The organism is Bradyrhizobium sp. 138 (assembly GCF_023074075.1).
In the GTDB taxonomy this organism is placed as follows: domain Bacteria; phylum Pseudomonadota; class Alphaproteobacteria; order Rhizobiales; family Xanthobacteraceae; genus Bradyrhizobium.
Map to the genome: position 1 here is coordinate 501,602 of NZ_JADPKT010000007.1, position 52,778 is coordinate 554,379.

Sequence of the window (52,778 nt, forward strand, 5' to 3'; positions counted from 1 at the left end):
GAGGTGATCCTGCGCGCGCTGGTCGGGCCGACGCTGCGCGGCTGCCTCGGCCCCGAGAACCAGCGCTCGACCGCGGCGCGCTTCATGATCCGCGCCTCGATCGAATCCGTGCCGCCGATCCGCCGCATCAAGAACCGCGAGATCGACCATCTCAGGAAATTCGCCGGCGCGATGCGGCGCGCCCTGCCCGAGCGCAGCGACGTCGACATCTATTGGGGTCTGAACTTCGCGCTGGCGATGGCGCACCACACCATCCGCGAGAGCGAGCGGCTGACCAAGCTGTCGGAAGGCAAATGCGATCTCGACGACGTCGAGGACGTCGTCGCGCGCGTGGTCAGCGTGGCGACGATGGCGCTGACGGCGGGAAAGGCGGAGACGAAGGCGGCACCACGGGTGGCGGCGCGCTGACCTCACATCATGGCGATGCAGTCGATCTCGACGTCGAAGGGGCCGAACCATTCCGGCGTGCAGACGAAGATCCGCGCCGGCGGATCGTTCGGGAAGTAGCGCGCATAGACGGCGTTGAAGACGGCGAAGTGTTTGGTCGAGGTGCAGTAGACGTTGCACTTCATGACGTTGTCGAGCGAAGCGCCGGCCGCCTGGAGGCAGAGCTTCATCTGCTCCATCACGAGCTCGCTCTGCCGCTCGATCGGCACTTCCGCGATCTCGCCGGTCTCGGGGTCGAACGGCGGCAGGCCCGAGACGAAGATCATGTGGCCGGCGCGCGTCACCGGCGAGACCGGTGCGTTGCGACGGGTGAGAAAGGTCGAGATCGGTTCGACGCGGAGCGCTTCGCGTTTCATGGTCAGCCACCTTCGGTTCGAGCGAGACTGACGCCGTGCTACATCATCATTGCAGCCGGCATGTTTCGCTTCTGATCGAACTGTGGCGGGGGTGATTACGCCCGCTGCGGCATCTCCTCGGCCTCTTCCTTGGCGAGCAGCAGCAGCATCTCGATGCCCATCTCGCCTTCCTGCGGCGAGCGGATGAACTTGATCTCGTCGGCACTCTGCCGCAGTGCGGCAACGATGGCGACGGCCTGATTGGCGGTGGCCGCCTCGGTCGCCAGAATTGCCTTCTGGTTCTTCGCCTGGAACCCGATCGTGTAGGACATTCACTTCCCTCCCCGGACTCGACTGGAGGGATCGAATCAGAGTCTCGCGCGGAACGGAAGCCTGTGAGACTACGGACCGGGATTATCTGGGGATGGCCCGCAAGCCCCGGGCAAGCCGGAGGATCGCGCGCGGCTTCGTCAAAGCTAAATGATCCCCTGCTGCTTCAGCGTCTCGATCTTCTCCGCGTCATAGCCGAGCTTGCCGCCGAGCACTTCCTTGGTGTGCTCGCCGAGCAGCGGCGGCGCGCGGTATTGGGTGATCGGAGTGCCCGAAAGCGTCAGCGCGTTGCGGATCAGCGAGAGCTCGGGCTCGAACTTGTGCTGCGTCTTCACCCGCATGCCGCGCGACTGGACATGCGGATCGGAAAACACTTGCTCGAAATTGTTGATCGGGCCCGAGGGCACGCCGGCCTCTTCCAGCTTCTCCAGCCAATAGGCCACCGGCTGCTTCAGGAACAGGCCGGCGAAGATCGCCATGATCTCCTTGCCGTGCACGACGCGGTCGTTATTCCTGAGGAAGCGCGGATCGTTCGCGAGCTCCGGCTCGCCGAGCACGGCGCAGGTGCGCTGGAACTGGCCGTCATTGCCGACCACCAGCATCAATTCGCCATCGGTGCAGCGGAACACGCCGGCCGGCATGCCGCCATTGCCCCAGGTGCCGCGGCGCGGCGGGGTCTTGCCGTTGACGAGGTAGATCTGCAGCCAGTGCGACAGCGACGCGATGACGGTGTCGAACAGGCAGACGTCGATGTGCTGCCCCTGCCCGTCATTGGCATCGCGATGGTAGAGCGCCGAGAGAATCCCGATCGAGGTGTTCATGCCGGTCATGTAGTCGACAATGGAAGGTCCGACCTTCATCGGGCCCTCGCCCGGCTCGCCGTCCATATGCCCGGTGACGCTCATCAGGCCGCCCATCGCCTGCAGGATGGCGTCATAGCCGGCGCGCGGCGCATAGGGTCCGGTCTGGCCGAAGCCGGTCACCGAGCAATAGATGATGCCGGGGTTGATCGCCTTGATCGTCTCGTAGTCGAGGCCGTAGCGCTTGAGATCGCCGACCTTGTAGTTCTCCATGAAGACGTCGACGTCCCTGGCGAGCTCGCGAATGATCGCCTGCCCTTCGGGCTTGGCGATGTTGACCGTGACCGACTTCTTGTTGCGGTTGGCGCAGAGGTAGAAGGAATTGTTGTTGTTGGCCTTGCCTTCCGGATCGGTCAGGTAAGGCGGCCCGAACGCGCGCGCGTCGTCGCCGGTGCCCGGCCGCTCGATCTTGATCACCTCCGCGCCGAGATCGCCCAGCATCTGGGCCGACAACGGCCCGGCGAGGACGCGCGTGAGGTCAAGGATCTTGATGCCTGAGAGCGGCAGGGCCGACATGTAAGCTTCCTCCGGGAACTGGATCTTGGCGCGGCGGCGAGATCGCAGCCCGCGCTCCCTGCGGATACACTATTTTCGCGCCCTGAGCCCTGCACTAACGGCATACGGCCATCTCCTGCCGGGGACCGAAGGCAACGGCCGTCCGCAACTTTCCGCACCGCGAATATAGCCTGCTCGGCTCAGGTCACGGCCGCCGCGGCCACCTGCGGCCGCCGCCGTCCGAGCAGGACCAGGATCAGCACCGTCGCGCAGGAGAACACCAGCGTGAGACCGAGCGCACCGCGGCTGCCGAATTCGGTGAGCAAGCCGACAAGGAGCGGCGGCGAGATCGCGGAGGCCAGATTGAGCGGCAGCGCGATCATCGACATCGCCTTGGCGAATTCAGCCTGATCGTAGAACACCAGCGGAATGGTGGCCCGCGCCACCGCCATCGCGCCGCTGCCGGCGCCATAGAGCAGGATGAAGGCCGCGACGGCCCAGGTCGCGCCCTCGCTCAGCATCAGTAGCAGCATGGCCAATGGCAGCGCCGTGCCCGCAACGAGCCCCGTCGTGATCCCGTCCCACCGCCCGCCACCGAGCAGATCCAGCCCGCGCGCGCTGACCTGGATCACGCCCAGCATCGAGCCGAAGAGGAGCGCCTGCGCCGGCGGCAGCCCCTCCGCCCGCAACAGCTCAATCAGAATCGCGCTGATGCCGAAATTGACGAAGGCGTTCAGTGTGATCGCCGCGACGACGAGGCCGAAGGTGCTCCGTGGGATCGCGGGCGGCGGTGCCGCCTTGGCCGGCGCGCCGCCATCATCCCCGGCGATTTTCCGGCGCGGCGCGAGCGCATAGAGCGGAAGGCCGACGACGAGCATCATCGCGGCATAGACGAGGCACGTCCCCCGCCAGCCGAGGTGAGAGCTGAGGAACGAGGTGGTCGGCCAGAAAATGCTGTTGGACAGGCCCGTCACCAGCATCAAGGCCCCGATCGCGTTCTTGGCCTGCCGCCCGGCAATCTCGTTCAGCATGATATAGGCGCCGGTCGACAGCGTGGCGCTGCCGGCGATGCCGAGCACGATCCAGGCTGCGAAATACAGCATCGGCTCGCGCGCGAGGGACAGCAGCACGAAGCCCGGCGCGGTGACGACCGTGCCGACCATCATCACCTTGCGCGCGCCATGAAGTGCAAATGATTTGGCGAGCCACGGGGCGCACAGCCCCATCGAGATGTAGAGAACGGATGTCCCGGCAAATACCGCCGGCAGGCTCATGCCGAGATCGGCGGCGAGATCGCGCCCGACGATGGCAGGAAGCCCGATCGTGCCCCATCCAACCAGCTGCGTGATCGCGAGCACCAGCAGGACGCCCATCAGCCTGCTGTCAGATGTCAAGAAGCGCATTCCAATCGTCGCCTGCCCGGGCTGGCGCAGATGGCGCCTGTGAGTCCTTTCTTAGCCGGGGACTCAGCCCGCGGGAACGCCGGCCGCCGAATGGCAGCAGGCAGCCGGAAGCATGTCAGCAGGAGGCAATAGCCCTAACGCGCGATCCCAAGCAAGGATCGCGCTTCGGCCGCAGTTGCCACGCGCCGGCCGTGGCGCGCGACAGCCTCGCAGGCGATGCTCACGAGCTCCGCATTGCTGGCGGCGAGGCGCGTCTTGTCGACCCTGATATTGTCCTCCAGCCCGGTGCGAACCGCATCGGCGCCCCGCGCCAGCGCCCAGCCCATGACCTCGGCCTGATGACGTCCGATCCCGGCCGCGGTCCACGTCGCGTTCGGGATCAGCCGCCTCAGCTCTGCCAACAGGATGTCGAGCACGTGTTCGTCGGCGGGCATCGCGTTCTTGACGCCCATGACGAACTGCACGTGCGGACGGGCGTCGATCAGCCCCGCCTCGATCAGGCGGCGAGCACCATGCAAATGTGACAGATCGAAGATCTCGATCTCAGGACGGATGCCATTTGCCTTCATGCCGGTGGCGAGCGTCTCGACCAGAACGGCGCTGTTCTCGTAGACGATGGTCGGAAAGTTCACCGAGCCCGTGGAGAGTGATGCCATGTCCGGCTTCAGATAGAGCGACGATCCGCGCGCCGAGGGATCGCGGCCACGTCCCCCCGTCGAGAACTGCACGATCATGCCGGGGCAAAGCTTCTTGATCCCCTCCTGCACCAACGCGAAGCGCTCGGGGTCGGAGGACGGTGTCTCGTCATCGTTGCGGACATGGATATGCGCAAGGGTGGCGCCGGCCTCGAAGGCCTGGTGCGTCGACTCGATTTGCTCCGCCGGCAAGATCGGCACCGCCGGATTGTCCTTCTTGCGCGGAACGGAGCCGGTGATGGCGACGGCAACGACGACGGGGTTCATCCCTGGACCTCATGATGATTGCGCTCGCGCGCACAAAGTCGAATAGACACACATAGCGCCTGGAGGCCTGCCGCTGCAAATCTCATCGATCGCAGCGGCATGTCCGGTCACGTTCAGGTCGGAATTGCGGCCGCACCGCGCGCCGCCTCCGCACGCTGTCGCTCGTAATCGGCCCGCGGCATCGGGACGGCCTTGGGGTTGCCGAGATCGTCGATGCTGATCCGATAGGTCTCCCGCGCCGAGACGGCCGCCAGCGCGGCGATGATCGTGATGCCGAAGGCGATCGCGCCGACCGTCAGGGGAATGCTGGCCGAGCCGGGCGGCGCCACGGTCGCAAACAGCGCGGGCAGCAACGCAGTGATCGTCGTCCCGATGTTCTGCGAGATCGCCATCGCCGACACGCGGGTGCGCGTCGGGAACAGCTCCGGATAGAAGCTCGGGAAGATCGCGTTGTAGCCCTGATAGACGACGCCCCACATCAACAGCGACAGCAGGATCGCCAGCGGCACATTCCTGATGCTGATCGCGTAGAGATAGCCGAAGGCGAGCAAGCCGGAGAGCAGCGCGCCGACGATGATCGGCGGCTTGCGGCCGACCTTGTCGGAGAGATGGCCGACGAAGGGAATGACGAACACGGCCAGCATGTTTCCGAGGACCGGTATCCAGAGATAGACGTCCTTGGCAAAGCCGATGCCATAGGCCGGCTGCACCGCGTAGGCCGCACCGAAGATGGTCGCAACGACAGGGATGACGTTCATCAGCGCCATGCAGATGACCCTGAGCATGTCGGGCCAGCTCAGCTTGATCGCCTGAATGATGGGTGCCCGCGGCGTTTCTCCCCGCTCGTCCTCCCGGGCAAACGCAGGTGTCTCGTCGACCTCGCGACGAATGATATAGCCCGCGACGATCACAAAGAAGCTCAGCAGGAAGGGAATCCGCCAGCCCCAGCTGTTGAAGGCCTCGGCCGGCATATAGGCCGCCAGCGGCAGGAAGACGGCTGCTGCCAGAATCTGCCCGGCCTGCACGCCCTGGAGCGCAAAACTTGCATAGAAGCCGCGCCGGCCGAACGGCGCGTGCTCCAGGATCATCGAGCTCGCGCCGGAGATTTCACCGGCAACGGCAAAGCCCTGCACCAGGCGCAGGATGACGAGCAGGATCGGCGCCAAAATGCCGACCTGCTGATAGGTCGGCAGGAAGCCCACGGCCATCGTGGAGACGCCCATCAAGAACATGCAGACGATGAGCACGGTCTTGCGGCCGTGGGTGTCGCCCCAATGTCCGAGCACGAAGGCGCCGATCGGGCGAGCCACATAGCCGACGCCATAGGTTGCCAATGAGGCGACGATGGCGACCGTCGGATTGTCCGAGGGGAAGAAGATTTGCGGGAAGATCAGCGACGCCGCGGTCGCGTAGATGAAGAAGTCATAATATTCGAGAGCCGACCCGATCCAGCCGCTTGCGGCAGCCTTCCTGGACTGGCTCATGCCATGGATCGCGCGCGTCGTAGCCATCAGAAAATTCCTCCCGATCTGTTTGTTGACGTCCCGTTGGCGGGCTTCGCTGGACAATTGGACAGCACTTCCCGGGCGCTCTCGCGGAGCTCCGCGAGCGCTTGGCATTGCCGGTCGGTGTCTTGAGTGAGGACGACAATAGGCTTTCGCCGGGCTAACACAATTACCCAGTTATGCGATAAACCTAACATGATGTTATGGAGGGCTCGGATCGTGCGGCGACCATCCCCGCAAACCCGCAGCAGGCACAGCGCGACCTCGGTGCCGAGGTCACGTTCAGAATTGCAGAGCGGTGCGGGCGGTTGATCGTCTGATCATATGAGCCGCCGAGCCGGCTCAAGCCGTATGGCCGGGATCAATATGCTTCGGCGTCTTCTTCTCGCGTTGCGGCGTCATCTTGGCAGGATCCGGCGCACCGGGGACCCCGCGCGGACCCAGCTGGTCGCGCTGGATGTCGTCCTCGGAGCGGGATGGCTCGACGCCGTTCGGCTCACGGGGCTTGGTCATCGCGGCCTCCTATTGCTCGCATGCCGTTCCGCGGCCAGCGGCCTCTACACACCCAGCGCGTTTTCGCCGGCTTCGCGGCCGGGCACGCTGACATGGACTTCATGCCCCTCGCGCAGCGCGAGGGATGCTGCGGCGACCGCCGATTCGAATGCGGCTTCCTTGGTGGCGTATCTGCTTTTGACGTCGCCGTCGTGCAGCACGCCCCATTCCTCCTGCACCGGCACGATGGCATATTGAGCAAGGCCCATTGTCCAACTCCTGGCTTGGCTTTCAAAGGAACGTCTGTCCGATAACGCGCCGGCGGGCTTAACGTTGCGTCAGCTGCGGATGCGCGGCGGTCACGCGCCACACCGTGTTGCCGCTGTCGTCCGCGACCAGCAACGCGCCTGATTTGTCGATGGCGACGCCGACCGGGCGTCCGCGCGCCTGGTTGTCGCCGTTCAGGAAGCCGGTCACGACGTCCTGCGCCGGTCCGCTCGCCTTGCCGTCGGTGAACGGCACGAACACCACCTTGTAGCCGTTGAGCACCTGCCTGTTCCAGCTGCCATGCTCACCGACGAAGGCGCCGCCGCGATAAGCGGCCGGCAGGCTGCGCCACGCTTCTTGGAGCCTCGATCCGGTAACGGCTGCTGCAGCGCCTTCGCCTCATTCCAGGGCGGTCCGATCCCGGTGAACCACCCCGACTTCACACCTCATCGGGTCACCGTTCGATCGTTCCGGTTCGCCGAATCTTCTTCTGAAGGAGCACGAGTCCGTAAAGCAGGGCTTCAGCCGTCGGAGGACAGCCGGGCACATAGATGTCGACGGGCACGATGCGATCACAGCCGCGCACGACCGAGTACGAGTAGTGATAGTAGCCGCCCCCGTTTGCGCACGATCCCATCGAGATGACGTAGCGCGGCTCCGGCATCTGGTCATAGACCTTGCGCAAGGCTGGTGCCATCTTGTTGCAGAGCGTACCCGAAACGATCATGACGTCGGACTGTCTTGGCGATGCGCGAGGAGCCGCGCCAAACCGCTCGATGTCGTATCGTGGCATCGATACCTGCATCTGCTCGATTGCACAGCACGCAAGGCCGAACGTCATCCACATCAGAGAACCAGATCGCGCCCATGTGATGAGGTCGTCGAGCGCGGCTACGAAATAGCCACGGTCACCGAGATGGTCCTGGACGTTGTCGAAGGGAGCGTTTTCGAGATGGTTCATGGCGATATCGCCTCGCAAGCCCTGCCTGATGCTGCAAGCACGGCTCCGTCTCGCTGTTCCTAATTTCTTCTGTGTTTCTCCGCCTCGATCTCAAATGTCGTTTGCGCCCGATTGGCAAGGAACAGTCTCGCGGATCAGCGGTTGACCGCCAAATCCGGAACCCCGATCGTCCCAAACCCAAGACTCCCAAACCCAAGATATGGACGGACATCATGAAGATCGAAAACTTCAAAGACCTTTACGTCGCCGAGCTGCAGGAACTCGTCAGCATGGAGGATCAGCTGAGTGACGCACTCAAACGAATGGCCGAGACGGCGGTGCATCCCTCCTTGAAACTTGCCCTGGCCGAGCATCAGCAAGAGACGGTGCAACAAGGCGAGCGGCTTCAGACAATCCTGCAGAGGCACGGCGCAGATGCGCGGGTGCACATCGATCAGGCCGTCGAATCGTTGATCGAAGAGACTGCGAAGATGATGAAGATGGTGACGCAGGATGACTTGCGCGACGCCGCGATGATCGCCTCGGCCCAGAAGCTGGAACATTACGAGATTGCCGCTTATGGCAGCGCAGCAGCTCTTGCCGGGCAGCTCGAGTTCAGGGAGGACCAGAACATCCTGCATGAGAGCCTGGAAGAGGAGAAGGCGACCGACGCCATGCTGACCACGCTCGCGAAGGGCGAAGTCAATCTCGACGCTCTTGCAGCCTGACTGCGCTGCTGAGCGCCGCGCGCCACCGGCTGGTCGCGGCCAAGCCGCATGCGCAATCGCCGGGGCCGTCTTCAAAACAAGGACCCCGCCGGTTACCGAGGCAACCTGGCGGGGCTTGTGGACCAATCTTTGATTTGGTTTATCCGCAGCTTTCGCTCTGGCTTCGCCATTTCATCGATCGCCCACTGAATCACCAACCGATGACCTCCATGGACGTTCCGGACGACGGCCATTTTTAATGTTTCTGATCACGTGCCGGCGCAGGCGCACAAGACGTCGAGCGGAGGCCGGATCTTCAAAAGGTTGGAACAGGACCTGCGCTTACCCCTTTGACCGGGCACGTCCATTTGGAGCGGGTGAAGGGAATCGAACCCTCGTATTCAGCTTGGAAGGCTGCTGCTCTACCATTGAGCTACACCCGCGTGACGGGCTCCCTAACACGGCCGGGCTGCGGTCTCAACTGCCCAGAAGGCAGCTTTGCGGCGTCTTTCCCGCCTTGCGAACCGCGCTGGCTCCGTCCGGACCTTGCCGCCCCTTAACAGCGGCAGCATCGCCGACTATATTGAAATCTCCCGAAACAAAGAAAGGAGGTGATCCAGTGTCTTTTACCAAGCGCTGTCACCTCGCTGGGATCGCCCGCTGAGCTCTCGATAAAGGGCTTGGCATCGGGGCGCTCTCAGCCCTGGACCAGCGAGCAAGAAATCGGGCGCGACGGGGCTTCCCCGCCGCGCCTTTTTCTTTTGGGATTTGCCCTTCGGAGCGATCGGCTCAGAGCGTGCGAAGCCGCTCGCGCAGGGCGACGGCGGCGATCAGGATGCCGACGCACCAGGCCATGACGGCCCGGTGCGGCTCGTCGCTGAAGGACACGGTGACGATGCTCGCGAGCAGGCACGGTGCGATCACCTTGGCGGTCCGGCTTGCCAGCGAGAGCAGGAATGGCATCGCCGCGATCGATATTTGCAGGACGTCCACGTTGGACCAGCGCCGCGTCGACGGCTTCAGAAGCCGCAGACGTTCGGCGCGCGCGGACGTTTGCCGCGCCGGCTCTCCACGATCCGCTCACCACCGTTCTCGGCCGAGCTGCCGTAATAGCGGTGATGGCCGGCCTGGTCGTGCAGATCGGCCGCCGCCGACTGACCCGCCCGCCGCGCATCGCAGATGATCTTGCAACTCGTCTTGATGGTGTGACCCGACATTGCCGCCTCCAGCAAAAAGCTTGTTGTTTATGGTCCATCAGTCGCGACCAGTTCCGGCGGCGTTCACATGGCAAGGCCGCAATCGGGTTTCAGGACGGTTTCGCCGCTTGCGGGCCACGCAATATTTTGCTTCGGGATTGTCGGCACCGCCTGCGGTGCTGCGTCCTTGGGATCTGCGCAGAAAAACAACGAGGTGACGATGCTTTACGCCATCCTGGCCTATCACGTGGAAGACGAGGTCATGTCCTGGACGCCGGAGCAGGACGCCGCGGTGGTGGCCAAAGTCATCGAGGTTCAGGCGCCGTTGCGGGCAAGCGGGCAGTTTGGGCCGGCCGCCCGCCTGGATGAGACCCGAAAGGCCCGCACCTTGCGCGGCCCCGGCGCCGGCATGGTGCTGGATGGCCCGTTTGCCGAGACCAAGGAGCAGCTTCTGGGCTTCCACCTGATCGAATGCGCCACCGAGGAGGAGGCGATCGCGGCGGCGCGGAAGCTGCGTGCGGTCAATCCGACTGCGGTCTACGAAATCCGCCCGGTCAAGCTTTACGTGCCGGCCGACGGGTTCGGCGCGACATAAGGGTGAGCTGGCGCCTTACGCGTCCGGCTCGGTCTGCGCGATGGTGAAGCGCTGGATCACGAGCCCGCCAAAGGCGATGAACCACACGAAGGGCGCGACGCGCGGCGCAAACGCCGCTACGATTGTGCCCGGAATGAACACCAGCAGGGGAAACAGCGAGGCCAATATCTCCTGGCGCCAGCCGCCCAGGATGGTCCACCATAGCCAGGCATTGAGACCGGCGATCGCGGTCAGGTGCAGGCCGTAGAGCACCGCGACGGCGCTGCTCATGCCGTAATTGGTGTAGAGGCCGTTGGTCACCGGCAGCAGCACGATCGAGAGCAGGAAGAACAGATTGAGGATCACCGCGCCGCGGCTGCCGACAGGCTGGCGCGCCAGCCGCCGGTGATGGCTGATCCAGAACACGCCGGCGATGATGAAGCTGAGCGCGAAGCCGGCGAGCTTGCCGGAATAGACATGGGCGAGGTCGCTCCAGCCGGGCGCGCTGGTGAACACCGCGGCCTTGGGCAGGTCGTAGGCCAGCAGCGTCATGGCAACACCGAAAATGGTGTTGCTGAGCGATTCCAGCCGCCGCATCTCGAACTGGTCGGGCTTGAGCTCGGTCATGCCGGGTGGGCTTTTCGAAACTGGAACCTTGGGTCGTCTTTCCCCTAAATCCTAAAGCCGGTCTCGTCCAGCCGCATTGCGATTCGCGGCGGGATCGCCGACTCTCGCCCTTTCACCGGGGCGATTCGTGGCAACATATCTGGACACGCTCAATGCGGAGCAGCGCCGCGCCGTCGAGCATGGCGTGGCCGAAGGCGCGACCGTGGGCGCTCCCCTGCTCGTCATTGCCGGCGCGGGCTCGGGCAAGACTAATACGCTGGCCCACCGCGTCGCGCACCTGATCGTCGCCGGCGCCGATCCGCGCCGCATCCTGCTGATGACATTCTCCCGCCGCGCCGCGGCGGAGATGGCCGGCCGGGTCGAGCGCATCGCCCGCAAGGTGCTGGGCGAGAACAATGCCGCGATCATGCGCGATGCCCTGACCTGGGCTGGCACCTTCCACGGCATCGGCGCGCGTCTCCTGCGTGAATATGCCGAACGCATCGGCATCGATCCCGCCTTCACCATCCACGACCGCGAGGATTCCGCTGACCTGATGAACCTGGTCCGGCACGAGCGCGGCCTGTCGAAGACCGAAAGCCGCTTTCCGGCCAAGGGCACCTGCCTGTCGATCTACTCGCGCTGCGTCAACGCCGAGATGGAGATCGAGAAGGTGTTAGGGTTGCACTATCCCTGGTGCGCGGGATGGGCTGCCGAGCTGAAGGGACTGTTCGCGGCTTATGTCGAGGCCAAGCAGGCCCAGCATGTTCTCGACTACGACGACCTGCTGCTCTACTGGTCGCAGATGATGAGCGATGCGCTGATCGCGGACGAGATCGGCGGCCGCTTCGACCACGTGCTGGTCGATGAATATCAGGACACCAACCGCCTGCAATCCTCGATCCTGCTGGCGCTGAAGCCCGACGGCCGCGGGCTCACCGTGGTCGGCGACGACGCCCAGTCGATCTATTCGTTCCGCGCCGCCACCGTGCGCAACATCCTGGACTTCCCGCAAAGCTTCTCGCCGCGCGCCGAGATGATCACGCTCGACCGCAATTACCGCTCGACGCAGACCGTGCTGGCCGCAGCCAACGGCGTCATCGGCCTCGCCCGCGAGCGCTTCACCAAGAACCTGTGGACCGATCGCACCGCCTCGCACAAGCCGCAGCTCGTCACAGTGCACGACGAGGCCGACCAGGCCCGCTACATCGTCGAAGAGGTGCTGGCCAACCGCGAGCAAGGCGCGCTGCTCAAGCACCAGGCCGTGCTGTTCCGCACGTCCTCGCATTCCGGCCCGCTGGAAATCGAGCTGACCCGCCGCAACATCCCGTTCGTGAAGTTCGGCGGCTTGAAATTCCTCGACGCCGCGCACGTCAAGGACGTGCTGGCGCTGCTGCGCTTTGCCGAGAATCCGCGCGACCGCGTCGCCGGTTTCCGCATCCTGCATCTGTTGCCGGGGATCGGCCCTGCGACCGCGCAGCGCGTGCTCGACCAGATGGCGGAAAGCACCGATCCGCTCGCCGCGCTCGGTCAGCTGCCGGTGCCGGCGCGCACCGGTGACGACTGGACCGCCTTCGTTCGCACCACCCAGAACCTGCGCTATTCGGAATGGCCTGTCGATCTCGAGCGCGTGCGGCTCTGGTACGAGCCGCATCTCGATCGTATCCACGAGGATTCCGAGACCCGCCGCGCCGATCTGATGCAGCTCGAGCAGATCGCGAGCGGTTATGCCTCGCGCGAGAAATTCCTGACCGAGCTGACGCTCGATCCGCCGGATGCGACCAGCGACAAATCCGGGCCGCCTTTGCGCGACGAGGATTATCTGATCCTCTCGACCATCCATTCGGCCAAGGGCCAGGAGTGGAAGTCGGTGTTCGTGCTCAACGTCGTCGACGGCTGCATGCCGTCCGATCTCGGCGCCGGCACCAGCGCCGAGCTCGAGGAGGAGCGCCGCCTGCTCTATGTCGCGATGACACGCGCCAAGGACGATCTGCATCTCGTCGTGCCCCAGCGCTTCTTCACCCACGGCCAGGCCGCCAAGGGCGACCGCCACGTCTACGCCTCGCGCACCCGCTTCATCCCGGAGCAATTGGTCCACCTGTTCGAGCGCACCGCCTGGCCGAAGGCCGCAGCAAGCGCGGCCCGCACCGCGGCGCAAGGGCCGAAGATCGACATCGGGGCGCGGATGCGCGGGATGTGGCGGTAGCGGCTAGAGCATGATCCGGAAAAGTGTGCAGCAGTTTTTCCGAAAGAGATCATGCTCAAACAACAACCTAAAGCGCGATCTCATCGCGCTTTAGGCATTCAGCCTGTCGAACTGCACCTTGCCTGCCTTCATCACCATCGGGATGTGCTCGCCCTGGCCGAGCAGGCAGGTGACATCGCGCAGCGGGTTGCCGTTGACCACCAGCAGATCGGCGATGGCTTCGGGCGCGATCCGGCCGAGCTCGCCTTCCATGCCCAGCACCTCGGCGCCGATCAATGTCGCGCTGGCGATGACGGCGCGCGGACCGAGAATCTCGGCACGGATGCGGAATTCGTCGCTCTGGAGACGCTGGGACGGGCCGAGCAGGTCACTGCCAAACCCCATTTTCACGCCGGCGTCGCGGTAGATCGCGAGCGACCGCAGGCCGGCGTCGCGCACATCGGCGATCTTGGCGACGCTCTCCGGCGGCAGGCCATATTGGGCGCCTTCGTTCGCCAGCGCCTCATAGGTGACGAGCGTCGGCACCACATAGGCGCCCTTCTCGGCCATCAGGCGCGCGGTCGGAGCATCGACCAGATTGCCGTGCTCGATGGTGCGCACGCCGCAGCGAACCGCGCGCTCGATCGCGGCAGCGGTGTAGGCGTGCGCGAGCACATAGGTCTGGCGCCCGCGTGCCTCCTCGACGATGGCGCGGATCTCGTCCTCGGAATAGCCAAAGGCGCCGACCGGATCGGTCGGTGACGCGACGCCGCCGGACGCCATGATCTTGATCTGGTCGGCGCCCATCTGCAGCTCCTCGCGCGCCGCCCTGCGCACGCCGTCGACACCGTCGGCAACGCGCGCCAGTGCGCCGACGCGCACGCAGCAGGGACATGGTGCATCGCTCGCGAGGTAATCCGAGCGCGCCCGCATGTCGCCGTGCCCGCCAGTCTGGCTCAGCGCACGGCCGGAGACGAACAGCCGCGGGCCGTCGGTCAGGCCGGTGTCGATCGCCTGCTTCAGCGCATGGCCGGCACCGCCGGCGTCGCGTACGGTGGTGAAGCCTCGGCGCAGCATGCCGCGCAAGAGCAGCGTCGAGCGCAGCGTCACCAGCACGTTCGGCATGTGCACCTGCTGCGCCAGATTGAGCTCGACCGCGACCGCGTGCACATGCAGATCGATCAGGCCGGGCATCAACGTCTTGCCTTTCAGGTCGACGGTGCGATCGGCGGTGACCTGGAGCGGTCGGTCCGAGACCTCCTTGATCACATTGTCCTCGACCAGCACGTGATGGCCTTCCAGTAGCTCCGGCTGAAGCGGATCGAGCAGAGCGGCATTCTTGAAGAGCGTGCTGGGCATGGGTCGTTTCCTGTCCGGTCAGGACTGTGTGAGCAGCGCGGGCAAGGCGAGCTGGGCGAACGGAAGGCACGCGGCGACATCGTCCTCGCCGTACCAGCCCGCTTCATGAAGCAGGTTGAGCGAGCCGAGCGTCCGCCCGCGCCAGCGCACGGGCATGTTGAGCACGCTCTCGCAGCCGAGTGAAGCGATCAACTCGTGATCGGGAAACACGTTGCGCAGATCGTCGAGGGTGTAGCCGACATAGGCCTCGCCGCGATCAAGCACGGCCTCGGTCCATGGGCCGGGCGTCAGGCGCTTGCGCCCGCCCGTCGGGTAAGGCCCGGGACAATTGGAATAGATCCGTGCCGCTTCCCCGCTATCGTCGTCGTAGGTCAGGATCGTGAACAGCTTGTGCCCGATCGCCGACTTCAAGGCCTGGTCCAGCGCCGAGAACAGCGCGTCCGGCTGGTCCGCCCTGCCCTGCGCCGCCGCCACCGCGCCGAGCAGCGGATCGGCTCGGCGTGTCCTTTGCCTCATGCGACCTCACCTGCCGCAATGTCTTCCAGCGAACGGCCGCGGGTCGGCACCCCCATCACCACCACGGTGAGCGCGCCGATCAGCAGGACGCTGGTGGTGATGCCGAACACGCCGGCAAAGCCGAAATTAGGATAGAGGTAGCCGACCAGGATCGGCGAGACGATCGCACCGATGCGGCCGATCGCCGAGGCAAGGCCGGCGCCGGTGGTGCGCACCGGCGTCGGGAACACCTCCGCCGTATAGGCGTAGACGCCGGCATAGGTGCCGTTCATGAAGAACGACAGCAAGATCCCCGCGACCATGATGTGCTGGTCCGTCTGCGCGAAGGCGAGCCCGAGCGCGCTGACGCCGCCGAGCACCATGTAGCACGCAATGGTCGCCTGCCGGCCGATGCGCTCGTTGAACCAGGCGGCGCTGAAATAGCCGGGAATCTGCGCGCAATAGATCGCGATCGAATAGGCGAAGCTCTTGGTGATGCTCATGCCGTTCTGGACCAGCAGGCCGGGAATCCAGACGAAGAAGGAATAATAGCTGAAGGTGATCGCAAGCCACATGATCCAGGTCATGACGGTGATGCGCGCCTGCCGGCCGGCGAGCAGCGCCGCGAAATTGGCAAGCAGCGTCCCGCCAGTCCCGGCGGGCACTGCTGCTTCGACGACCGGTTGCGGCAGAACAACGCCCTGGCGCGCGAAGCCGGCCTCGATCCGGTCCAGCACCGCTTCGGCTTCCTTCGTCCTGTCCTGGCTTTCCAGCCAGCGCGGCGATTCCGGCAGCGCCCTGCGCCACCACAGCAGCATGACGACGGGCACCGCGGTGATCACCAGCACGATGCGCCAACCATTGTCATAGGCGGGAACGATGAAGTAGCCGAGCAAGGCCGCCGCGACGAAGCCGAAGGAAAAGAAGCCGGCCAGCGCGCCGGTGAAGCTGCCGCGGAAGCGCCGCGCCACGAACTCGGCGAGATAGGGCGCGATGATCGCGCTCTCGGCGCCGGTGCCCATGCCGGCGACGACGCGGGCCGCGAAGAAGGACGACCAGCTGTCCACGGCGGCACTGACGATCGATGCGGCGCAATACAGCGCCAGCGCCGACATCATAACGGCGCGGCGGCCGATGAGGTCGCCCAGCGTGCCCGCCAGCAACGCGCCGAACAGGAAGCCGATATAGGTGCTGCTGCCGAGCACGCCGATCTGCACGCTCGACAGATTCCAGGCCGTGCGCAGCACCGGCAGGATGAACGCCAGAACGGCGGCGTCCATCGCGTCGAACATGTAGCCGAGCCCACCCATCAACAACAGATGCGTGTGGAAGCGCGCGAATGGCAGGCGCTCGATGCGCGCCGAGATCATCGACATGAAAGTCCCCTCAATCCGGCGGACCGGCATCCGCAGTGTCGTTAGGGGGAACCATAGACAAAGAGATATTATCGTCATAATTTATAATTGTGATCCCATACATCACCACGGTGAATGTTCTGTCGTTTCGATCGCTCGACCTCAACCTGCTGAAGGTCTTCGAAGCCCTGATGACCGAGGGCAGCGTCACGCGCGCCGCGAACGCGCTGCTGATGACGCAGCCGGCCGTCAGCAATGCACTCGCGCGCCTGCGCGAGGCGCTCGGCGATCCCCTGTTCGTCAGGTCCGGCACCGGCATCCGTCCGACCCAGCGCGCGGTCGTGTTGTGGGAGCCGATCGGCGAGGCGCTCGAAAGCGTCCGCGGCGCGCTCGACGAGCAGGTGTTCGATCCGCGCCGCGCGCAGACCGAGTTCAGCCTGTCGATGTCGGACTACGTCGCCTCGCTGGTGATGCCGAATTTGCTCGGCCATTTCGGCAAGATCGCGCCCAAGGCGCGCGTCCATACCGTCCCCAACACGATCCTCGAGATCGCCGATCAGCTCGAGGACAACAGGGTGGACTGCGTGCTGAGCGTCTATGTCAACGAAGCGCAGCAGCCGGCCGCCATCCGCTCGCGCTCGCTGTGGACGGTCGACTACGCCTGCTTCATGCGGCGCGGCCATCCGCTCGCCGCACAGAAGCGGCTCAGCACGCGCAGCTTCCTGAGCGCAGGGCATGTCGATGTGAGCCTCGCCGGCAAGACCCTGCCGTCCTACGATCTCTTCCTTGCCTCGCGCGGGCTGTCGCGCAACCTGGTCGCGACCGTCAATCACTACAGCGCTGCCTATGAGGTCGTGCGTCAGTCCGACCTCGTCGCCGTGCTGCCGAGCGATTTGCGCTCGCAATCCCGGAACGCGCCGTTCCTGCACGCCATGCCGCTTCCGCTTCGCGCGCCGCCGCGCATCGTCAGCCTGTTCTGGCACCAGCGCAACGACACCGTGCCGGCGCAGCGCTGGCTGCGCGAGACCCTGGTCGGGATGTTCGCCAAATCCGACTGAACACGCGCGCGAGCCCGACACGATCCAAAAAGGAAACGGTGCGTTTCTCGGAGCAGCATTGTTGCACTGACCGCCGCGCCCTAGCTCCACCGCAAACGATCCTCCTCCCACAGTGACGGGCGCAAGCTGCGCCCGCAGAGACCTGATCAATGACCGCCCCCCTTCAATTCGGCCTGGATACCTTTGGCGACGTCACCAAGGATGGCTCCGGCGCCATGCTTCCCCACGCGCAGGTCATCCGCAACGTGGTCGACGAAGCCGTGCTGGCCGACGAGCTCGGCCTCGACTTCATCGGCCTCGGCGAGCATCACCGCGCCGATTTTGCGATCTCCTCGCCGGAGACCGTGCTCGCGGCGATCGCATCGCGCACCAAGCGCATCCATCTCGGCTCGGCGGTGACGGTACTGTCCTCGGACGATCCGATCCGCGTGTTCCAGCGCTTTGCCACGCTCGATGCAGTCTCGAATGGACGCGCCGAGGTGATCCTCGGCCGCGGCTCGTTCACCGAATCCTTTCCGCTGTTCGGCTTCGACCTGCGCAAATACGAAGAGCTGTTCGAGGAGAAGCTCGATCTGTTCGCGGCCCTGTTGGCGCAGCAGCCGGTGAGCTGGGAAGGCAAGCTGCGTCCGCCGCTGCGGGACCAGCGGGTCTATCCGCCGGTCGAGCACGGCCGGCTCAAAACCTGGATCGGCGTCGGCGGCAGCCCGCAATCGGTGGTGCGCGCTGCGCATTACGATTTGCCTTTGATGCTCGCGATCATCGGCGGCGATCCCGCGCGCTTTGCGCCCTTCATCGATCTCCATCACCGCGCCGCCAAGGAATTCGGCCGCCCCGCGCAGCCGATCGGCGTGCACTCGCCCGGCTACGTCGCCGAGACGGACGAACAGGCCCGCGAGGAGCTATGGCCGGACTACAAGGCCATGCGCGACCGCATCGGCAAGGAGCGCGGCTGGCCGCCGATGGGCCGCGACGAATTCGTCAACGAAGCCGAACACGGCTCGCTCTATGTCGGCTCGCCGGAGACGGTGGCGCGGAAGATCGCGAAGACGGCGAAGGCACTCGGTATTGCGCGGTTTCAGCTGAAGTATTCGGCGGGTCCCTTGCCGCACGAGAAGCTGATGAAGAGCATCGCGCTTTATGGACGGAAAGTGGTGCCGATGGTGCGGGAGATGATGGGGTAACGGTTCGAGGCGGCTTCAGTCCGCCTAGGCTCACCAGAGTCTCTTCTTCGCGAAGGCGTGGCCCGAACCGGATTTCAAGTAACGCTCGAACGCGCGTGCCTTCGCAAGGTCCGCGAAGGCCACGTAAGTCACCAGTCGCCAAGGAGTGTACTTTGACGTGTGCGGTGATTTACCTCCGTTATGGTCTGCTAGGCGCTGCTTGAGATTCGTCGTCAGGCCGATATAGCGCTGACCCACGAAGGCTTCGCTCTCCAGAAGATAGACATAGTGCATCGACGCCGCCCTCCTTCGCCAAGGCTTCGGAGGGCATCCTGCTTCGCGCGGTGAAAGGCTGCAATCCTGCGAAGCGCGTCAGCGCGAAGCAGGATGGTGGGGGAGGCAGGACTCGAACCTGCGAAGCCATGAGGCGGCTGATTTACAGTCAGCTCCCTTTGCCACTCGGGACACTCCCCCGCTCGACGGCAGCACAATCGGGCCGGACCTTGCCGGCGGACCGAAGACGGCCATGGAACGTGAAGGCCGCGACAGCCCGGATGGGGGCGCGACCGGGCGCGGTTATGGGCGATCCGGTGGGGCAAAGTCAACCGAGGCGAACAGCTAAAATCGCCCTCGCGGGCGCCCAAATTGCCATATTCCGGGACCCGTGACACAAGCGAGCCCATGAAGGATCGAAAATTCACCCCGAGGGGTCCCCGCGGCGGGGCTAAGCCCTTCAACAGACCCGGGAAATCGGCCGGCCGGCCAGCCTGGCGCGACCGTGATTCGCACCCCGACGGACCGGTCATCCTCTATGGCTGGCACACCGTCGTCATGGCACTCGCGAATCCTGCGCGACAGATCCGCAAGCTGACGCTGACCGAGAACGCAGCCAAGCGGCTTGCCGACGAAAATATCGAGACCCGCGTCACCCCCGAGATTGTCCGGCCCCAGGAGATCGACCGCCTGCTGTCGCCCGATGCCGTGCACCAGGGCCTGCTCGCGGAGGCCGAGCCCCTGCCCTCACCCGACATCGAGACCCTCAAGCAGGAAGGCATGGTGCTGGTGCTCGACCAGATCACCGATCCCCACAATGTCGGCGCCATCCTGCGCTCGGCCGCGGCGTTCGCGGTCAAGGCGATCGTCACCACCGCGCGCCACAGTCCGGAAGCGACCGGCGTGCTGGCGAAGGCCGCCTCCGGCGCGCTCGAGCTGGTGCCGATGGTCACCGTGCAAAACCTCGCCCGCGCGCTCACCGCGCTGAACGAGCGCGGCTTCCAGACCGTCGGCCTCGACAGCGAAGGCAGCGAAGACCTCTCGGACGTCGCGCTGCACGAGCCGCTCGCGCTGGTGCTCGGCGCCGAAGGAAAAGGTCTGCGGCAATTGACCCGCGAGACCTGCAGCGTCGTGGCGCGGCTCGACATGCCCGGCGAGATCAAGAGCCTCAACGTGTCGAACGCCGCCGTGCTCTCGCTCTATGTCGGCGCGAGCCGGCTGGGGCTGATGAAGCGGTAGCGGCTTCGCGTCACATCAAAAACAAAACGCCCGCCCGCATCGCGCGGACAGGCGTCCCGTAGCTCAACCGATCAGAGATCAGTAATAGCGGCGCAGCACGCGGTGGCCGCCGTAATACGCTGCCGGCGCGTGGCGGTGGGCGTAGCCGTAGCGCGGAGCGTGGCCGTAATGCACGCGCGGCAGATAGCCGTAGCGCGGGCCGTAGCCGTAGCGGTACGGACGGTAGTGCGGGCGGGGATAGGGCGCCACGGCGGCGCGATAGCCGTAACCGTAATTGGCGGGCGCGACGACCGCGTCTTCACGATAGGTCGGGTACGGTGCGAAGGCGCCTGGGCCGGTGTAGGTCGGGCCCTGGTTGACGTAATAATACTGCGTGGTCGGCTCGGCGAGACGCTCATAGGCGCCATAGCCGTAGCCATAGCCGCCGCAACCGGTGTTGCAGCCGGAATAGACCGGCGCAACCGGCTGGCACGGATTGAAGCCGCAGGCCGCGGCCGGCGCGGTGGCGGCGAACATCACGGCAGCCGCCGCGACCAGTCCCGAAATCATCTGACGCATTACTCTCTCCTGTTGATTTCTGTTTGTTTGGATTTGACGTTTCTTAACCCGGCGGCCTGCCGGGTATCTCTGTGTGCGGCCGCGGTCGCGGTGGCCGCGGACGATCGTTGATCTCGGGCGCGAGGATCACCGGCGGCGGATCGACCGGCACATCCATCTGCGGCGGCAGCGGCGCCGATTGCGCGCCCCAGCTCTGGTGATAGCTCTCGGCGGGCTTGGGCAATTTGCGGTTCGCGGGCGGCTCGACCTCGAGCCGGCCATAGCCGGGCCGCAGGCCGAGCGTCGGATAGTAGTGACCGACGTCTTCGGGCTGCCGCTCGGCGATATAGCGCCCGCCATAGATCGTGGGCTGCACTTGCTGGTTCTTGCCCAGGCCCCAGACACCCTCGACGACGGCATAGGACGCATCGATGTTGTTGATGATGATCGGCACGCCGGGACGGCCGGGAACGACGACATCGAAGCCGCCGGCAAAAGCCGTCGCAGGCAGTCCGATCAGAAAGGCGGCGAGCGCCACAGCACGCATGAGGGGACCCCGGTTATGCGGCGGCAACCTATCCGATCACGACGCACAGAGGGTTAAGGCCCGCCCAACAACTTCCGGTAAGCCTAATGCGTAAGGATTGCGCGCCGCGCAAATGCTGCAAAGCGAGCTAGCAAAGCGTTAACGGCGCCTCGCGCCGCCGCACGGAACCGCGCCGTGCACTCACACCCGTTTGACCATTCGCTGGCGAAAATCCACCGGTTTCACCGGAACGTCCGGCGCCTTTGGCATTTAGCCCCCGTCAACAAAATGGGAGCCAACAACCATGAACATCAAGCTTCTCGGAGCCACGGCGATTGCGGCGACCATGATGGCTGGCTCTGCCATGGCGCAGTCGGCCACCAATCCCACCCGCTGCTCGGCGCAATTCCCCAACGCCAACTGCCAGAATCTCGGCCCAGGAAATCCGTCCACCGATAGCGGCTATCGCCATCGCCGCGCGTCCTACCGCCAGACCAATTCCTATCGCCAGAGCAATGCCGATTGGAATAACGACTGGAACAGGAGCCGCACCGGCTTCTGGCCGACCGACGTCGCGGCCGGCGTGGCGGGCGCTGCGATCGGCACCGCCGGCGCGATTGCCTCGGCGCCGTTCCGCAGTTGGGACAATTCCTACGCCTACGACAATTCGTGGAATAACCGCGGCTGGGACAATCGCAGCTGGGACACCCGCAGCTACGCCGAGCGTAACGGGTTCGTCTGTACGCCTGGCACCTGGTTCAAGGGCTCAGACGGCCGCCGGCACATCTGCCAGTAAGCAGCCCACATCGAACGCGACACGTCAGGCGGCCCCAGGGCCGCCTGATTCATGTCTTGCGAGGCGTAGCGCGGGTTCTGGCACTTTCCAATCAAGTCTGGTATTGCGGCGCGCACGGGCAGGCCCTGCCCGTCTCCAGGCGTCGCCGGCTTAGCTCAGCGGTAGAGCAGCGGTTTTGTAAACCGAAGGTCGGGGGTTCAATCCCCTCAGCCGGCACCAATTAATGTCTGCCAATCAATAACAAGTCGGCACCCGAATTGTCCGGGCTTGGAGAAGATACCAATCCGTCAGCCGGTGCTTCGCCTCTCCAAGGTCCGACGAGCAAAGCCCCGGTTCAGGCCAGGATCAATGCAGCAATCAAAAGATCTCGCATGATCAATTGCCCGAATTCCGGCTGCACCAGCCGCTGTATTCGCTGCTGCTCCACCCGGTCGCCTTCTTGGCGGCTACGCACTCGTCGTAAGTTTTGTACTTCGGCTTTTCGGCCCCCCTTTTGAGTTGCTTTCTGCTGGGCCAGCGCGGGATGCAATCCAAGAGCCTAGATGCCGATAGCAATCGAAAACACTTTCATCGAAACTTTCTCCTGTTCGTCCGGCTTGAGATCACCGCGTGTTGGTGCAAATACCCGGATGGGCTGCACACCACTTCTTGGCGTGGTCCGGCGCATAGCCATTCTTGATACCCTCGGCGACACATTTCGCGACGGTGCACTTATTCGCCTTTTGCTCGGTGTTCTTTTGGGCGAGTGCCGGCGTGGCAGCCAGAGCAATAACCGCAATCAACACAGTGCGCATTAAAAATCCTTTGTTGGGCAATGCTGCAATAGTGCAACGGCAGCCAGCTCCTGGCAATGACCGCGCGTCCCTTTTTTCCCGTTCTGAGCGGCGCAAGCTTCCTGGTCACCAGCAAGAGCTGCGGTCGAGAGCAATGCAAACAACAAATGCAGTTGCTCCAGGCGGGGCGCTGGGCCTTTGGTTTTTCCGCTTTCCCGCTGCGCTTGGGTCACTGCGGCGGCTCCCATCGGCGACCACCGCAAGAACGAAATCATCTGTTCGGCGTTATCCTCGGACCATAGAGCCGTCTCGCGGAGGTCTAGCGATGGACCCGAATGACCGGGCAGCCTTAGCCCTATCCGCTGTCGCCTTGGCTATCGCCATCGTGGTTGCTTCGACGGTCACGTTGGAGCGCGTCAATCCCCGCACGGCCAGTAACGACGCACCTCCCGGAACGGTAGGACTCGCCAGACCTCACCCGCCGCTGGACCGTGCCCCCGGTGAACCGATACAGACGACAGGAGCGCCGGCTAATGCCAGGCAGCGTCCCTGACCGAACACCGACCGCACCGGCGCTCAATGGCCGCGCCTCAGCCCGAACTCTTCCGCGCGCCGCCTTGTTCGAAGTGCTCAACGACCGTGCCGCCGATTTCGACCCAGGCATGTTTCGATTGCTCGAACACCGATCTGACGGGTGCCGGAAAATCCGGATCCGCGATCGCACCAACGGCGACGCCGATCATCGCGGGCAGATTGTCGGCCTTCCAGCAGACCGTCGAGCCGCAGTCGGAGCAGAAATAGAAGCGAACCTTGCCCCCGCTTGAGGCGGCGCGAACAAACTCCTTTGGCGCGCCGGAGATCGCGACAGCTTCGACCGGGTAGAACGCACCAACACCGAACGGTGCCCCGGTTCGCCTTTGGCAGTCGATGCAATGACAGGCTGCGACGAGCTTGGTCGGTCCCGGAAGCGAAAGTGAAACAGCACCGCAACTGCATCTGGCATCGATCATCGGACATCCTCCAACCGCCACAGCCCGAGGCTCTTGTCGCGCCAGCCGCCATCGCCTTCCTCGCAGCGCTCGTCGATCAACGCGCGCGGCGCCGGCCAGTTGAACGGCGGCTTCGTCATGTCGAGCGCGCGCCAGTCGCCATCCTCGCAATCACGGTTGTCCTCGAATTCCGGAAACGTCGTGACGAGCAGAAACTGCGCGCCGCTCTCGTGAAAGCGCGCGGTGGCGCGGGCGATGTTCTGAAAGCTCAGATGCACCAGGCAGTCCCGGCACAGGATCAGATCGGCACGTGGCAGCACATCGCGCGTGAGATCGGCAACCAGGAAACGGCCGGCCAATTCGCCGCTCGCCACACGGCGATTGTTGGCCTCGATCAGCGACGGCACGATGTCGATGCCGATGTAGTCGAGATCGAGCTTGATGCGTCCGATCCAGCCCGCATCACCGCAGGGCGCATCGAGAAGCGAGCGCGCGCCGAGCCGTTGCAGCAATTGTGGAAGCGCCGCCCGGATCGCGGCCGTGGCCGTGTCCTCCGAGCCGAGGCCCGATACCGAGCCGGCAGCGCCCCAAAAGTTCGTCCGCTCGATCCGCTCGAACCGCGCGGCGAGATCGAGCCCTACGAAATTGTCGCGGTCGGCAACGAAACGTTCGTGGGCGAGCACGGCAGGACGGTTGGCGATCATCGGATACGATCTGATCTCACGTCGAAACTCCGGAGCAAACACGTTATATACAGGCCAAGTGAACTTGCCCAAAAATGCCTGAGCGAATCTGCTCTGCTCATCCGGGTCCCATGCGCCCTGCCACCTCAAAAGAGAAGGCCAGGTTCGTCGCAGGCGCTGTGGCGGCCGTCGTCACGACGGCCATGTTGTTCGTCTTCGCGCTCGGTCTCCTGTTGGCGGGATAGCGGGTGCGAAGACGGACGCCGCCCGGAACTGCGCCCCACCCTTGGCCGTTGTCGACCCATGCGGATCCGGGAAGAAAACCGAAACATGTTTCTGCTGGCGACGGTGACGCTGTGCTGTGGCGCCGTGGCCGGCACATTGGCGCTGCTCGAGCCGGTGCTCGGACCGGCCCCCGAAAGGCTGGTCGCCGAAAGGGCGGTGATCGACGTCGCCCCGACGCCGGTTCAGACACCGGTTCGGGTGGTCGGCGCGCCGTTCGAGGTCAACGTCAATCCGCGCCAGCGATAGCGCTCACCTCGGCGAGGCCTCCGTGCCTTCCTCGGGCCGGCCATGGGCACGCGCCAATTCCTCTGCGAACGCGATCACCTCCGCCCGCTTGTCGGGCGGCAGCGTCAGGAACGCGCGGATGAGCCTCAGGCCCTCCGCTTCGTCCACTCGTTCGTCTTTGGCATCCATTCCCCCAATGTCGGGCGACCGGGAAAAATATGCAATCCCTTTCATACCACCTTGATTCGGCGCAGCCGCTTTGCTGGAATGGGGCACGGCTGAGGTGGACCATGAAGTGGATCAGGGAGCGCGACGCGCTGATCGCGCAGACAATGGCCTTCGTCCAATCGGTGACCGGCAAGAAGGATGACGTCCTTCGGCCGGGCGCGCTGTCGGATTCCCCGGCCGCCACCGTCGAGGGGGTCGTCCTCGAGGCCGTCATGGCCGAGATCAAGCCGCCCCAGCCCCCTCCGCAGCCTCAGCCCATCCAGCTTTCGCCGCCGCGGGCGAGCAGTGAAGTCCGCACCGAGATGCAGGCCCGCATTGCCAATTTCCGCAAGCATCAGGAGCGGTTCGAGCGCGAGCGCGAGGAATATTGTGCCGAAACCCTGACCAAATTGCGCGCCGCCATCCGCGACGCCCCGGGCCCACTGGCCAAAAAATAACGCCGCCCTCCGGGCAGGGCGCCCTACAGCCAGGACCACACCAGCCAAAGATTGGCCGCGCAGGCGCCGAATAGCGCCAGCGTGAGCGGCAGGAGCATGTGCCCGCAGGAGGTCTTCAGGTCGCTCGTCATGGCGGAAAACATCCGCTGATTCCGCCAAACGAGTCCCAGGGATTCTTTTTTTCGCGATTCAGGACTCGTTAAGGACTCAGGGCCCGGCAGCTCCGATCACGGCCCCGTGATCGGGGATGCTGCCTGGAACCCACGCTATATGAGGTCGTTAACGCGCTTTCCGGGAGCGGGAAGAATGCCCTACGCCTTGTTTTGCAACGACGCCCAGATCAGCAAGGCCTATCCGAGTGAGTCCGACGTCTGGAAGCTTGCGCACCGGAGCGGCCTGGTCGTGGATGTCATCACCGACGAGGACCGCCCAGGGCCGCGCCGGGTGCTCGACAATGAGTACGAGATCAAGCCCTGCCGGGTCGCCCAAGGCGAGGACCCCGACCAGAACAAGGCCGAGGCCGAGCGCCAGTCCAGGATGGAGCTTGAGCTGAATTCGTGAGGTTCTGCCGGCGGAAGCCGCAAAAATGATCAGGGCGTTGCGGCTGCCAGCGAGGCCTGCTCGCCAGCCAGCACGACGCAGGCCTTGCGGCGATGCAGCCCGCGGATGGCGCCGGTGACCTTCAGCACCTTGCCCGACGGACAGGCCGCGTCCTTGACGAAGGCCACCTCGTAAGGTGCCAGCATCAGAGGCTCGGATTTGAGGATTGTCTGTGCAGAGCACGGCAGGCAGGCGAAGCACCAGAGCACCCCTGCCGACACCAAGATACGCATGTCCGTCGTCCCACCAGCCCGGTAATTCTCATATAACGCGTTCCGGAGCGCGAGTTCCGTAAGCGGCAAAAATTATTTTTGCTTTACCCAAATCCCATGACGGGCATGAGAAGGCGCGCACCGGAATGTTTGTCTGCAAATGACGCGCCAGATGGTTCACGCATTGCAAACAGAGGGCGGGCTGGCCGGCAAACGAAAGGCCGGCAGAGCCGGCCTTTGTCAGAGCGAGATCTCGCCGCCGAGGGTCAGTAGCGCGAGGCCGGCTGACCGCCCCAGCCGAAACGGTAGTTCACACCGACCTTGACGGTATGCTCGTCTTCCCGGCCGCGAACGCCGACGACGTCGGCCGGGCCGGAGATGAAGGTGGTGCTGCCGAAATTATAGTACTGGTATTCGGCCTTGGCCGACCAGCTCGGCGCGAACATGTATTCGAGGCCGGCGCCGACGGTGTAGCCGTCCTTGTTGTTGCCGGTGGCGGTGAAGGTCTGCGGCACGCCGGCGATGTTGACGCCCAGGCCGCCATTGCGCCAAGCGTAACCGCCCTTGGCGTAGAGCAGCGTCGGTCCCCAGGTGTAGCCGATGCGGCCAGTCACAGACCCGAGCTGGTCAGTGTTGGAGGTCACCTGGGTGCCCAGCGGGAACGTGGTGCCGTTGTTGTTGGTCGGCAGCCAGGAATACTGGGCCTCGATACCCACCACCCAATTGGGCGCGAACTGATAGTCGAAGCCACCCTGCACGCCGCCCAGGAAGCGGGCGTCGCTGGACTGGAAGCTGCTGTCGCCGGCAAACGCGCCGCCGACATGGCCGCCGATGTAGAAACCGGTCCAATTGTAAATCACTTCCGGCGGCGTAGCTGCCGGCGCCTTGGTATAAGGACGCGGCTGGATGTCAGCTGCTGCGGCCGGTGCGGCCAGCGCAAGCAGAGCGACTGCGCCCAGCAAAATCGACTTCATGATCATCCCCGTTCTTTCATTTGCGACACTCGGGAAACAACGTGGCGTGAATTGGGTTGCTTCGCGGCGATGCCGGAACGTTGATCGTTCGTTACTGTGACGGGGTGGCAACAGCGCGATTTTGTTCCGTCACCTCGCCTGCGCCGACTGTTTTTGCCGCCTGCGCAAGCGCTGCCGTAACGATTTGTCGCAAGCCGAAACCACTCCGTTCAAAGCTCGCCGAAATGTGATCCAGCGGCTCCGGCAATCGTCGTTCTAACAGCAGGCGATGAAAGCGGGCTTTGCGCTACCGCGTCATCTTTTCGAGTTCCGGAAAGGGTGCGTAAACCGCGCCGGCACAGAGCTCACTGGTGCGGTCGACGACGCGGTCCGCGCGCCCGTTGACGAAGATCACCGCGCGTTCCCGCATCGCCTTGTAGCTGCCATCGCTCTCGCGCGGGGTGAAATGCAGACAGCTCACATAGAACTGCCGGCCGCCGACCTCGCGCTGCACCGGCTCGGCCATGCTGGCCTCGCGCACGCCGACGGGGTTGTTGAGATAGGTGCGCATCAGGGCCAGCGTGTCGCTGCGGAAATTGTCGGGAAACGGCTGCGGCCCTCCGGCCTGGGTCCCACCGATGAAGGTTGGACGGTCACCATCGCTGCCGAAACATGCCGCCAGCGTCAACGGCAACGCCAGGATCGCCGCACATCTCACCAATCGCCCCACAGGCCCGCTCTCCGCTCGATCAGATCAGGAGACGTTCTAGCCCCTCGTCTGCGCGAAGGGAATTCCGCTTGCAGCGGCGCAAACAACGCACCCCGCCGCCGGCGCTTGCGCTTTCGCACAAGCGCCGGGACGGGCCTGAAGTGCCTGCGCGGCGGCGGGCAATGCGCGGGTGCCGCCGCGCGGGATCAGTCCTTAGCTGCGCTTGTCGGTGGCCAGCGGCTTGGTCACGTCAGGCTGCGCCTTCAGCTTCTTCGCCGACAGATGCTTGTGGTGATGGCGATGCGTGCGCACGGTCTTGTGCTCGTCGGGCGTGACCGCGGCGTTCGCGTTCATCGCCTTCGACTTTGCATCGGACTTGCCATCCACCTTGGCATCCGCCTTGACGTCGGCGGGCTTGGCGTCGCCAGCCTTGAGGCCAGCCTTGGCGTCGGCAGCCTTGCCGTCGGCAGCCTTGACGTCGGCCTTGACGCCGGCGTCCGGTTTTGCGGCGGTGGTCGAGGCCTTGGTCTGGCCCTGGTCCGCCTTGATCACCGGGGCGGTCGTGGTGGTCTTGCCGGCCTCGGCGGCGAAGGCCGGGGCTGCGATCACGGAAGCTGCGAGCAAGGCTGCGGAAATGGTCTTCAGCATGGTGGTCTCCTCTTGAAGGATCTCCAGGCGGCGCCCTCTCGCCCACCCTTCGATCGTGGGCCTGAGCCTAGGGACGAGGCGCTGAACCCGATCTGAAGCTCGCTGCAGGCTTCCGTTCATCTCGATGACAAGTTTGTCATCTGCGGCCGAGCGAACGGATCGTGCGAAGCGGGAATGTTTCTGCCAGACGGGTGTTCCGGTCTTTGGGCAATCGTGTAGGATCGCCAAGTTCCATACGGGAGAATTTAGATGCGCAAACTCTCAATGCTTGTTGTGCCGGGACTGGTCGCCATGTCGCTCGCGGCCGGGCCGGTGCTGTCCAGTGCATATGCCGCGGGCGGCGACTCCCCTTCGCCGCCGCCGAGCTCGGACTCCTCGACCAAGAAGGGCAAGAAGAAGAGCTCTTCCGTTAGCGATCCCAAGTTCCTCGCGGCCTACCGCACCGCCTACGCAGCGATCTACGACAAGCACGATTACACGGGCGCGATCGATCAGTTGAAGTCGCTGGGGCGAGACGACGTCGCCGACGTCGCCAACCTGATCGGCTACTCCTATCGCAAGCTCGGCGACTACCAGTCGTCGAAGGTCTATTACGAGTTGGCGCTGAAGGACGATCCGAACCACGTCCGCACCTGGCAGTATTACGGCCTCTGGCAGCTCGAGCAGGGCAACCGCGAACAGGCGCAATATCATCTGAACAAGATCGCCTCGCTCACCGGTACCGACAGCTCCGAGTATCGCTCGCTTGCCGCAGCGCTCGACAAGCCGACCGGCGCGACGCTCGTCTACTGAGACATCGTACCTTCGAACGAAGCGAACGGGCACAACCTCAGGGTTGTGCCCGTTCCGCTTTCTCGGCTAGCCTTGCACACCAACCTCCCCCCCGCAAATTGGTGTGCAATGGACAAGTGGCTGCGATCCGCGATCGACTACATCGGCTCCTGGATCGAATTCCAGCTGACGACAATCCAGCAGCCCGGCGTCATCCTCGCCTTTGTCCATCGCGGCGAGATCGTCGCCGAGCATGCGTTCGGCCTCGCCAATCTCGACACCGGCGAAAGGCTCACCCCGCGCCACCGTTTCCGGATCGCCTCGCATTCCAAGAGCTTCACTTCGGCCGGCATCATGAAGCTGCGCGAGCAGCGCAAGATCCGGCTCGACGACACGATCGGCCAATATGTCGGCGGCCTGCATCCGCGCGTCGCCGAGACGACGATCGCGCAGGTGCTCTCGCATGCAGCGGGGCTGACGCGCGACGGCGCCGATTCCGGCCAGTTCATCGACCGCCGTCCTTATCTGAATGCGAAAGAGTTGCTCGCGGAATTGAAGCAGCCGGCCGCGATCGAAGCCGGCACCCGCTTCAAATATTCCAACCACGGCTTTGGCCTGATCGGCCTCGTCATCGAAGCCGTGACGAAGCAGCCCTACTCTGCCTGGATCAAGCGCGAGATCATCGAGCCTGCGGGCCTGCGCGAGACCGAGCCGGACGCGCCCCTTCCCAAAAGCGCGCCCTTCGCGTGCGGCCACACGCGAAAAGTGCCGTTCGGCGAGCGTTGCGTGATCCCCGGCGACAATGCCGCGCACGCGATGGCGTCGGCCGCAGGCTTCGTTGCGACAGCCGGCGACACCGCGCGCTTCTTCGCGCAGCTTGCGCCCAACGCCAAAAGGAGCGTGCTGTCGGTCGCAAGCCGCCGCGAGATGACGCGCCACCATTGGCGCATTCCGCAGATCTTCGAGGGCTATTACGGTCTCGGCGTCAGCGCCGGCAAGACCGACGGCTGGGACTGGTTCGGCCATGGCGGCGGCTTCCAGGGCTATATTTCCCGGACCTGCTCCATCCCGGCTTGCGAGCTTTCGATCAGTATCCTCAGTAACTCCATCGACGGCGCGGCGCCGTTCTGGATGGACGGCGCGATGCAGATCCTGCGCGTGTTCAAGACGCGCGGTGCGGCGGACCGGCGTGTGCGCGACTGGAGCGGCCGCTGGTGGACGATCTGGGGCGCGACCGATCTCGTGCCCGCGGGCAATCGCGTCCTGGTCGCCAACCCGCAATTCAACAACCCGTTCATGGATGCCGCCGAGATCGAGGTCACCGGCCGCGACACCGGCAAGCTCGCCTGGGCTGCCGGCTATTCCAGCCATGGCGAGCCGGTACGTCGCGTCCGCAATGCGCGCGGCAAAGTCAGCGAGATCTGGATCGCGGGCGCCAATGTGAAGCCGGAGCACGTCGTAGCGAAGGAAATCGCGCGGAGATACACCAAGGGAAAAGTCGCGAGCTCCGGGACAAAGCGTTAGCCGCAAAGCGAAGGCCCCGGACTTGCGCCCGAGGCCTCGCAGTGTGCGGTCAAATGACGGCGCGCAGCTCAGAACTTGTAGGCCAAGCCGACGCGCGCGGTGTGCAGATGATCGTGGAACGTATAGGGGCTCGGATCCGTCGCGGGCGGAACGCCGCCACTGCCGTCACCTAGATCGAACACCGTCTTGTTGTTGAACTGCATGTAGAGATATTCCGCACGCAGGATCCAGTTGTTGGACACTGCGTACTCCACGCCGCCGCCGAGAGCCCAACCGACCCGCGTGGTGTTGCTGCGGCCGATATGCTCGGGATCCGGAGACGGAATGAACGCGCCGACGTCGTCAAGGGCTTCGTTCCTGATGCGGGCGAAGGCGACGCCGCCCTTCCCGTAAAACAGCGCGCGATCGACTGCGACACCGAGGCGTCCCGTGATGGCGCCGTAGCCGCCATACGAGGTCTCGAAGCGATGGTCCGGTGCGATGGTCGAGAAAACGGTCTTGGTCGCGCCGATGTAACCACCTTCACCCTCGATGCCGAGGACGATGGAATTGACCTGCCAATTGTAACCGAGATAAGCGCCGCCGAAGGCGCCGTTGGTATCGTAGGCAATGCTTTCGCAGCTCGGACCGCCACCGCAATCCAGTGCGTCGGGCAGACCTACATCGGTCCTCGACCGGCCCCAACCGTAGCCGACATGTCCGCCGAGATAGAAACCGGTCCAGCTGAAAACTGCCGCTGCCACAGGCGCCTTCACCGGCATACGCATGTCGGCGGCGAAAGCCGGGACCGACAAGCACGAACTCAAGGCGAAGCAGACAAGGAACTTCTTCATCGACATTCCTCCAATCGCAAATCAATCCAAAAGCGAATAATCGCTTATAGACCACCGCGGCCGGAAGTCTGTTGCTGCCAGATCACGGTGTGCGACAAACCCGATGCGGCATTTTGCGCGACCGAGTTCCCACTGTTGCGATCTGATCAATGAATCTGCCTGGCAGGCTGTTTCTCGCGCCAGCGCCGCGTGCCCGGCGACATTCATCGCGCCGCAGACGACCGGCCTGAGCATGACCTGATCGGAAGACCCGGACGTGCGTTCGCAGATCGCGGCCTACTCCCTGATCAGCGCCTCGACCTCGCTGCGCAACGCCTGCCGCGAGCCGCCCTGCGAATAGAACATGTGGCCGCCGGGATAGACCACGAACTTGACGCGCTGCGTCGCGAAGGCCGGCATCTGATCGAGCACCCGCTTCGTTCCGAAATAGGGCGTGGCAAGGTCGAACAGGCCGTGCGCGACCAGCACGTTCAGCTTGGCATCGGTGGCGAGGATCTGGCGCAGCTCGGACACCGATTGCGGCGGGTTGATGCCACGGCCGAAATCCCAGTGACCTTCCACAGCGCCGTTCAGGACCTCATAGGAGCCGTCGGGCTTCCAGTTCAGCTTGCGTGCGAGCACGTCGACGGCGGCGCTCGTCAGAGGCGCCTGGAGCGCATCGCCCGAGGGATCGCCGAACCGCGAGCTGCTCGAATCCGGATAGGGATCGAAGCCGCGCACGGAGCCATCGTAACGTCCCGTCACCTTGCCGTTCTTGCGGTCGAATTCGCGGCGGAATTCACCAACGTCGAAGCGGCCGGCGAGCCGGCGGCTCACCGCCTGGTCGATGCCGGTGAGCTCGGCGACCTTGTCGGCAAGGCGATTGGTGGCCTCCTTGTCCGCCTCGCCCATGACGAGGTCAGCCAGGAATTCGCCGCGCGCGTAAGCCTCGACATCGGCGAGATCGGCGCGCTTGACCGGGCCTTTGGCTTCGCGCGCCACCGCGACATAACTCGGCAGCGTCGCGACATATTGCAGAAGGCTGGTGCCGGTGAACTCGCGGAAATCGAGCAGCGGCGACACCAGAATCAAGCCCTTGACGCCGACGCCGTGCTGGAGCTGCAACTGGCGCACCACTTTCGGCCCGCGAATGCCGCCATAGCTCTCGCCCGTGACGTATTTCGGCGAGGTCAGCCGGTCGTGCTTTTCGAGCCAGCGGCGGATCACCAGCGCGATCACATTGACGTCGCCGTCGACGGAATAGAACGATTTGCGCGCGTCTTCGCCGCTCGCAACGAAGCGGCTGTAGCCGGTGCTGACGGGATCGATGAAGACGAGATCGGTGAAGTCGAGCCAGGTCTCCGCGTTCGGCTTCACCTCGGGCGAGGCCGACGGCGACAGCGCATCGCCATCGAGCGGCAGCCGCCACGGACCGGCCGCGCCGAACTGGAGCCACGCCGAGGACGCGCCGGGTCCGCCATTGAACAGGAACGTCACCGGACGTGTGGCGCGGTCGGCGCCGTCGAGCTGGTAGGACGTATAGGCGATGTCGGCCAGCGGCTCGCCCTTGCCGTCGAACACGCGGATGGAGCCGGCGGTGGCGGCGAAGTTGAGGGTGCGGCCGGGCAGCTCCATCGTCTGCTTCGTGGTCGCATCAGGCGGGAGGCGGTGCGGCTCGGCCGCCGAGGGCGAGGCCTGCGCGGCGCCTTGCGCGCTGCCGGCGCGACCGCCCTTCTGTCCCGCCGGCGCTGCCGCCTCGGAGCGCGGCTGCGGCGGATCATCCCCGCGCGCAACGCCTGCGAGCGCGACCGCGGACACGGCCAGCACCAGCCCAGTTCGTCGCAATGTCGGCAACATCGTGAGCACGGTCGTTCTCCCTGCCCGGCTGTCATAGCCGGCGCGCTCGGAAAGCTAGTACGGAATTGCGACGGTTTGCAGGATTACCGGTCCGACGGCATCGTCCGGGCGGGCTCGATCAACCCGTTTTGTTCTCCGGATCGACAATTGCTCATTTGCCTTGAGAGGCGGTCATCCTCGACAATACAGGTCCACCTCGTATAGACGAGCCCGGCGGAACTTCCTCCAGCCAGCAGCGCTGCCCGACAAGCCATGATCAAGCCCCAGCGATACGACCGGATCGCCTTCGTCGCCAGCCCGAGCAGCGAGGCGCAGACCGCCTACGCCCAACTCACCCGAGATTACGGCAATTGCGATCCCAGGGAGGCCGACGTCGTGGTCGCGCTCGGCGGCGACGGGCTGATGCTGCAGACGCTGCATCAGAACATGCACACGGGAAAGCCGATCTACGGCATGCACCGCGGCACTGTCGGCTTCCTGATGAACGAATACGCGACGCACGATTTGCGCGCGCGGCTCGAGGCAGCGCATGAATCCGAGATCAATCCGCTGCTGATGCGCGCGACCGACGGCAACGACCGCGTTCACCTGCACCACGCCATCAACGAGGTTTACCTGTTCCGGCAGACCTCCCAGGCGGCGCGCTTGAGGATCATGATCGACGAGCGCGAGCGCATGCCCGAGCTGATCGCCGACGGGATCATTGTGGCGACGCCGGCCGGCTCGACCGCCTATAATTTGTCGGCACAGGGACCGATCCTGCCGATCAACGCCGCCCTGCTGGCGCTGACCCCGATCAGCGCCTTCCGGCCGCGGCGCTGGCGCGGCGCCCTGCTGCCCAACACCGCCTATGTCGTGATCGAGGTGCTGGAGGACGACAAGCGTCCCGTGGCGGCGGTCGCCGACCATGAGGAGGTCCGCAGGGTCCGGCGCGTGGAGGTCCTGTCCGACAAGAGCATCTCGATGCGCATGCTGTTCGACCCCGGCCACAGCCTGGAAGAGCGCATCCTGCGCGAGCAGTTCGGCTACTAGAGCCGCCGCCCCGCCCGCCGCCGGCGCTTCGCTCGCAACCCTTCGTTAACCGCCGCCACGATATGGTTAACGAAGGTTGACCTTTTTGGCCCGGGCGTCATGTTCCGCATCGACTTCAACAAGCTGCGCTTCCTCGTCTGCGACGACAATCCGCACATGCGCCGCATCCTGCGGACGCTGCTGCATTCCTTCGGCGCGCGCGAAGTCTACGAAGCCGAGGACGGCGCCACCGCGCTCGAAATGTACAGCCATTACGTGCCCGACATCGTCATCACCGACTGGGCGATGCCGATCTTCGACGGGCTCGAACTCGCGCAGATGATCCGGCAGCCGGAATCCAAGGGCAACCCCTACGCGCCGATCATCATGCTGACCGGTCATTCCGAGAAGCGCCGCGTCACGGTGGCGCGCGATGCCGGCGTCACCGAATTCCTGGCCAAGCCGATCTCGGCCAAGGGGCTCTATCAGCGCATCCTCAACGTGGTCGCCAATCCCCGCCCCTTCATCAAGACCAAGACCTATTTCGGGCCGGACCGGCGCCGCAACACCAACTCCGCCTATATGGGCCCCGAGCGCCGCGTCGGCGAAAAGCACGAGGTGCTGCAGCAGCCTTCGCTGCTCGACAAAGCCCGCTCCACCATCTAGCGCAACGTCTTCAGAGGCAGGCATCATGGCGAAGAACAGCGCAAAGGACATCGAGGTCAAGGCCTTCGCCACGCATCAAATCATCACGCAGCCCAACCCGCTGCGCAAGGTTCTGCGCCGCGTCGACGAGAAGGACCTGGACGATCCGGTCCGCCGCGCCGAGCAGGCGCTCGCGGGCCTTTCCGGCGAGTTCAAGGACTGGATGACCACCGAGGTCAACCGGCTGTCGGCCGCCTATGTCGCCATCCGCAATGACGGCTTCACCAAGGACAGGCGCGACGAGCTGTTTCGCGCCGCCCACGACATCAAGGGCGACGCCGCGACATTCGGCTATCCGGCCGCGGCGGGCATCGCCGAGAGCCTGTGCCGCGTCATCGAGCACGCGCCCGATCTGGAAAAGGTGCCGGCCGAGCTGTTCACGCACCACATCAACGCCATCCTCGCCATCGTGCACGAGAACACCAGGCTCGACAGCATCAGCGTCTCCGCCGAGCTCAGCCGTCGCCTGCGCAAGGTCGCCGACGACTATCTCGCCCATGTCAACCGCGACCGGCCCGAGCATCTCGAGGTGATCCTGGCGCCGAGCATCGTGCCGGCGGAGCAAGGCTGAGTTCTTTCCCCGTCATTGCGCAAAAATCGTAGGGTGGGTTAGCGCAGCGTAACCCACCACTTCTGCCACCGCGGAAACGAAAGAGGTGGGTTACGCCTGCGGCTAACCCACCCTACGATATCTCGCTAGGCCGCGATCAGATCGTTGTAGGCGTCCTCGTCCGCGACCAGCTCGTCGCAGAACAGCCGTGCCTCCTCCCGCGCCGATTCCGTGGCGAAGCGGCGGAGCAGGACCATCAGCGGCTCGGTCGCGGCCTCGTCGGACTCGCAATGGGTGAGCACGCGCTCGACCATGCGCCGGCGCAGCCGCGCCGCGCCGTCGTCACTGTCGACGAAGCCCTGCTCGTGGCAGGCATCGAGTGCGACCTGGAACGCCGCGAACGTCGCCTCGGGAAGCCCGGCACGACGAAGCAGCGCGTGCAGGCTGTTGCCGCCGCGGTCGTGCAGCAGCGCGGAGACCCGCGCCAGCGGCAGATCGGCGAGCTCGGCCAGCGCCGCGTCGAACAGGTCGAGATTGCTCGACAGCAGCGCGCGCAGGATCAGGCCGGCGGTGAGCTGCCCCGTCACGCGCAAATGATGCACCAGGCCCTGCATGTCCTCGCCGCGCGAGCGCGCGGCGATGTTGACGGTGGAGCGGTCGCGCGCCTCGATGGTGATGCGATCGGCACGATCAGCGCTCAGCCAGTTCCGCGCCACGACGAATTGCGCCAGCGTCTCGGAGAGCTTTGCGACCAGCGCGGCGCGCGTTGCCGACGGCAGATCATCCAGCACCAGCATCGCCTCGCGGATCGCGGCGAGATGGCCGTGGCGCTCGACGATGCGATTCCAGGAGAACGGGGCAAGCTCGGCATGGGGATTTTCAATCAGCTCCAGCGCGGCTGCCGCGCAGCCGACTTCGGCGATGGCGGCGCAGACCGAGACCGGCAGCGCGATGCGGCGGGCAACCGCGCATTGCACCTCGTCATTGCCGGTCGCGACGATGTCGACGAGATCGGCGTCGATCAAGAGCGGGGAATGTTCGAGCACGGGCAGCGCGACGGTCGGCTGGTCCGCCGACAGCGCCCGCACGATCGACGCCGGAGCATCGGAGCTGCGCGCAAAGGCCTCGGCCATCGCCTGCCGCACCAGCGGCGAGGGATCGTCGAGCTGCATCAACAGCGCGCCTTCGGCGGCGATGCGGTCGTCTGTCGAAAGGTCTGAGATCAGCCAGGCCCGGGCCAACGCCCGTGTGGCCTCGGCGCGCTCGCCGGCGGGCGCCGTCCTGATCCAATTGATGAACTGCCGAACAATCATGCTGCTTCCGGCTTACACAACAAACGAAAATGGTGACGGCTCGTCACCTGCAACACAAAATAAACCACGACGCTTAACAAAGCGTTCACCATAAGCGGCTGGTTTTATTGACGTTTTGTTAAGGGAACAGAGGCGCCTGCCGCGCGTGCCCCGGACGCAGCGCAGCGCCTCGGCGATGCGCTGCAGAGCCGGGGCCCAAGGTGTTTGAGAGCGGTGGGCGCGGCCTGGGTCCCGGCTCTGCGGCGCATCGCTTGCGCGTTGCGCCTCGTCCGGGACACGAGACGGCGATTAGCTCGAGAACGTGCCGCTGCGATCGCTGAAGAGATCGAGTGGCTGCGGCGGTCGCACATCAGGTGCAGCTGACGCGACCGACATCAGCGAGGCGTTGTTGCCCCATAATTTCTGCACCGTGGTCGAGACCGGCTGCGTGGTGTCGCCGGGTTGATAAATCGAGCGGAATGCCGGCGCGACTGGCGTATTGTCAGCGACCGTCGTCGATGATGTCGCGCTGACCGGCGTCACGGCATTCGTGTTCGGAAACGTCTGGAGATAAGCCGCGTTGTCGACCCTCGGCGCGGTGGGCTGTATGCCGCTCGCGCTCGCGACCTCGGTGGTCGACGGCGTGCCGCCATAGATCGCCATCGCGCTGCGGGTGACTTTCGAATTGGCGGCGCTGGCATAGCGTGCGTCCAGCACCGAATAGACTTCGGAGACGCTGCGGGCGCGGCCGTCCCTGGCGTAGAAGATCGAACGATTGGCGGACGCCGCGTTCGGAAACAGCCGCGCACCGACCGCTTGCGGATTGTCCTCGGCATTAGCGATCAGTTTTGCGGCTCCGCCGACGCCCATGAAATGCGCCATGTAGAGCTCGCTGTCGCTCGGCCTGCGCCCGAGCAGGCCGGTGAGCTTGAAGCTGTTCGACTGCGTCAGCGCGGCCGCCATGCTGGAGGCGGCCTCGGGATCGTCGCGCAGCTTCATGATCGACCGCTTCATGGCGGGATCATCGACGGTGTAGCTGCCCGACGACGTCCTGGTGATGGCGGCGGAATAGTTGCCGTAGCCGAGCTGGGAGCCGGCCTCCTTCACGGTGCCGAGCCAGGTCTGGTCGATGAACTGGTAGAGCCCATGCGCGGATGACGTCGTGGCACCGGCCGTCGGATTGAAATCCGATTCCATCTTGGCGGTGGTCAGCATGTACTGGAAGCTGACGCCGCTGACGTTCGAGGCCTGCTTGATCGCACCGGCGACGCGCGCGCGCGACGGATCGAGACCGGCCGTCTGCGTCGCACTGAAATTGTCGACCGACATGATGAGGTGCCCGCCCTGCGCGGCGTTGAGCGGCGCCGGCAATTCGGACGCCCTATCGGCTCACCGTGGGACAGGTATAGTTAATGCGGGGTTAATCCGGCAGTCTCTGTCACTGCAGGGTTCGCGCTGCGCGCCCCAGGAATGACAGAGAGCTACTTCTTGTAGACCGCGTCCGGATCAAACAGCCGCTCGGCATCGGTGAAGACGAGCTTGGCTCCCCCGCCCTCGGCCTCGACCTTGCGGTAGAAGCAGGACCGCCGGCCGGTGTGGCAGGCAGCCCCGATCTGCTCGACGCGGATCCAGACCGCGTCCTGGTCGCAATCGGTGCGCATCTCGACCACGCGCTGGGTTTGACCTGAGGTCTCACCTTTTCGCCACAAGGCATTGCGCGAGCGGCTGAAGTACCAGGCCTCGCCGGTCGCGATCGTCTTGCGCAGCGCCTCGTCATTCATGTGCGCGACCATGAGCACGTCGCCGGTGGCGATGTCGGTCGCGACGCACGTCACGAGCCCGCTCGTGTCGAAGCGCGGCTGGAAGGCCAGGCCTTCCTCGATTTCATGGGAGTGAGCGGACACGACCTTGCCGATCTATTCGCGAGGTCAGCGCGTGCCTCGCACCAGGGACAGGAAACGGGCCTGCTCCGCCGGATTGTCGCGGAACATGCCGGTGAAGCGGCTGGTGAAGGTGGAGGCGCCATGCTTGGCGACGCCGCGCACCGACATGCAGGTATGCTCCGCCTCGATCAGCACGGCAACGCCGCGGGGTTTCAGGACCTCGTCGATGGCCGCGGCGATCTGCGCCGTCAGGTGCTCCTGGGTCTGGAGCCGGCGGGCGAAGATGTCGGTGAGGCGGGCGAGCTTGGACAGGCCGACGACGCGCTCCACCGGCGTGTAGGCGATGTGCGCCTTGCCGTAGAACGGCATCATGTGATGCTCGCATTGCGAGGTGAACTCGATGTCGCGCACCAGCACGAAATCGTCATAACCGGCGGTCTCGCCGAAGGTGCGGTCGAGCACCTCGGCCGGACACTGGTGATAGCCCTGATAGAGTTCGTCGAAGGCCTCGACCACGCGGCGCGGCGTGTCGAGCAGGCCTTCGCGCTCGGTGTTCTCGCCGATATAGGCGAGCAGCGTCTTGACCGCCGCCTCCGCCTCGGCACGCGCCGGGCGCGGCTGGTCGGCGCGAACGGCGGCCGCGAGGAATTCGGCAGGGTCAAGCTCGGCCGGCCGGCTCTCGGGCTGCCGGTCAGAGGGCTTGCCCGGGCGGATGGATTTGATTGCAGCGTCCATATCTTCTCCGTTCGACGGCCTTAACGGCCGGAGTGTCACCGGCAGACGGGGCGGCCAAGCCGCCGGACGCCTGAAGAGAACAGTCTTGGCGCAAGAGTCCGCAGGCTGCAATGCCGGCCGCACAGTTGGAAATCGCCGCCGGCGCGCTGCTGGACTGTTTTTCCGCCAGTTGCGACCCTATATAGGACCGTGGACGCTGCCCGCCAAGGCCGATCGGGTGCGGAAGTGCTGGACTCCATCACATGCTGAACGACATCTACAACAAGCGGATCATCGAACTGGCCGGGAATATTCCGCGCCTCGGACGGCTGTCGGACCCCGATGCCTCCGCCACCGCCCACTCCAAGCTGTGCGGCTCGACCGTCAAGGTCGATCTCAAGATGACCGGAGACACCGTCACCGACTTCGCCCATGACGTGAAGGCCTGCGCCCTTGGCCAGGCCTCTTCATCCATCATGGCAAGTCGGGTCGTCGGATCGACTGCGAGCGAACTCCGTGAGTTACGCGAGACTGTTCGCAAGATGCTGAAGGAAAACGGTGCGCCTCCCGAAGGCAAATGGGAGGAGATCAAGTTCCTTGAGCCAGTCCGCAACTACAAGGCCCGCCATGCCTCGACGCTGCTGACCTTCGATGCCGTGGTCGACGCCATCGGCCAGATCGAAGCCAGAGCCAAGCAGCCGGCCGTGGCGCAGGGCTGAACTCCCCGCGTCAGTCCGCGGCGACGCGCGCCGCGGAACAATTGGCAAGATTTGAGCTTACTTCGGCGTCGCCGCAGCTGTAGCCGGCGCGGCCACACCGCCCGTCGGCACCATGGCTTCCGCCGTCTGGGTCGACTTGCCAGGCTGCTCCGGTTCCGCGCCGAACTTGGCCTGCGTCTTCGGGGCCAGCGCCGCCATCGCCGGCGCGGAGATGTCCACATGCGGCAGCACGTCGGCCACGAGATCTGTCGTCACGAGATTGGTGAGCTTGAGCTCGCCCGCGTCCAGTTCGTGCAGATCTTCCCAGGGCGGCACGCTGAGCGCGAGCGACAGCAAATCGCCCGCTCCGCCCATGTCGAAGGTATATTTGGCCAGACGGCCGATATCGCGCTCCACGATCATCAGATCCTGCGCGCTATAGCTCGCCGCCTTGGCATCGTCGGCACGGTCGCCCATCCAGATCTGGTGGACGCGGACATGGGCGGCTTCCGGCACGTAGCGCTTCTTGCCGGCCAGCAGCAGGAACACGCACATGGATTCGCAATAGGCCTCAGGCGCGACCGCCGGCCGGGCCGACTGCCCGCCGCGAAGGCTTACGCCGACCGTGGTCAATAGTCCGAGATTGCGGAAGCGTCGGCCAAGCGTGATCGCGTCATTGACGGAACCGCCGCTGGAATCGAGCACCACGGTGGCCCCGCCAAGCTGGCGACCGCGGGAAAACTCTTCGAAATCCTTCGGCGTATCGGCGGTGATGACGCCCACGGCGCTGACCCAGCCGCGGCAGTTCGGCTCGCAGGCGACCCAGTTGAACTTCATCGGCAGCTTGCGCTCTTCGAGAGCAGCACCGGCGCGGGCGGACGAGCCAAGTGTCGCGACGGCGCCAGCCAGCACGACTCCACATACGGCGGTTCCCACCAGCAACCAGCCGCGAAGATTAAGGGAGTTCAGAAGTTTCAATCTGGTTCCTTCCCCAAGCCCCAAGGTCCCTAAACAATCCCCGGTAGCGCCCACTGAGTCCATCATACAGGCGTATGTTTCTACACTTGGACGTCACAAAAATGGTATCCGGGGGAATACAGCTCGTCCACAGGTACTTGCTGCACTGCTCCCAAAAAGCATGCAAAATATGGCGCGAAAACAACAGCTTAGAGTTCCCTGCCCCGGAACCGTGCAACACCTCGCCTAACGTGGCAGCACAGCGCACATGAAGCATTCAGCCTGCGGGCATTGTTCCAGTTCGGTCGAGGGGGCGCTTCGGCTCCCGCGCAGATTCGGCCGCGCGCTGATCTGGCTCTATCGGCATACGCTGTCGCCTCTGGTCGGCTACAATTGCCGGCATCTTCCGACCTGCTCGGTCTATGGCGACGAGGCGATCGAACGGTTCGGACTCTGGGCCGGTGGCTGGATGACGCTGGCGCGGCTGCTCCGCTGCAATCCGTTTGGCACGTCGGGCATCGACAACGTGCCGCTCACCGCGCCGCAAGGCGCGCGCTGGTATCTGCCATGGCGCTATGGCCGCTGGCGCGGCGTCAATGCATCCTGAGATTGCTGCGATGCCTTGCGCATCAAGGACCTGAGCGGAACCTTGGACTTCCTTCCCACGTTGTTATGCCGCTCCTCCGGGAGGAAACAACAATGCGCTGGAAAATCAGCCCTCATTTTCACATCAGGCCTGGTCCGAATTTCAGTCACAGGGGACACGATCCCAGAACCATCGACCTGCTCGCCATCATCGTCCTGCTCGCGCTCGTCCTCGGCTCAGGCTGGTATCTGGCGAGGAGCCTTGCGACGCAGCCAAGCACGACGAGCTTCATCGTGCCGAGCCAGAGCGTGCATTGGTAGTCAGCGAAACCAGTAGACGCGCCCGGACTGCGGCGGAATCGATTCCGGCGGACGTGGCCGCTTCGGGCGCGGCGGCTTTGGCGCCGGCTCGGCAGACGAGGTGGCCTCCGCCTCCGGCGCGACCTCGTTGCCAGACAGCTTCACCGAGAGCAGCAAATTCGATTCGTGCATCCGCCAGCGATAGCCGACGCCGAAATCGATCGGCTGGGCGCGCGTGAACAGCGCGGCATAGCGTTCCTGGTAGCGGCCGGGGAATTCGTCGATCGGGCCGAGATAGCGGCCGAACGGGAAGAACCGCCATTGCCGCGCATTGTAGTTCGCAAGCGGAATGCCGGAATCGTCTTGGATGATGGTGGCACTGTTGGCGAGCAGCCAGTCGCGAACGACGGTGAAATTGCCGGAATGCAGCAGATAGGACGCGCTCTTGAGCAGGCTGTTGCCGGGCCCGAGCGTCTCGCAGAATTTCAGGAAGCCCGTGGCGCGCGCACCGGAATTGGAAAGATCGGTCGAGAAATAATACAGCGTGCGCGCCTCGCCGTCGGAGCCGGCGAAGGTGATGCGGACGCCGTGCGTCGCATTCCGTCCCGGATTGTCGTCGCCGACATGCACCCCACCCTTGTCGTCGAGCGCGACCATCTCGACGTTGCGGATGGTCTTGCCGGAGCGCGCGAGAAAGACATAGAGGATCGGCAAGGTGCCGTTGACCTGATTGGCATGCAGGTCGACCTTCATCTGCTTGGTGATGAAGAACGAGAAGCTCAGGATCGAGCCGAGCGAACGCTCGACAATGTAGAGCGCGGCACCGACAGAACCGCGCGGCAGCCGCGTCAAATCGGGCACAGCGCCGACCGGCTCCAGTGCACCGAGCACGTAGGTGCTGGCCTTGGAATAGAAGGCGTTGGCGTAGAGGAAGTCAGGGCCGCTGAACATGTAGAACATGGTCGGCCGGGGCGCGGCAAGATTGATTTCGGCCCAATTGCGGATCTTCGAGAGCTGGCGCTGTTCGAGCTGGGCGAAGGCGCCGTCGAAGAACTTCGCATGGCGCTGCCAGCTCGGATCCTTCGTGAGCGGCACCAGCGGCGAGTCCGCCGAAGGCTGCATGCCCGCAAGGAAGCGCGCGGTGTCGTCGAAGGTGACGTCGGCGGCGTGTGCGGACGAGACCGCCGCAGCCAGCAGGGCAAGCGCGACGGCCGCAATTCTGAAGGGGCGAAACATATCTATTCGCTATTGTGTGAATTGCCAGCGGCGACCGGCCGCCTGCGGAAAACAGCATAAATCAACAGACCCGAGAGCATGACGAGCATCCCCGAGAGCGACTGCACCGGCCGCTCGGTCAACAGGTAGTACATCATGAACCCGGTCACGAGCAGGAAAACCAGCGGCGTGAACGGGTATCCCCAGGCGCGATAGGGCCTGGGCAAATCGGGATCGGTGATGCGCAGCTTGATGACGCCGGCTACCGTGAAGAACGAGCAAAACAGCAGTGCGAACTGGATGAAGTCGAGCACCGCCTCGAAGCTGCGCGTGAACAGCAGCAGATTGGCGACGACGAGCTGGAACAGGATGGCATAGGCCGGCGCGCCGCGCGCCGATCGCTTCGAGAAGACGCGTAAGGCAGGAATGTCCTCGCCCATCGTCATCATCACGCGGGGACCGATCCACATCATCGCAGAGATCGAAGAGATCAGGCCGACGCAGATCATCGCGCCGACGATCCGGCCGCCGAGATCGCCGAAGATAGCGCTGCCGGCAACGCTGGCGACGTCGAGCTGGCCGGCGAGCTCGCCGACCGGCGTCGAGTAGAGGAACACCGCGTTCAGCGCGACATACAGCACGAGCACGATCAGCGTGCCCACCAGCATCGCGCGCGGCAGGCTCCGCTGCGGCGTGTTCATTTCACCGATGATATAGGTCGCGGCGTTCCAACCCGAGAACGAATACATCACGAAGACGAGCCCGATCGCGAAGGGCGCGCTGACGATGTGGGTGAGATCGCCCGGCTGCGGCGTGAAGGCGATCGGCTGCGGCACGCCGATGACGAAGCCGGCGACCAGGAAGGCGACGATCAGCACGACCTTGATGATCGTTGAGATCAGCTGGAAGGTCGCGGAGTGCCTGACGCCGGTCAGTTGCACGAGCGAGACCAGCCACACCACGGCGATGGCGAGCGGAATCGACGGCAGATCGGGCATCACCGATTTGGCGTATTCGCCGAACGCCATCGCGGCGAGCGCGACCGGCGCCGCGAAACCCACCGTCGCCGAGACCCAGCCGGCGAGAAAGCCGAAGGCCGGATGATAGGCGCGGCCGAGGAAATTGTATTCGCCGCTCGAGCGTGGAAACATCGCCCCGAGCTCGCTGTAGGCGAACACCCCGCATAGCGCGACGACGCCGCCGACGGTCCACAGCAGCAGGATCGAGAAGCCGGACGGGATATCCTTGACCTGGAAGCCGAGGCTGGTGAAGACACCGACGCCGATCATGTCGGCGACGACGATGGCGGTTGCGACCAGAACCGAGACCCCGCTCCCGCTTCCGGTCAGCCGGCCAATCCAGGGAGCAGTTCCCGCATCTGCCGTCATCGGGGGTCCTTGGCCTCAGGCGGTCATGCCTTGGGCGCATCGTGCAGTTTGGCCCAGTCAATTCAAGCAGAGTTAACAAGGGTTAAATGAGGCGAGGGAAACAGGTATTTGAGCACCGCATATGCCCGCTCCCAGGCCAAAAAGCTGCGTACGCCCCGGGAAACCCCGTTCCCCGTCCCCACAATCAGGACACGATTGCATGGTCCTTTTGAGCGTTCCGGATGTGGGGAAGTTTCTCCGGACGCTTAACGTCGCCTAAACGCCCATCGGCTCAATTGTTGAAGGATTTGCCGATGGACGTGACTTTGGGGTCATGGGTGGATGGTCGGGGCCGCTCCGAAATTGAGAGCTGACAATCGTGCCGATCGGACGCCGTCCGATCGGCGCGGTCGTGCGCTCCGGGTCGGCCTGATCGCAGCCTTGGTGCCGCTGTCGCTGACACTGGTTCAATGCGGCAAGGCGCCGAACCCGGCAGCCCTTGCGGCGAATTCGCAGGCCAATGTCCAAGGGGGCACTCAGGTCGTTGCGAAGACAAACCAACAAGTGGCAAGCGGCGACACGTTCGAGGATCGCTTCCCTGCCCCGCAATTCAGGGAGCGCTTCCCCTCGGCGAGCGAACGTCTCCTGCAGCGGCAGATGTCGGACTTCTCGCCCAAGCGCGCAGTGCAGCAACAGATGCCGGAGCAGGCCCCCTACAAGGTCGCTTCGCTCGAGCCGCAGGTCCCCTACAAGCGTCCGGCACGCGACGACTTGACGACCCTCGTCAGCATGAAATCGTCGGCCTTTCCCTATTTCGGCAACAACCCCGCCTCCGAAGCACCGTTCCTCAACATCTCCAAGGGCGATCGCCGCGGCCATCGCAGCTATTCCGGTCGCGTATTCTGGCAGGACGAGACCTACAATGACAGCCGCGTGCTGGTGCACGTGCCCGAGCATTTCGACGTGCGCAAGCCGGGCGTGATCGTCGTGTTCTTCCACGGCAATGGCGCAACGCTGGAACGCGACGTGCGTGATCGCCAACTGGTGCCCAAGCAGATCACCGATTCCGGCGCCAATGCCGTGCTGCTTGCACCGCAGATGGCGGTCGATGCCGCCGATTCCAGCGCCGGCAAGTTCTGGCAGCCGGGCGGCTTCAAGCGCTTCATGGCGGAATCCGCCGACCACCTCGCCCGCGTCACCGGCGATCCCAACAGCGCGCGCGCCTTCGCCAACATGCCGATCGTGATCGTCGGCTATAGCGGCGGCTTCCTGCCGACGGCCTGGAGCCTGGAGGTCGGCGGCATCAGCGACCGCGTCCGCGGCGTCGTGCTGCTCGACGCCGTCTATGGCGAAATGGACAAGTTCGCGTCCTGGATCGAGAGCCACCGCTCCGGATTCTTCGTCAGCGCCTACACCCGCCACACCGCGCGGCGCGACCGCGAGCTGATGAGCATGCTCCGCCAGAAGGGCATCAGCGTCGCCGAGGACATGGATGGGCCGCTCCATCCCGGCAGCGTGGTGTTCGTCGAGACCGGCGAGGGCATCACCCATCGCGACTATGTCACCCGCGCCTGGACGCGGGATCCGCTCAAGGACGTGCTGGTGAAGATGTCCGCGACGCCGTCGCTGGCACTCACGCGCGTCGCCTCGAGCCGCTAGGCCTGCAAGCTGCTCAGCCGGATCGGCGGCTGAGCATGTGCCTTCTTCAGTTCTTGGGCAGCTTCGGAATGGCCTCGGCGAAGCCGTTGTAGCAGGACAGCCGCTCGTCCTCTTCCTTGAAGAAACGGCAATCGGCATAGCCCTTGGCCTTCGCCGGCTTCGGCTTCGGGGCCGGCGGCATCACGGCGTCGTAGCAGTTGAGGCGGTCCTTGGTGCCGTCGTCGATATCGAGGCAGGCCTGCAGCCGCACGGCGACCGACTGCGGCTTGCCCTTCGGCGTCGCGGCCGGCTTCGCCGCCGCCTCCTTGGCGCCTTTGGGCTTGACCTGCACCAGCGGCTTGTCCCCCACCATCGGTGGCTTGTCGGCTTGCGCAAACGCGGAGGCTGAATAGAGCACCGCGGCAACCGCCAGAATCATCCTCATTTCTGTCAACTCTCTTTGGTCCCCATGCCCCGGCGTTCTAGCGCTCCGATGCGCGGTTTGCCAAGCACCTTGCACGCCCGTTCAGGCCGTGGCGGCAGCGGCCGGCCGGGTCAGGATCACCAGAATCAGCGCCACCGCGACGAAACCGACCGCGACGAAGCCGAGCGTATGCAGGAGCTCGCGCGCGAACAACAATCCGCCGATGGCGGAGCCGACCGCTTGGCCGATATAGAGGACGGAGGTGTTGAGCGCGACGGTCGCCGATGCCAGCGGCGGCGCGGCAGCGACCAGCCGCACCTGCTGCATCGAATTGGTCGAGGCAAAGCCGAGGCCCCAGATTGCGACCCCGCACGTCATGACAGCCAGCGTGCCCGCGCCGAGCGCCCAGCCCGTGATCCCCGCAAGCAGCAGGCAGGTGAACAGGACCGAGGTGCGATAGGGTCCCGAGGTGTCGACGATGCGGGTGGCGAAGACGACGCCGAGGAAGCCGCAAACGCCGTAGAGCGCAAACACCATGCCGATCGCATCGGGGCCGGCGCCGGTGAGCCTGTTGAGCAGCGGGCCCATGAAGGTGAACACCACGAACTGCCCCGACATTTGCAGCATGGTGATCGCAAGCAGCAGCAAAATCGTCCTGTTGCCTCCGACGTCGCGCCAGGTCTTCAAATCCACCGGCGCGCCTTTCACCCCCGCCGGCAGCCGCAGCAGCAACAGCAGGAAACTGAGACACCCGAGCGCGCCGATCTCACCATAGGCCGCCCGCCAGCCATAGCGGCTGGCGATGAAGGTGATCAGCGGAAGGCCGACGGCGGCAGCCAGCGACCACCCGAGAAAGATATAGGCGATGGTGCTGCCCCGCCGCTTGGCCGGCACGATCAAGGCCGCCGTGCCGGCGGCCTGCGGCGTATAGAGCGCACCGACCGCGAGCATCACGAGACGGATGACGAGAAGGCTGGTGTAGTCGGGCGCAAAGGCCGAGGCGAGATTGCCCAAGGCAAGCACCGCCAGCGTCGTCGTGAGCAACGTCCGCCGTTCGATGCGGCTGGTCAACCAGGCCGTCAGCGGCGAGCCGATGCACAGCGTCACCGCACCGAAGGTGATCAGCAGCGCGGCCGCATGAATACTGACGTCGAGCCCGCTCGCCAGCTCCGGCAGCATGCCCGCCGGCGCCAGCACGGAGCAGCCGGTGACGAGATTGCCGAGCATCAGGGCGGTTGGCGCGAAACGCCGGTCGCGTGCATTTTCCATGCAGGCGCATGTAGCGCGGGCCCGCCACCCGTTAAAGGCCGTTGCTGGAAATAGCTGGTGCACCGTCCCGGCTTTTGCGCGCCGATTTCTTGGAATTGCCGGATTGCGCAGGCCGAATCCCCTGATATATCGCTCGTTCCCGCTTACCTGCGCTCGTTCGCAGGAGTGAGCCTCAGGAGAAAAGCAATGACCGACCAGCCCAAATCCGAGTCCGGCTTCCAGTACAGCCTCTCCAATCTGAAGCCCGTGTCCCCCGCCGCCAAAGTCACCCTCACCTTCCCCGACGGCGCCCAGCGCCAGTTCGACCAGGGCATCACCGGCCTCGACATCGCCAAGGGCATCTCGCCGTCGCTGGCCAAGCGCACGGTTGCGATGGCGCTCGATGGCGTGCTCGCCGACCTCAACGACCCGATCGAGGCCGATGCCAAGCTCGAGCTCGTCAATCGCGACGATCCGCGCGCGCTCGAATTGATCCGCCACGACTGCGCGCACGTGCTGGCCGAAGCCGTGCAGACGCTGTGGCCGGGCACGCAGGTCACCATCGGTCCGGTGATCGAGAACGGCTTCTATTACGACTTCTTCCGCAACGAGCCGTTCACGCCGGAAGACTTTGCCGCGATCGAGAAGAAGATGCGCGAGATCATCGCGCGCGACAAGCCCTTCACCAAGGAAGTCTGGGATCGCGAAAAGACCAAGCAGGTGTTTCGCGACAAGGGCGAGGCGTTCAAGGTCGAGCTGGTCGATGCCATTCCGGGCACCGAGCCGATCAAGATCTACTACCAGGGCGACTGGTTCGATCTGTGCCGCGGCCCGCACATGACCTCGACGGGCAAGGTCGGCAACGCCTTCAAGCTGATGAAGGTGGCCGGCGCCTATTGGCGCGGCGACAGCAACAATCCGATGCTGACCCGCATCTACGGCACCGCCTTCGCCAAGCAGGAGGACCTCGACGCTTATCTCAAGCAGATCGAGGAAGCCGAAAAGCGCGACCATCGCAAGCTCGGGCGCGAGCTCGACCTCTTCCACTTCCAGGAGGAAGGTCCGGGCGTGGTGTTCTGGCACCCGAAGGGCTGGACCATCTTCCAGCAGCTGATCGCCTATATGCGCCGGCGGCTGACCGGCGATTACAGCGAGGTCAACGCGCCGCAGATCCTCGACAAGGCGCTGTGGGAGACCTCGGGCCATTGGGGCTGGTATCGCGAGAACATGTTCGCGGCGCAGTCGGCCGGCGACGAGGCCGAGGACAAGCGCTGGTTTGCGCTCAAGCCGATGAACTGCCCGGGTCACGTGCAGATCTTCAAGCACGGCCTGAAGAGCTACCGCGACCTGCCGCTGCGCCTCGCCGAGTTCGGCGTGGTGCATCGCTACGAGCCGTCCGGCGCCATGCACGGCTTGATGCGCGTGCGCGGCTTCACCCAGGACGATGCGCACATCTTCTGCACCGAGGATCAGCTTGCCGAGGAATGCCTGAAGATCAACGACCTGATCCTGTCGACCTATGCCGATTTCGGCTTCACCGGCGACCTCACGGTGAAGCTCTCGACCCGGCCCGACAAGCGCGTCGGCACCGACGAGATGTGGGATCACGCCGAGCGGGTGATGGCGACGGTGCTGCGCGAGATCCAGTCGCAGAGCAATCACATCAAGACCGAGATCAACCCGGGCGAAGGCGCCTTCTACGGGCCGAAGTTCGAATATGTGCTGCGCGACGCCATCGGCCGCGACTGGCAGTGCGGCACCACGCAGGTCGACTTCAACCTGCCGGAGCGGTTCGGCGCGTTCTACATCGACCATGACGGCGGCAAGAAACCGCCGGTCATGGTGCACCGGGCGATCTGCGGCTCGATGGAGCGCTATATCGGCATCCTGATCGAACACTATGCCGGCAACTTCCCGCTCTGGCTGTCGCCGGTGCAGGCGGTGGTCACGACCATCACCTCGGAAGGCGACGAGTACGCCAAGGTGGTAATGGAACAGGCACGGCGCGCAGGGCTTCGGGTCGAGATCGACCTGCGCAACGAAAAGATCAACTACAAGGTCCGCGAGCATTCGCTGGCCAAGATCCCGGCGCTGCTCGTGGTCGGCAAGAAGGAGGCCGAGACGCATTCGGTCTCGGTCCGCCGCCTCGGCAGCGACGGCCAGAAAGTGATGACGACCGCCGAGGCGATCGCCGCGCTGGTCGACGAGGCAACCCCGCCGGACGTGAAGCGGGTGCGCGGTTCGGCTTAGCTCGGTTGGTTTAGCCGGTAATGCCTCTGCTCCCACGCCTCGACTGCCCCAACCAGGCGGTCGAGGCGCATGCCTGCGGGTGAGCTGATCTCGGCGCTCATCAAATCCTCAATCGACTTGAGGACGTGGCGGTATTCGCGATGCGATCTGATGACCAGCGCCTTCATAGCTGACAGCTCGAATATTGGCACGTCTCTATCATAATCGATCTAAACCGGCTTCCATATCCCCGCCGGCTCCTTATCTCATTTTGTAGTTCAACAAAGGACTACGCCTCGTGCCCGACGCCATCGAACTCCTGAAGACCCGCCGCTCGGTCAAGCCGCGCGAGATGACCGCCCCTGGCCCTTCGGCGGCCGAGCTCGAGACCATCCTCACCATCGGCGCGCGCGTGCCTGATCACGGCAAGCTGGCGCCCTGGCGCTTCATCATTTTTGAGGGCGATGCCCGCCAGCGCGCCGGCGAGGTGATCGCGAAGGTCTTCGCGCGGAAGAATCCCGGCGCGCCCGCGGCCGACGTCGAGATCGAGCGCAAGCGCCTTGCCGATGCGCCGCTGGTGATCGGCATTGTCAGCTTCACGAGGCCCCATCCGAAGGTGCCGGCGTTCGAGCAGGAATTGTCGGCGGGTGCCAGCGCCATGAACATCGTCACGGCCGCGACCGCGCTCGGCTACGGCGCCTGCTGGCTTACGGGCTGGTTCTCCTTCGATCGCGACGTGCTCGACGGACTCGGGCTCAAGCCGGACGAAAAGCTCGCCGGCTTCGTCCATATCGGCACGCCGACCAAGCCCAGCGAAGATCGTCCGCGACCGTTCCTTTCGGAAATCGTGACGCGTTTTTAATCGATGTTGTGTTGACGCATCTCGCGTCTTGCGGCTTTGATCCCGCCGAGGGAGGAAGGCCGGATGAAGCGTCGTGATTTTCTGGTCGGAGCCGCGCTGCTCGCCGGCTCGATGGCGCGAAGCCGGGCCGCCGACATCCCCGCCCCCTCGTCCGAGGGGCTCGACCGCATCACGACGTATTTCAACGACGAGGTGACGAGCGGCCGGTTGCCCGGCGCCGTGATCCTGGTGCAGCAGCACGGCAAGCCAGTCTACCTCAAGACGTTCGGCGTGCGTGATACCCGAACCGGCCTTGCCATGACGCCGGACACGATCTTCGCCATCCACTCCATGACCAAGCCAATCACGTGCCTCGGCGCGATGATGCTGATCGACGAAGGCAAGCTCGCGCTCACCGCCCCCGTGTCGAAATACATCCCCCTCTTCGCCGACACCAAGGTCGGTCTCGAAGTCACCGAGCCGGACGGCAAGCTCAAGCTCGACCTCGTGCCGCCGGTCCGTCCCGTCAATATCGAGGATCTGCTGCGGCATACCTCCGGGATCAGCTACGACTATATCGGCGGCAAATGGGTCGAGCAGGCCTACCAGGCCGCCAACATCTTCGAAGGCCAATTCAACAACAGGGAATTCGCCGACCGGATCGCCAAGCTGCCGCTGGCACGGCAGCCGGGAACGCTGTGGCGTTACGGCCACTCCACCGACGTGCTCGGCGCCGTCATCGAGATCATCTCGGGCCAGACGCTGTACGAATACCTGAAAGCACGCATCTTCGATCCGCTCGGCATGAGCAGCACCAAATTCGTGCTCGCAACCGAGGACGAGCTGGCGCGGATGGCGCGGCCATTGCCGAACGATTTCATCCTGCTGGCCGGCGAGCGCGAGCGTCTCGACCACCCCGAATGGCAGTCCGGCGGCGGCGGCCTGCTCTCGACCATCACCGACTATCAGCGCTTCTCGCAGATGCTGCTGAACGGCGGCGAGTTCGAGGGCAAGCGCTATCTGAGCCCCGCCGCGTTCAAGGCCATGACGACCGACCACATCGGGCCCGGCTCCGGCGTCGGACGCGACTATTTCTATTTCCCGGGTGACGGCTTCGGCTACGGCTACGGCCTTGCGGTGCGGACCGATCCCGGCAACGCAAAACCGCCGCCGCCGGGCTCGCTCGGCGAGCTGAAATGGGACAGTGGCAGCGGCACCTATTTCGGCGTCGATCCCAAGCTCGACATGGTTTACCTCATGATGCAGCAGACCCAGAACGAGCGCAGCCGCATCACGCCCGCATTCAAGGCGCT

At 64.7% G+C, this 52,778-nt stretch carries 63 protein-coding genes, 3 tRNA genes and 1 pseudogene (2 of these 67 running past the window's edge); 24 read left to right on the forward strand and 43 right to left on the reverse strand.

The window, feature by feature from the left end; all coding sequences use genetic code 11:
- A protein-coding gene (locus IVA79_RS06905; protein ID WP_247551219.1) for a TetR/AcrR family transcriptional regulator crosses the window boundary here: on the forward strand, positions 1-408 show its 3' portion. 255 nt of this gene lie to the left of the window's left edge; the window shows 408 of its 663 coding nt (coding positions 256-663); its start codon lies off the left edge, out of view; its stop codon occupies positions 406-408.
- A 2-nt stretch (positions 409-410) separates the two neighbouring features.
- Here IVA79_RS06905 and IVA79_RS06910 read toward each other — a convergent pair whose 3' ends face one another.
- From IVA79_RS06910 to IVA79_RS06955, 10 genes and pseudogenes are all read right to left on the reverse strand, one after another.
- Positions 411-803, reverse strand: a complete 393-nt coding sequence (locus tag IVA79_RS06910; protein ID WP_247551221.1) for a RidA family protein — start codon at positions 801-803, stop codon at positions 411-413.
- A gap of 95 nt (positions 804-898) precedes the next feature.
- Positions 899-1,114 carry a hypothetical protein gene (locus tag IVA79_RS06915; protein WP_212092247.1) on the reverse strand — a complete coding sequence of 72 codons (216 nt, stop codon included), beginning with the start codon at positions 1,112-1,114 and terminating at the stop codon, positions 899-901.
- Between the two features lie 144 nt (positions 1,115-1,258).
- Positions 1,259-2,488 carry a CaiB/BaiF CoA-transferase family protein gene (locus IVA79_RS06920; RefSeq protein ID WP_247551223.1) on the reverse strand — a complete coding sequence of 410 codons (1,230 nt, stop codon included), beginning with the start codon at positions 2,486-2,488 and terminating at the stop codon, positions 1,259-1,261.
- 179 nt (positions 2,489-2,667) lie between these two features.
- Positions 2,668-3,870, reverse strand: coding sequence for an MFS transporter (locus IVA79_RS06925; RefSeq protein ID WP_247551225.1), 1,203 nt, complete (start codon positions 3,868-3,870; stop codon positions 2,668-2,670).
- A gap of 134 nt (positions 3,871-4,004) precedes the next feature.
- A complete protein-coding gene (locus IVA79_RS06930; RefSeq protein WP_247551227.1) occupies positions 4,005-4,832 on the reverse strand; it encodes a 3-keto-5-aminohexanoate cleavage protein in 828 nt (275 codons plus the stop codon).
- A 113-nt stretch (positions 4,833-4,945) separates the two neighbouring features.
- The gene (locus IVA79_RS06935) at positions 4,946-6,343 is read right to left on the reverse strand and encodes an MFS transporter (RefSeq protein ID WP_247551229.1); all 1,398 of its coding nucleotides are present in this window, start codon (positions 6,341-6,343) and stop codon (positions 4,946-4,948) included.
- Between the two features lie 336 nt (positions 6,344-6,679).
- Positions 6,680-6,850: a hypothetical protein gene (locus tag IVA79_RS06940; RefSeq protein WP_247551231.1), complete on the reverse strand. Its 171-nt coding sequence runs from the start codon at positions 6,848-6,850 to the stop codon at positions 6,680-6,682.
- A gap of 44 nt (positions 6,851-6,894) precedes the next feature.
- Complete coding sequence (locus IVA79_RS06945; RefSeq protein ID WP_247551233.1) at positions 6,895-7,098, reverse strand: hypothetical protein; 204 nt, start codon at positions 7,096-7,098, stop codon at positions 6,895-6,897.
- Between the two features lie 58 nt (positions 7,099-7,156).
- Positions 7,157-7,441, reverse strand: a pseudogene (locus IVA79_RS06950) (sorbosone dehydrogenase family protein); the annotation flags it as partial.
- 109 nt (positions 7,442-7,550) lie between these two features.
- On the reverse strand, positions 7,551-8,063 hold the full coding sequence (locus IVA79_RS06955) for an NADH-quinone oxidoreductase subunit B family protein (RefSeq protein ID WP_346658151.1): 513 nt from the start codon (positions 8,061-8,063) through the stop codon (positions 7,551-7,553).
- A 206-nt stretch (positions 8,064-8,269) separates the two neighbouring features.
- Between IVA79_RS06955 and IVA79_RS06960 the strand changes: the two genes are divergently transcribed.
- Complete coding sequence (locus IVA79_RS06960) at positions 8,270-8,764, forward strand: DUF892 family protein (protein WP_247551238.1); 495 nt, start codon at positions 8,270-8,272, stop codon at positions 8,762-8,764.
- Between the two features lie 348 nt (positions 8,765-9,112).
- Here the strand turns inward: IVA79_RS06960 and IVA79_RS06965 are convergent.
- From IVA79_RS06965 to IVA79_RS06975, 3 genes are all read right to left on the reverse strand, one after another.
- Positions 9,113-9,186: transfer RNA gene (locus IVA79_RS06965), tRNA-Gly, on the reverse strand.
- A gap of 346 nt (positions 9,187-9,532) precedes the next feature.
- Positions 9,533-9,706 (reverse strand): hypothetical protein, encoded by a 174-nt coding sequence (locus tag IVA79_RS06970; RefSeq protein WP_249815903.1) that lies wholly within the window; start codon positions 9,704-9,706, stop codon positions 9,533-9,535.
- Between the two features lie 56 nt (positions 9,707-9,762).
- Positions 9,763-9,960, reverse strand: a complete 198-nt coding sequence (locus IVA79_RS06975) for a hypothetical protein (protein ID WP_247551242.1) — start codon at positions 9,958-9,960, stop codon at positions 9,763-9,765.
- A gap of 199 nt (positions 9,961-10,159) precedes the next feature.
- Between IVA79_RS06975 and IVA79_RS06980 the strand changes: the two genes are divergently transcribed.
- Entirely contained in the window at positions 10,160-10,534 is a 375-nt protein-coding gene (locus tag IVA79_RS06980; RefSeq protein ID WP_247551245.1) for a YciI family protein, read from the forward strand.
- 15 nt (positions 10,535-10,549) lie between these two features.
- Here the strand turns inward: IVA79_RS06980 and IVA79_RS06985 are convergent, their stop codons facing one another.
- Positions 10,550-11,140 (reverse strand): TMEM175 family protein, encoded by a 591-nt coding sequence (locus IVA79_RS06985; RefSeq protein ID WP_247551247.1) that lies wholly within the window; start codon positions 11,138-11,140, stop codon positions 10,550-10,552.
- A gap of 127 nt (positions 11,141-11,267) precedes the next feature.
- Here IVA79_RS06985 and IVA79_RS06990 point away from each other — a divergent pair, with 127 nt between their 5' ends.
- A complete protein-coding gene (locus tag IVA79_RS06990; RefSeq protein ID WP_247551249.1) occupies positions 11,268-13,325 on the forward strand; it encodes an ATP-dependent helicase in 2,058 nt (685 codons plus the stop codon).
- A gap of 90 nt (positions 13,326-13,415) precedes the next feature.
- Here IVA79_RS06990 and IVA79_RS06995 read toward each other — a convergent pair whose 3' ends face one another.
- Genes IVA79_RS06995 through IVA79_RS07005 form a run of 3 tightly spaced genes read right to left on the reverse strand, consistent with a single transcriptional unit; the run spans position 13,416 to position 16,534 of the window.
- The gene (locus tag IVA79_RS06995; RefSeq protein ID WP_247551251.1) at positions 13,416-14,663 is read right to left on the reverse strand and encodes an amidohydrolase family protein; all 1,248 of its coding nucleotides are present in this window, start codon (positions 14,661-14,663) and stop codon (positions 13,416-13,418) included.
- 18 nt (positions 14,664-14,681) lie between these two features.
- Positions 14,682-15,179 carry a GAF domain-containing protein gene (locus IVA79_RS07000; protein ID WP_247551253.1) on the reverse strand — a complete coding sequence of 166 codons (498 nt, stop codon included), beginning with the start codon at positions 15,177-15,179 and terminating at the stop codon, positions 14,682-14,684.
- Entirely contained in the window at positions 15,176-16,534 is a 1,359-nt protein-coding gene (locus IVA79_RS07005) for an MFS transporter (protein ID WP_247551255.1), read from the reverse strand. Before IVA79_RS07005 ends, IVA79_RS07000 begins: the two co-directional genes overlap by 4 nt.
- Before the next feature lie 89 nt (positions 16,535-16,623).
- On the opposite strand from IVA79_RS07005, the gene IVA79_RS07010 reads away from it, so the two are divergent.
- Together IVA79_RS07010 and IVA79_RS07015 are read left to right on the forward strand one after the other, a co-directional pair.
- Positions 16,624-17,571, forward strand: coding sequence for a LysR substrate-binding domain-containing protein (locus IVA79_RS07010; protein WP_346658149.1), 948 nt, complete (start codon positions 16,624-16,626; stop codon positions 17,569-17,571).
- Between the two features lie 149 nt (positions 17,572-17,720).
- Positions 17,721-18,752, forward strand: coding sequence for an LLM class flavin-dependent oxidoreductase (locus IVA79_RS07015; RefSeq protein WP_247551257.1), 1,032 nt, complete (start codon positions 17,721-17,723; stop codon positions 18,750-18,752).
- Positions 18,753-18,782: 30 nt separating this feature from the next.
- On the opposite strand, the gene IVA79_RS07020 is transcribed toward IVA79_RS07015, so the two are convergent.
- On the reverse strand, positions 18,783-19,025 hold the full coding sequence (locus tag IVA79_RS07020) for a GIY-YIG nuclease family protein (RefSeq protein WP_247551259.1): 243 nt from the start codon (positions 19,023-19,025) through the stop codon (positions 18,783-18,785).
- A 94-nt stretch (positions 19,026-19,119) separates the two neighbouring features.
- Positions 19,120-19,205, reverse strand: a tRNA-Tyr gene (locus IVA79_RS07025).
- A 207-nt stretch (positions 19,206-19,412) separates the two neighbouring features.
- Between IVA79_RS07025 and rlmB the strand changes: the two genes are divergently transcribed.
- Entirely contained in the window at positions 19,413-20,243 is an 831-nt protein-coding gene (gene rlmB, locus IVA79_RS07030) for a 23S rRNA (guanosine(2251)-2'-O)-methyltransferase RlmB (protein WP_247551261.1), read from the forward strand.
- A 78-nt stretch (positions 20,244-20,321) separates the two neighbouring features.
- Here the strand turns inward: rlmB and IVA79_RS07035 are convergent, their stop codons facing one another.
- Positions 20,322-20,801, reverse strand: a complete 480-nt coding sequence (locus IVA79_RS07035; RefSeq protein WP_247551263.1) for a hypothetical protein — start codon at positions 20,799-20,801, stop codon at positions 20,322-20,324.
- Between the two features lie 43 nt (positions 20,802-20,844).
- The gene (locus tag IVA79_RS07040) at positions 20,845-21,327 is read right to left on the reverse strand and encodes a hypothetical protein (RefSeq protein ID WP_247551265.1); all 483 of its coding nucleotides are present in this window, start codon (positions 21,325-21,327) and stop codon (positions 20,845-20,847) included.
- 283 nt (positions 21,328-21,610) lie between these two features.
- Between IVA79_RS07040 and IVA79_RS07045 the strand changes: the two genes are divergently transcribed.
- Both IVA79_RS07045 and IVA79_RS07050 read left to right on the forward strand, forming a co-directional pair.
- The gene (locus IVA79_RS07045; RefSeq protein WP_247551267.1) at positions 21,611-22,102 is read left to right on the forward strand and encodes a hypothetical protein; all 492 of its coding nucleotides are present in this window, start codon (positions 21,611-21,613) and stop codon (positions 22,100-22,102) included.
- A gap of 144 nt (positions 22,103-22,246) precedes the next feature.
- Positions 22,247-22,321 (forward strand) — tRNA-Thr (locus IVA79_RS07050).
- Positions 22,322-22,436: 115 nt separating this feature from the next.
- Here the strand turns inward: IVA79_RS07050 and IVA79_RS07055 are convergent.
- The 5 genes from IVA79_RS07055 to IVA79_RS07075 form a co-directional block, all read right to left on the reverse strand.
- Positions 22,437-22,631, reverse strand: coding sequence for a hypothetical protein (locus IVA79_RS07055; protein WP_247551269.1), 195 nt, complete (start codon positions 22,629-22,631; stop codon positions 22,437-22,439).
- A 73-nt stretch (positions 22,632-22,704) separates the two neighbouring features.
- Complete coding sequence (locus tag IVA79_RS07060; RefSeq protein WP_247551271.1) at positions 22,705-22,896, reverse strand: hypothetical protein; 192 nt, start codon at positions 22,894-22,896, stop codon at positions 22,705-22,707.
- Positions 22,896-23,108: a hypothetical protein gene (locus IVA79_RS07065; protein ID WP_247551273.1), complete on the reverse strand. Its 213-nt coding sequence runs from the start codon at positions 23,106-23,108 to the stop codon at positions 22,896-22,898. The genes IVA79_RS07060 and IVA79_RS07065 overlap by 1 nt, the downstream gene beginning before the upstream one ends.
- A gap of 357 nt (positions 23,109-23,465) precedes the next feature.
- On the reverse strand, positions 23,466-23,885 hold the full coding sequence (locus IVA79_RS07070; RefSeq protein ID WP_247551275.1) for a GFA family protein: 420 nt from the start codon (positions 23,883-23,885) through the stop codon (positions 23,466-23,468).
- Positions 23,882-24,568, reverse strand: coding sequence for a class I SAM-dependent methyltransferase (locus IVA79_RS07075; protein ID WP_247551277.1), 687 nt, complete (start codon positions 24,566-24,568; stop codon positions 23,882-23,884). The genes IVA79_RS07070 and IVA79_RS07075 overlap by 4 nt, the downstream gene beginning before the upstream one ends.
- A gap of 309 nt (positions 24,569-24,877) precedes the next feature.
- Here IVA79_RS07075 and IVA79_RS07080 point away from each other — a divergent pair, with 309 nt between their 5' ends.
- A complete protein-coding gene (locus IVA79_RS07080) occupies positions 24,878-25,078 on the forward strand; it encodes a hypothetical protein (protein ID WP_247551279.1) in 201 nt (66 codons plus the stop codon).
- Between the two features lie 3 nt (positions 25,079-25,081).
- Here the strand turns inward: IVA79_RS07080 and IVA79_RS07085 are convergent, their stop codons facing one another.
- Entirely contained in the window at positions 25,082-25,246 is a 165-nt protein-coding gene (locus tag IVA79_RS07085) for a hypothetical protein (RefSeq protein ID WP_247551281.1), read from the reverse strand.
- Positions 25,247-25,347: 101 nt separating this feature from the next.
- Between IVA79_RS07085 and IVA79_RS07090 the strand changes: the two genes are divergently transcribed.
- Positions 25,348-25,722, forward strand: a complete 375-nt coding sequence (locus IVA79_RS07090) for a hypothetical protein (RefSeq protein ID WP_247551283.1) — start codon at positions 25,348-25,350, stop codon at positions 25,720-25,722.
- A gap of 306 nt (positions 25,723-26,028) precedes the next feature.
- Entirely contained in the window at positions 26,029-26,283 is a 255-nt protein-coding gene (locus tag IVA79_RS07095; RefSeq protein ID WP_247551285.1) for a hypothetical protein, read from the forward strand.
- Positions 26,284-26,312: 29 nt separating this feature from the next.
- On the opposite strand, the gene IVA79_RS07100 is transcribed toward IVA79_RS07095, so the two are convergent.
- From IVA79_RS07100 to IVA79_RS07115, 4 genes are all read right to left on the reverse strand, one after another.
- Entirely contained in the window at positions 26,313-26,555 is a 243-nt protein-coding gene (locus IVA79_RS07100) for a hypothetical protein (RefSeq protein WP_247551287.1), read from the reverse strand.
- 245 nt (positions 26,556-26,800) lie between these two features.
- Positions 26,801-27,508 (reverse strand): outer membrane protein, encoded by a 708-nt coding sequence (locus IVA79_RS07105; RefSeq protein WP_247551289.1) that lies wholly within the window; start codon positions 27,506-27,508, stop codon positions 26,801-26,803.
- Between the two features lie 286 nt (positions 27,509-27,794).
- On the reverse strand, positions 27,795-28,217 hold the full coding sequence (locus IVA79_RS07110; protein WP_247551291.1) for a hypothetical protein: 423 nt from the start codon (positions 28,215-28,217) through the stop codon (positions 27,795-27,797).
- A 192-nt stretch (positions 28,218-28,409) separates the two neighbouring features.
- On the reverse strand, positions 28,410-28,844 hold the full coding sequence (locus IVA79_RS07115; RefSeq protein ID WP_247551293.1) for a hypothetical protein: 435 nt from the start codon (positions 28,842-28,844) through the stop codon (positions 28,410-28,412).
- Between the two features lie 249 nt (positions 28,845-29,093).
- Between IVA79_RS07115 and IVA79_RS07120 the strand changes: the two genes are divergently transcribed.
- Both IVA79_RS07120 and IVA79_RS07125 read left to right on the forward strand, forming a co-directional pair.
- Positions 29,094-29,636: a tetratricopeptide repeat protein gene (locus IVA79_RS07120; protein ID WP_247551295.1), complete on the forward strand. Its 543-nt coding sequence runs from the start codon at positions 29,094-29,096 to the stop codon at positions 29,634-29,636.
- 108 nt (positions 29,637-29,744) lie between these two features.
- Positions 29,745-31,139, forward strand: a complete 1,395-nt coding sequence (locus tag IVA79_RS07125; protein ID WP_247551297.1) for a serine hydrolase domain-containing protein — start codon at positions 29,745-29,747, stop codon at positions 31,137-31,139.
- Between the two features lie 68 nt (positions 31,140-31,207).
- Here the strand turns inward: IVA79_RS07125 and IVA79_RS07130 are convergent, their stop codons facing one another.
- Complete coding sequence (locus IVA79_RS07130) at positions 31,208-31,972, reverse strand: outer membrane protein (RefSeq protein WP_247551299.1); 765 nt, start codon at positions 31,970-31,972, stop codon at positions 31,208-31,210.
- Between the two features lie 276 nt (positions 31,973-32,248).
- On the reverse strand, positions 32,249-33,817 hold the full coding sequence (locus IVA79_RS07135; RefSeq protein ID WP_247551301.1) for a peptidase S10: 1,569 nt from the start codon (positions 33,815-33,817) through the stop codon (positions 32,249-32,251).
- Positions 33,818-34,060: 243 nt separating this feature from the next.
- On the opposite strand from IVA79_RS07135, the gene IVA79_RS07140 reads away from it, so the two are divergent.
- From IVA79_RS07140 to IVA79_RS07150, 3 genes are all read left to right on the forward strand, one after another.
- The gene (locus IVA79_RS07140; protein ID WP_247551303.1) at positions 34,061-34,840 is read left to right on the forward strand and encodes an NAD kinase; all 780 of its coding nucleotides are present in this window, start codon (positions 34,061-34,063) and stop codon (positions 34,838-34,840) included.
- Between the two features lie 99 nt (positions 34,841-34,939).
- Positions 34,940-35,485, forward strand: a complete 546-nt coding sequence (locus IVA79_RS07145) for a response regulator (RefSeq protein ID WP_011088265.1) — start codon at positions 34,940-34,942, stop codon at positions 35,483-35,485.
- A 25-nt stretch (positions 35,486-35,510) separates the two neighbouring features.
- The gene (locus IVA79_RS07150; protein ID WP_247551305.1) at positions 35,511-36,095 is read left to right on the forward strand and encodes an Hpt domain-containing protein; all 585 of its coding nucleotides are present in this window, start codon (positions 35,511-35,513) and stop codon (positions 36,093-36,095) included.
- A gap of 125 nt (positions 36,096-36,220) precedes the next feature.
- Here IVA79_RS07150 and IVA79_RS07155 read toward each other — a convergent pair whose 3' ends face one another.
- From IVA79_RS07155 to folE, 4 genes are all read right to left on the reverse strand, one after another.
- Positions 36,221-37,387, reverse strand: coding sequence for a DUF2336 domain-containing protein (locus tag IVA79_RS07155; protein WP_247551307.1), 1,167 nt, complete (start codon positions 37,385-37,387; stop codon positions 36,221-36,223).
- 288 nt (positions 37,388-37,675) lie between these two features.
- The gene (locus tag IVA79_RS07160; RefSeq protein ID WP_247551309.1) at positions 37,676-38,737 is read right to left on the reverse strand and encodes a lytic transglycosylase domain-containing protein; all 1,062 of its coding nucleotides are present in this window, start codon (positions 38,735-38,737) and stop codon (positions 37,676-37,678) included.
- A 110-nt stretch (positions 38,738-38,847) separates the two neighbouring features.
- Positions 38,848-39,270 carry a phosphoribosyl-AMP cyclohydrolase gene (gene hisI / locus IVA79_RS07165; RefSeq protein ID WP_247551311.1) on the reverse strand — a complete coding sequence of 141 codons (423 nt, stop codon included), beginning with the start codon at positions 39,268-39,270 and terminating at the stop codon, positions 38,848-38,850.
- A 24-nt stretch (positions 39,271-39,294) separates the two neighbouring features.
- Positions 39,295-39,984, reverse strand: a complete 690-nt coding sequence (folE, locus tag IVA79_RS07170; RefSeq protein ID WP_028137199.1) for a GTP cyclohydrolase I FolE — start codon at positions 39,982-39,984, stop codon at positions 39,295-39,297.
- 242 nt (positions 39,985-40,226) lie between these two features.
- Between folE and IVA79_RS07175 the strand changes: the two genes are divergently transcribed.
- The gene (locus IVA79_RS07175; RefSeq protein ID WP_247551314.1) at positions 40,227-40,682 is read left to right on the forward strand and encodes an iron-sulfur cluster assembly scaffold protein; all 456 of its coding nucleotides are present in this window, start codon (positions 40,227-40,229) and stop codon (positions 40,680-40,682) included.
- Between the two features lie 57 nt (positions 40,683-40,739).
- Here the strand turns inward: IVA79_RS07175 and IVA79_RS07180 are convergent, their stop codons facing one another.
- Entirely contained in the window at positions 40,740-41,639 is a 900-nt protein-coding gene (locus IVA79_RS07180; protein WP_247551316.1) for a hypothetical protein, read from the reverse strand.
- 247 nt (positions 41,640-41,886) lie between these two features.
- Here IVA79_RS07180 and yidD point away from each other — a divergent pair, with 247 nt between their 5' ends.
- Positions 41,887-42,225 carry a membrane protein insertion efficiency factor YidD gene (gene yidD, locus IVA79_RS07185; RefSeq protein ID WP_194402966.1) on the forward strand — a complete coding sequence of 113 codons (339 nt, stop codon included), beginning with the start codon at positions 41,887-41,889 and terminating at the stop codon, positions 42,223-42,225.
- A 92-nt stretch (positions 42,226-42,317) separates the two neighbouring features.
- A complete protein-coding gene (locus IVA79_RS07190; protein ID WP_247551318.1) occupies positions 42,318-42,524 on the forward strand; it encodes a hypothetical protein in 207 nt (68 codons plus the stop codon).
- Here the strand turns inward: IVA79_RS07190 and IVA79_RS07195 are convergent, their stop codons facing one another.
- Positions 42,525-43,739, reverse strand: a complete 1,215-nt coding sequence (locus IVA79_RS07195) for a hypothetical protein (protein WP_247551320.1) — start codon at positions 43,737-43,739, stop codon at positions 42,525-42,527. It lies immediately after the preceding gene.
- Positions 43,740-43,741: 2 nt separating this feature from the next.
- The gene (locus tag IVA79_RS07200; protein WP_247551322.1) at positions 43,742-45,106 is read right to left on the reverse strand and encodes an amino acid permease; all 1,365 of its coding nucleotides are present in this window, start codon (positions 45,104-45,106) and stop codon (positions 43,742-43,744) included.
- A gap of 321 nt (positions 45,107-45,427) precedes the next feature.
- Here IVA79_RS07200 and IVA79_RS07205 point away from each other — a divergent pair, with 321 nt between their 5' ends.
- Positions 45,428-46,744, forward strand: a complete 1,317-nt coding sequence (locus IVA79_RS07205) for an alpha/beta hydrolase (protein WP_247551324.1) — start codon at positions 45,428-45,430, stop codon at positions 46,742-46,744.
- A 46-nt stretch (positions 46,745-46,790) separates the two neighbouring features.
- Here IVA79_RS07205 and IVA79_RS07210 read toward each other — a convergent pair whose 3' ends face one another.
- Both IVA79_RS07210 and IVA79_RS07215 read right to left on the reverse strand, forming a co-directional pair.
- Positions 46,791-47,168, reverse strand: a complete 378-nt coding sequence (locus tag IVA79_RS07210) for a hypothetical protein (RefSeq protein WP_247551326.1) — start codon at positions 47,166-47,168, stop codon at positions 46,791-46,793.
- An 81-nt stretch (positions 47,169-47,249) separates the two neighbouring features.
- A complete protein-coding gene (locus IVA79_RS07215) occupies positions 47,250-48,416 on the reverse strand; it encodes an MFS transporter (protein WP_247551328.1) in 1,167 nt (388 codons plus the stop codon).
- A gap of 186 nt (positions 48,417-48,602) precedes the next feature.
- Here IVA79_RS07215 and thrS point away from each other — a divergent pair, with 186 nt between their 5' ends.
- Positions 48,603-50,645, forward strand: a complete 2,043-nt coding sequence (gene thrS / locus IVA79_RS07220; protein ID WP_247551330.1) for a threonine--tRNA ligase — start codon at positions 48,603-48,605, stop codon at positions 50,643-50,645.
- On the opposite strand, the gene IVA79_RS07225 is transcribed toward thrS, so the two are convergent.
- A complete protein-coding gene (locus tag IVA79_RS07225; protein ID WP_247551332.1) occupies positions 50,642-50,812 on the reverse strand; it encodes a hypothetical protein in 171 nt (56 codons plus the stop codon). The two genes, thrS and IVA79_RS07225, sit on opposite strands and share 4 nt — an antisense overlap.
- 110 nt (positions 50,813-50,922) lie before the next feature.
- Between IVA79_RS07225 and IVA79_RS07230 the strand changes: the two genes are divergently transcribed.
- The gene (locus tag IVA79_RS07230; protein ID WP_247551334.1) at positions 50,923-51,486 is read left to right on the forward strand and encodes a nitroreductase; all 564 of its coding nucleotides are present in this window, start codon (positions 50,923-50,925) and stop codon (positions 51,484-51,486) included.
- A gap of 63 nt (positions 51,487-51,549) precedes the next feature.
- Positions 51,550-52,778: the 5' portion of a serine hydrolase domain-containing protein gene (locus IVA79_RS07235; protein ID WP_247551336.1), read on the forward strand. The gene runs 40 nt beyond the window's last position; 1,229 of the gene's 1,269 nt are visible here — the first part of the coding sequence; it begins with the start codon at positions 51,550-51,552; the stop codon falls past the right edge of the window.

Excerpts from the sequence above, each read along its gene's own strand:
- IVA79_RS06910 (WP_247551221.1), bottom strand. The coding sequence starts at position 803 with ATGAAACGCGAAGCGCTCCGCGTCGAACCGATCTCGACCTTTCTCACC.
- IVA79_RS06915 (WP_212092247.1), bottom strand. The coding sequence starts at position 1,114 with ATGTCCTACACGATCGGGTTCCAGGCGAAGAACCAGAAGGCAATTCTG.
- IVA79_RS06920 (WP_247551223.1), bottom strand. The coding sequence starts at position 2,488 with ATGTCGGCCCTGCCGCTCTCAGGCATCAAGATCCTTGACCTCACGCGC.
- IVA79_RS06925 (WP_247551225.1), bottom strand. The coding sequence starts at position 3,870 with ATGCGCTTCTTGACATCTGACAGCAGGCTGATGGGCGTCCTGCTGGTG.
- IVA79_RS06930 (WP_247551227.1), bottom strand. The coding sequence starts at position 4,832 with ATGAACCCCGTCGTCGTTGCCGTCGCCATCACCGGCTCCGTTCCGCGC.
- IVA79_RS06935 (WP_247551229.1), bottom strand. The coding sequence starts at position 6,343 with ATGGCTACGACGCGCGCGATCCATGGCATGAGCCAGTCCAGGAAGGCT.
- IVA79_RS06940 (WP_247551231.1), bottom strand. The coding sequence starts at position 6,850 with ATGACCAAGCCCCGTGAGCCGAACGGCGTCGAGCCATCCCGCTCCGAG.
- IVA79_RS06945 (WP_247551233.1), bottom strand. The coding sequence starts at position 7,098 with ATGGGCCTTGCTCAATATGCCATCGTGCCGGTGCAGGAGGAATGGGGC.
- IVA79_RS06960 (WP_247551238.1), top strand. The coding sequence starts at position 8,270 with ATGAAGATCGAAAACTTCAAAGACCTTTACGTCGCCGAGCTGCAGGAA.
- IVA79_RS06970 (WP_249815903.1), bottom strand. The coding sequence starts at position 9,706 with ATGCCATTCCTGCTCTCGCTGGCAAGCCGGACCGCCAAGGTGATCGCA.
- IVA79_RS06975 (WP_247551242.1), bottom strand. The coding sequence starts at position 9,960 with ATGTCGGGTCACACCATCAAGACGAGTTGCAAGATCATCTGCGATGCG.
- IVA79_RS06980 (WP_247551245.1), top strand. The coding sequence starts at position 10,160 with ATGCTTTACGCCATCCTGGCCTATCACGTGGAAGACGAGGTCATGTCC.
- IVA79_RS06985 (WP_247551247.1), bottom strand. The coding sequence starts at position 11,140 with ATGACCGAGCTCAAGCCCGACCAGTTCGAGATGCGGCGGCTGGAATCG.
- IVA79_RS06995 (WP_247551251.1), bottom strand. The coding sequence starts at position 14,663 with ATGCCCAGCACGCTCTTCAAGAATGCCGCTCTGCTCGATCCGCTTCAG.
- IVA79_RS07000 (WP_247551253.1), bottom strand. The coding sequence starts at position 15,179 with ATGAGGCAAAGGACACGCCGAGCCGATCCGCTGCTCGGCGCGGTGGCG.
- IVA79_RS07005 (WP_247551255.1), bottom strand. The coding sequence starts at position 16,534 with ATGTCGATGATCTCGGCGCGCATCGAGCGCCTGCCATTCGCGCGCTTC.
- IVA79_RS07015 (WP_247551257.1), top strand. The coding sequence starts at position 17,721 with ATGACCGCCCCCCTTCAATTCGGCCTGGATACCTTTGGCGACGTCACC.
- IVA79_RS07020 (WP_247551259.1), bottom strand. The coding sequence starts at position 19,025 with ATGCACTATGTCTATCTTCTGGAGAGCGAAGCCTTCGTGGGTCAGCGC.
- rlmB (WP_247551261.1), top strand. The coding sequence starts at position 19,413 with ATGAAGGATCGAAAATTCACCCCGAGGGGTCCCCGCGGCGGGGCTAAG.
- IVA79_RS07035 (WP_247551263.1), bottom strand. The coding sequence starts at position 20,801 with ATGCGTCAGATGATTTCGGGACTGGTCGCGGCGGCTGCCGTGATGTTC.
- IVA79_RS07040 (WP_247551265.1), bottom strand. The coding sequence starts at position 21,327 with ATGCGTGCTGTGGCGCTCGCCGCCTTTCTGATCGGACTGCCTGCGACG.
- IVA79_RS07045 (WP_247551267.1), top strand. The coding sequence starts at position 21,611 with ATGAACATCAAGCTTCTCGGAGCCACGGCGATTGCGGCGACCATGATG.
- IVA79_RS07060 (WP_247551271.1), bottom strand. The coding sequence starts at position 22,896 with ATGCGCACTGTGTTGATTGCGGTTATTGCTCTGGCTGCCACGCCGGCA.
- IVA79_RS07070 (WP_247551275.1), bottom strand. The coding sequence starts at position 23,885 with ATGATCGATGCCAGATGCAGTTGCGGTGCTGTTTCACTTTCGCTTCCG.
- IVA79_RS07075 (WP_247551277.1), bottom strand. The coding sequence starts at position 24,568 with ATGATCGCCAACCGTCCTGCCGTGCTCGCCCACGAACGTTTCGTTGCC.
- IVA79_RS07080 (WP_247551279.1), top strand. The coding sequence starts at position 24,878 with ATGTTTCTGCTGGCGACGGTGACGCTGTGCTGTGGCGCCGTGGCCGGC.
- IVA79_RS07085 (WP_247551281.1), bottom strand. The coding sequence starts at position 25,246 with ATGGATGCCAAAGACGAACGAGTGGACGAAGCGGAGGGCCTGAGGCTC.
- IVA79_RS07090 (WP_247551283.1), top strand. The coding sequence starts at position 25,348 with ATGAAGTGGATCAGGGAGCGCGACGCGCTGATCGCGCAGACAATGGCC.
- IVA79_RS07095 (WP_247551285.1), top strand. The coding sequence starts at position 26,029 with ATGCCCTACGCCTTGTTTTGCAACGACGCCCAGATCAGCAAGGCCTAT.
- IVA79_RS07100 (WP_247551287.1), bottom strand. The coding sequence starts at position 26,555 with ATGCGTATCTTGGTGTCGGCAGGGGTGCTCTGGTGCTTCGCCTGCCTG.
- IVA79_RS07105 (WP_247551289.1), bottom strand. The coding sequence starts at position 27,508 with ATGAAGTCGATTTTGCTGGGCGCAGTCGCTCTGCTTGCGCTGGCCGCA.
- IVA79_RS07115 (WP_247551293.1), bottom strand. The coding sequence starts at position 28,844 with ATGCTGAAGACCATTTCCGCAGCCTTGCTCGCAGCTTCCGTGATCGCA.
- IVA79_RS07120 (WP_247551295.1), top strand. The coding sequence starts at position 29,094 with ATGCGCAAACTCTCAATGCTTGTTGTGCCGGGACTGGTCGCCATGTCG.
- IVA79_RS07125 (WP_247551297.1), top strand. The coding sequence starts at position 29,745 with ATGGACAAGTGGCTGCGATCCGCGATCGACTACATCGGCTCCTGGATC.
- IVA79_RS07130 (WP_247551299.1), bottom strand. The coding sequence starts at position 31,972 with ATGAAGAAGTTCCTTGTCTGCTTCGCCTTGAGTTCGTGCTTGTCGGTC.
- IVA79_RS07140 (WP_247551303.1), top strand. The coding sequence starts at position 34,061 with ATGATCAAGCCCCAGCGATACGACCGGATCGCCTTCGTCGCCAGCCCG.
- IVA79_RS07145 (WP_011088265.1), top strand. The coding sequence starts at position 34,940 with ATGTTCCGCATCGACTTCAACAAGCTGCGCTTCCTCGTCTGCGACGAC.
- IVA79_RS07150 (WP_247551305.1), top strand. The coding sequence starts at position 35,511 with ATGGCGAAGAACAGCGCAAAGGACATCGAGGTCAAGGCCTTCGCCACG.
- IVA79_RS07155 (WP_247551307.1), bottom strand. The coding sequence starts at position 37,387 with ATGATTGTTCGGCAGTTCATCAATTGGATCAGGACGGCGCCCGCCGGC.
- folE (WP_028137199.1), bottom strand. The coding sequence starts at position 39,984 with ATGGACGCTGCAATCAAATCCATCCGCCCGGGCAAGCCCTCTGACCGG.
- IVA79_RS07175 (WP_247551314.1), top strand. The coding sequence starts at position 40,227 with ATGCTGAACGACATCTACAACAAGCGGATCATCGAACTGGCCGGGAAT.
- yidD (WP_194402966.1), top strand. The coding sequence starts at position 41,887 with ATGAAGCATTCAGCCTGCGGGCATTGTTCCAGTTCGGTCGAGGGGGCG.
- IVA79_RS07190 (WP_247551318.1), top strand. The coding sequence starts at position 42,318 with ATGCGCTGGAAAATCAGCCCTCATTTTCACATCAGGCCTGGTCCGAAT.
- IVA79_RS07195 (WP_247551320.1), bottom strand. The coding sequence starts at position 43,739 with ATGTTTCGCCCCTTCAGAATTGCGGCCGTCGCGCTTGCCCTGCTGGCT.
- IVA79_RS07200 (WP_247551322.1), bottom strand. The coding sequence starts at position 45,106 with ATGACGGCAGATGCGGGAACTGCTCCCTGGATTGGCCGGCTGACCGGA.
- IVA79_RS07205 (WP_247551324.1), top strand. The coding sequence starts at position 45,428 with ATGGTCGGGGCCGCTCCGAAATTGAGAGCTGACAATCGTGCCGATCGG.
- IVA79_RS07210 (WP_247551326.1), bottom strand. The coding sequence starts at position 47,168 with ATGAGGATGATTCTGGCGGTTGCCGCGGTGCTCTATTCAGCCTCCGCG.
- IVA79_RS07215 (WP_247551328.1), bottom strand. The coding sequence starts at position 48,416 with ATGGAAAATGCACGCGACCGGCGTTTCGCGCCAACCGCCCTGATGCTC.
- thrS (WP_247551330.1), top strand. The coding sequence starts at position 48,603 with ATGACCGACCAGCCCAAATCCGAGTCCGGCTTCCAGTACAGCCTCTCC.
- IVA79_RS07225 (WP_247551332.1), bottom strand. The coding sequence starts at position 50,812 with ATGAAGGCGCTGGTCATCAGATCGCATCGCGAATACCGCCACGTCCTC.